Annotated in this window: 43 protein-coding genes and 1 tRNA gene (2 of these 44 only partly in view); 33 read left to right on the forward strand and 11 right to left on the reverse strand. The window is 69.9% G+C overall.

Annotated elements, in window-relative coordinates; all coding sequences use genetic code 11:
* The 4 genes from AC3EO4_RS02385 to AC3EO4_RS02400 all read left to right on the forward strand — a co-directional run.
* Nucleotides 1-471, forward strand: the 3' end of a protein-coding gene (locus AC3EO4_RS02385) for an ABC transporter substrate-binding protein (protein ID WP_431893353.1). 867 nt of this gene lie to the left of the window's left edge; only the last 471 of its 1,338 coding nucleotides appear in the window; its start codon lies off the left edge, out of view; its stop codon occupies nucleotides 469-471.
* A gap of 639 nt (nucleotides 472-1,110) precedes the next feature.
* Nucleotides 1,111-2,052 (forward strand): carbohydrate ABC transporter permease, encoded by a 942-nt coding sequence (locus AC3EO4_RS02390; protein ID WP_379579176.1) that lies wholly within the window; start codon nucleotides 1,111-1,113, stop codon nucleotides 2,050-2,052.
* Entirely contained in the window at nucleotides 2,049-2,885 is an 837-nt protein-coding gene (locus AC3EO4_RS02395) for a carbohydrate ABC transporter permease (RefSeq protein ID WP_379579174.1), read from the forward strand. Before AC3EO4_RS02390 ends, AC3EO4_RS02395 begins: the two co-directional genes overlap by 4 nt.
* 35 nt (nucleotides 2,886-2,920) lie before the next feature.
* Nucleotides 2,921-6,676 (forward strand): endo-alpha-N-acetylgalactosaminidase family protein, encoded by a 3,756-nt coding sequence (locus AC3EO4_RS02400; protein WP_431893358.1) that lies wholly within the window; start codon nucleotides 2,921-2,923, stop codon nucleotides 6,674-6,676.
* A 114-nt stretch (nucleotides 6,677-6,790) separates the two neighbouring features.
* On the opposite strand, the gene AC3EO4_RS02405 is transcribed toward AC3EO4_RS02400, so the two are convergent.
* Entirely contained in the window at nucleotides 6,791-8,533 is a 1,743-nt protein-coding gene (locus AC3EO4_RS02405) for a glycoside hydrolase family 35 protein (protein WP_431893361.1), read from the reverse strand.
* Between the two features lie 104 nt (nucleotides 8,534-8,637).
* On the opposite strand from AC3EO4_RS02405, the gene AC3EO4_RS02410 reads away from it, so the two are divergent.
* From AC3EO4_RS02410 to AC3EO4_RS02440, 7 genes are all read left to right on the forward strand, one after another.
* A complete protein-coding gene (locus tag AC3EO4_RS02410) occupies nucleotides 8,638-9,483 on the forward strand; it encodes a helix-turn-helix transcriptional regulator (RefSeq protein WP_379579168.1) in 846 nt (281 codons plus the stop codon).
* A 122-nt stretch (nucleotides 9,484-9,605) separates the two neighbouring features.
* Nucleotides 9,606-10,097 (forward strand): MauE/DoxX family redox-associated membrane protein, encoded by a 492-nt coding sequence (locus AC3EO4_RS02415; protein WP_379580247.1) that lies wholly within the window; start codon nucleotides 9,606-9,608, stop codon nucleotides 10,095-10,097.
* Complete coding sequence (locus tag AC3EO4_RS02420) at nucleotides 10,090-10,854, forward strand: DsbA family protein (RefSeq protein ID WP_379579167.1); 765 nt, start codon at nucleotides 10,090-10,092, stop codon at nucleotides 10,852-10,854. The genes AC3EO4_RS02415 and AC3EO4_RS02420 overlap by 8 nt, the downstream gene beginning before the upstream one ends.
* 26 nt (nucleotides 10,855-10,880) lie before the next feature.
* Nucleotides 10,881-11,894, forward strand: coding sequence for a prolipoprotein diacylglyceryl transferase (gene lgt, locus AC3EO4_RS02425; protein ID WP_431893365.1), 1,014 nt, complete (start codon nucleotides 10,881-10,883; stop codon nucleotides 11,892-11,894).
* A complete protein-coding gene (locus AC3EO4_RS02430) occupies nucleotides 11,894-12,601 on the forward strand; it encodes a VIT1/CCC1 transporter family protein (protein WP_431893367.1) in 708 nt (235 codons plus the stop codon). Before lgt ends, AC3EO4_RS02430 begins: the two co-directional genes overlap by 1 nt.
* Nucleotides 12,598-13,386, forward strand: a complete 789-nt coding sequence (locus AC3EO4_RS02435; protein WP_379579160.1) for a hypothetical protein — start codon at nucleotides 12,598-12,600, stop codon at nucleotides 13,384-13,386. Before AC3EO4_RS02430 ends, AC3EO4_RS02435 begins: the two co-directional genes overlap by 4 nt.
* A gap of 11 nt (nucleotides 13,387-13,397) precedes the next feature.
* Complete coding sequence (locus tag AC3EO4_RS02440; protein ID WP_431893370.1) at nucleotides 13,398-14,009, forward strand: hypothetical protein; 612 nt, start codon at nucleotides 13,398-13,400, stop codon at nucleotides 14,007-14,009.
* Between the two features lie 12 nt (nucleotides 14,010-14,021).
* On the opposite strand, the gene AC3EO4_RS02445 is transcribed toward AC3EO4_RS02440, so the two are convergent.
* Entirely contained in the window at nucleotides 14,022-15,557 is a 1,536-nt protein-coding gene (locus tag AC3EO4_RS02445; protein WP_431893373.1) for a bis-aminopropyl spermidine synthase family protein, read from the reverse strand.
* Between the two features lie 273 nt (nucleotides 15,558-15,830).
* On the opposite strand from AC3EO4_RS02445, the gene gltB reads away from it, so the two are divergent.
* From gltB to pyk, 6 genes are all read left to right on the forward strand, one after another.
* Nucleotides 15,831-20,339 carry a glutamate synthase large subunit gene (gltB, locus tag AC3EO4_RS02450; protein ID WP_431893376.1) on the forward strand — a complete coding sequence of 1,503 codons (4,509 nt, stop codon included), beginning with the start codon at nucleotides 15,831-15,833 and terminating at the stop codon, nucleotides 20,337-20,339.
* An 11-nt stretch (nucleotides 20,340-20,350) separates the two neighbouring features.
* A complete protein-coding gene (locus AC3EO4_RS02455) occupies nucleotides 20,351-21,802 on the forward strand; it encodes a glutamate synthase subunit beta (protein WP_431893379.1) in 1,452 nt (483 codons plus the stop codon).
* Nucleotides 21,803-21,975: 173 nt separating this feature from the next.
* Nucleotides 21,976-22,197, forward strand: coding sequence for a hypothetical protein (locus AC3EO4_RS02460; RefSeq protein ID WP_431893381.1), 222 nt, complete (start codon nucleotides 21,976-21,978; stop codon nucleotides 22,195-22,197).
* Nucleotides 22,198-22,536: 339 nt separating this feature from the next.
* Nucleotides 22,537-24,249 carry a S8 family peptidase gene (locus tag AC3EO4_RS02465; RefSeq protein WP_431893383.1) on the forward strand — a complete coding sequence of 571 codons (1,713 nt, stop codon included), beginning with the start codon at nucleotides 22,537-22,539 and terminating at the stop codon, nucleotides 24,247-24,249.
* Nucleotides 24,250-24,430: 181 nt separating this feature from the next.
* Nucleotides 24,431-24,823 carry a DUF2784 domain-containing protein gene (locus AC3EO4_RS02470; protein WP_379579147.1) on the forward strand — a complete coding sequence of 131 codons (393 nt, stop codon included), beginning with the start codon at nucleotides 24,431-24,433 and terminating at the stop codon, nucleotides 24,821-24,823.
* Nucleotides 24,824-24,858: 35 nt separating this feature from the next.
* On the forward strand, nucleotides 24,859-26,289 hold the full coding sequence (gene pyk / locus AC3EO4_RS02475; protein ID WP_379579145.1) for a pyruvate kinase: 1,431 nt from the start codon (nucleotides 24,859-24,861) through the stop codon (nucleotides 26,287-26,289).
* Nucleotides 26,290-26,542: 253 nt separating this feature from the next.
* Here pyk and dapD read toward each other — a convergent pair whose 3' ends face one another.
* Both dapD and AC3EO4_RS02485 read right to left on the reverse strand, forming a co-directional pair.
* Nucleotides 26,543-27,508 carry a 2,3,4,5-tetrahydropyridine-2,6-dicarboxylate N-succinyltransferase gene (gene dapD / locus AC3EO4_RS02480; RefSeq protein WP_431893387.1) on the reverse strand — a complete coding sequence of 322 codons (966 nt, stop codon included), beginning with the start codon at nucleotides 27,506-27,508 and terminating at the stop codon, nucleotides 26,543-26,545.
* 21 nt (nucleotides 27,509-27,529) lie between these two features.
* Nucleotides 27,530-27,940 (reverse strand): pyridoxamine 5'-phosphate oxidase family protein, encoded by a 411-nt coding sequence (locus tag AC3EO4_RS02485; protein WP_431893389.1) that lies wholly within the window; start codon nucleotides 27,938-27,940, stop codon nucleotides 27,530-27,532.
* Between the two features lie 898 nt (nucleotides 27,941-28,838).
* Here AC3EO4_RS02485 and AC3EO4_RS02490 point away from each other — a divergent pair.
* A complete protein-coding gene (locus tag AC3EO4_RS02490) occupies nucleotides 28,839-29,546 on the forward strand; it encodes a siderophore-interacting protein (protein WP_379579139.1) in 708 nt (235 codons plus the stop codon).
* On the opposite strand, the gene AC3EO4_RS02495 is transcribed toward AC3EO4_RS02490, so the two are convergent.
* The 3 genes from AC3EO4_RS02495 to AC3EO4_RS02505 all read right to left on the reverse strand — a co-directional run bounded on the left by AC3EO4_RS02495 (nucleotide 29,487) and on the right by AC3EO4_RS02505 (nucleotide 31,532).
* Nucleotides 29,487-30,359: a phosphotransferase enzyme family protein gene (locus AC3EO4_RS02495; protein ID WP_431893392.1), complete on the reverse strand. Its 873-nt coding sequence runs from the start codon at nucleotides 30,357-30,359 to the stop codon at nucleotides 29,487-29,489. The genes AC3EO4_RS02490 and AC3EO4_RS02495 overlap by 60 nt on opposite strands.
* Nucleotides 30,360-30,715: 356 nt before the next feature.
* Nucleotides 30,716-31,207: a hypothetical protein gene (locus tag AC3EO4_RS02500; RefSeq protein ID WP_431893394.1), complete on the reverse strand. Its 492-nt coding sequence runs from the start codon at nucleotides 31,205-31,207 to the stop codon at nucleotides 30,716-30,718.
* A 252-nt stretch (nucleotides 31,208-31,459) separates the two neighbouring features.
* Nucleotides 31,460-31,532 (reverse strand) — tRNA-Leu (locus AC3EO4_RS02505).
* Between the two features lie 108 nt (nucleotides 31,533-31,640).
* Here AC3EO4_RS02505 and AC3EO4_RS02510 point away from each other — a divergent pair.
* The 6 genes from AC3EO4_RS02510 (at nucleotide 31,641) to AC3EO4_RS02535 (ending at nucleotide 37,503) form a co-directional block, all read left to right on the forward strand.
* Complete coding sequence (locus tag AC3EO4_RS02510; RefSeq protein ID WP_379579134.1) at nucleotides 31,641-32,225, forward strand: ANTAR domain-containing response regulator; 585 nt, start codon at nucleotides 31,641-31,643, stop codon at nucleotides 32,223-32,225.
* A 359-nt stretch (nucleotides 32,226-32,584) separates the two neighbouring features.
* Nucleotides 32,585-33,745, forward strand: coding sequence for a branched-chain amino acid ABC transporter substrate-binding protein (locus AC3EO4_RS02515; RefSeq protein ID WP_379579132.1), 1,161 nt, complete (start codon nucleotides 32,585-32,587; stop codon nucleotides 33,743-33,745).
* 138 nt (nucleotides 33,746-33,883) lie between these two features.
* Nucleotides 33,884-34,852, forward strand: coding sequence for a branched-chain amino acid ABC transporter permease (locus AC3EO4_RS02520; protein WP_379579130.1), 969 nt, complete (start codon nucleotides 33,884-33,886; stop codon nucleotides 34,850-34,852).
* Between the two features lie 56 nt (nucleotides 34,853-34,908).
* A complete protein-coding gene (locus AC3EO4_RS02525) occupies nucleotides 34,909-36,000 on the forward strand; it encodes a branched-chain amino acid ABC transporter permease (RefSeq protein ID WP_379579128.1) in 1,092 nt (363 codons plus the stop codon).
* A 41-nt stretch (nucleotides 36,001-36,041) separates the two neighbouring features.
* On the forward strand, nucleotides 36,042-36,782 hold the full coding sequence (locus AC3EO4_RS02530) for an ABC transporter ATP-binding protein (RefSeq protein ID WP_379580245.1): 741 nt from the start codon (nucleotides 36,042-36,044) through the stop codon (nucleotides 36,780-36,782).
* On the forward strand, nucleotides 36,772-37,503 hold the full coding sequence (locus AC3EO4_RS02535; RefSeq protein ID WP_379579126.1) for an ABC transporter ATP-binding protein: 732 nt from the start codon (nucleotides 36,772-36,774) through the stop codon (nucleotides 37,501-37,503). Before AC3EO4_RS02530 ends, AC3EO4_RS02535 begins: the two co-directional genes overlap by 11 nt.
* 43 nt (nucleotides 37,504-37,546) lie before the next feature.
* Here AC3EO4_RS02535 and AC3EO4_RS02540 read toward each other — a convergent pair whose 3' ends face one another.
* On the reverse strand, nucleotides 37,547-38,080 hold the full coding sequence (locus tag AC3EO4_RS02540) for a DUF4352 domain-containing protein (protein ID WP_379579124.1): 534 nt from the start codon (nucleotides 38,078-38,080) through the stop codon (nucleotides 37,547-37,549).
* A gap of 198 nt (nucleotides 38,081-38,278) precedes the next feature.
* On the opposite strand from AC3EO4_RS02540, the gene AC3EO4_RS02545 reads away from it, so the two are divergent.
* The 3 genes from AC3EO4_RS02545 to AC3EO4_RS02555 are packed head-to-tail and all read left to right on the forward strand — an operon-like array spanning nucleotide 38,279 to nucleotide 40,857.
* Complete coding sequence (locus AC3EO4_RS02545; RefSeq protein WP_431893400.1) at nucleotides 38,279-39,205, forward strand: ABC transporter substrate-binding protein; 927 nt, start codon at nucleotides 38,279-38,281, stop codon at nucleotides 39,203-39,205.
* Nucleotides 39,206-39,208: 3 nt separating this feature from the next.
* The gene (locus AC3EO4_RS02550) at nucleotides 39,209-40,096 is read left to right on the forward strand and encodes an amino acid ABC transporter permease (RefSeq protein ID WP_379579120.1); all 888 of its coding nucleotides are present in this window, start codon (nucleotides 39,209-39,211) and stop codon (nucleotides 40,094-40,096) included.
* Nucleotides 40,093-40,857, forward strand: coding sequence for an amino acid ABC transporter ATP-binding protein (locus AC3EO4_RS02555; RefSeq protein WP_379579119.1), 765 nt, complete (start codon nucleotides 40,093-40,095; stop codon nucleotides 40,855-40,857). The genes AC3EO4_RS02550 and AC3EO4_RS02555 overlap by 4 nt, the downstream gene beginning before the upstream one ends.
* 152 nt (nucleotides 40,858-41,009) lie before the next feature.
* Here the strand turns inward: AC3EO4_RS02555 and AC3EO4_RS02560 are convergent, their stop codons facing one another.
* Nucleotides 41,010-41,354, reverse strand: a complete 345-nt coding sequence (locus AC3EO4_RS02560) for a PaaI family thioesterase (protein ID WP_379580243.1) — start codon at nucleotides 41,352-41,354, stop codon at nucleotides 41,010-41,012.
* Between the two features lie 119 nt (nucleotides 41,355-41,473).
* Between AC3EO4_RS02560 and polA the strand changes: the two genes are divergently transcribed.
* From polA to rpsA, 3 genes are all read left to right on the forward strand, one after another.
* Nucleotides 41,474-44,164, forward strand: coding sequence for a DNA polymerase I (gene polA, locus AC3EO4_RS02565; RefSeq protein ID WP_431893405.1), 2,691 nt, complete (start codon nucleotides 41,474-41,476; stop codon nucleotides 44,162-44,164).
* Between the two features lie 273 nt (nucleotides 44,165-44,437).
* Nucleotides 44,438-45,541, forward strand: coding sequence for a polysaccharide deacetylase family protein (locus AC3EO4_RS02570; RefSeq protein WP_379579115.1), 1,104 nt, complete (start codon nucleotides 44,438-44,440; stop codon nucleotides 45,539-45,541).
* A gap of 224 nt (nucleotides 45,542-45,765) precedes the next feature.
* Entirely contained in the window at nucleotides 45,766-47,247 is a 1,482-nt protein-coding gene (gene rpsA / locus AC3EO4_RS02575; protein WP_379579113.1) for a 30S ribosomal protein S1, read from the forward strand.
* A gap of 614 nt (nucleotides 47,248-47,861) precedes the next feature.
* Here the strand turns inward: rpsA and AC3EO4_RS02580 are convergent.
* Nucleotides 47,862-49,001, reverse strand: a complete 1,140-nt coding sequence (locus AC3EO4_RS02580; RefSeq protein WP_431893408.1) for an acyltransferase family protein — start codon at nucleotides 48,999-49,001, stop codon at nucleotides 47,862-47,864.
* Between the two features lie 985 nt (nucleotides 49,002-49,986).
* On the opposite strand from AC3EO4_RS02580, the gene AC3EO4_RS02585 reads away from it, so the two are divergent.
* Together AC3EO4_RS02585 and coaE are read left to right on the forward strand one after the other, a co-directional pair.
* Nucleotides 49,987-50,433, forward strand: a complete 447-nt coding sequence (locus AC3EO4_RS02585; RefSeq protein ID WP_379579109.1) for a GNAT family N-acetyltransferase — start codon at nucleotides 49,987-49,989, stop codon at nucleotides 50,431-50,433.
* Between the two features lie 34 nt (nucleotides 50,434-50,467).
* The gene (gene coaE, locus AC3EO4_RS02590) at nucleotides 50,468-51,055 is read left to right on the forward strand and encodes a dephospho-CoA kinase (protein WP_379579107.1); all 588 of its coding nucleotides are present in this window, start codon (nucleotides 50,468-50,470) and stop codon (nucleotides 51,053-51,055) included.
* A gap of 154 nt (nucleotides 51,056-51,209) precedes the next feature.
* On the opposite strand, the gene AC3EO4_RS02595 is transcribed toward coaE, so the two are convergent.
* Complete coding sequence (locus tag AC3EO4_RS02595) at nucleotides 51,210-56,777, reverse strand: TIR domain-containing protein (RefSeq protein WP_431893410.1); 5,568 nt, start codon at nucleotides 56,775-56,777, stop codon at nucleotides 51,210-51,212.
* A gap of 95 nt (nucleotides 56,778-56,872) precedes the next feature.
* On the opposite strand from AC3EO4_RS02595, the gene AC3EO4_RS02600 reads away from it, so the two are divergent.
* Nucleotides 56,873-57,671 carry the 5' portion of an SLC13 family permease gene (locus AC3EO4_RS02600; protein ID WP_379579103.1) on the forward strand. 350 nt of this gene lie beyond the right edge of the window, so the window shows 799 of its 1,149 coding nt (coding positions 1-799); its start codon is at nucleotides 56,873-56,875; its stop codon lies off the right edge, out of view.

Consider the following 57,671-nt stretch of genomic DNA (forward strand, 5'->3'; position numbering starts at 1 on the left):
AAGACCAAGGGCAAGTGGGCGGTCGCGCCGATGCCGGTGTGGGACACGGCCGGCCCCGCCGTGGGCAACGCCGGCGGCTCGCCGAACGCGGTGCTGAAGGGCTGCGGCCACATCAAGGAGGCGGTCGACTTCGCCGCCTGGATGTCGACCGACGCCACCGCGTTCAACGACCTCATCGCCAAGGGCGGCCTGTTCCCCGTGACCGTGGACGGCGGCTCGCTGCCGAACATGAACGCAGGCCGGCCCTTCTACGGCGACCAGAAGGTCTTCCAGACGTTCGCCGAGGCCAGCAAGAACGTCAACCCGGACTTCGGGTGGGGACCGACGATGCCGGCGGTGAACGCGGTCTTCGGCGAGGAGTTCGCGAAGGCGGCCAACGGCAAGGGCGGCACGCTGGGCTCGGCGCTCACGACCATCCAGGAGAAGGCGGTCGCCTCCCTGAAGGACAAGGGCCTGACCGTGGCCCCCTGACCTTCGGGCGCCGGGGCAGGGCCACGGAATCTCCCACGCCCCCGGAGCCCCCGAACCCCCGCCCTTGGACCCCGCACCCCGGGACCCCGGCCCCGCACTCCAGGCCCTGGCCCGGCCGGGCTCCAGCCCGGCACCCTCGGCTCCGGCCCCGGTACCCAGGCACCCCTGGCTCCGGCCCGCCGCTGCGGCAGGGCCCGGAACCCCGGCTCCGGCCCGGACACGCCGGGGTAGGGTCCGGCACCCCCGCACCCCCGCACCCCCGCACCCCAGCTCTGGGCCGGCACCCCGGGGTAGGGCCCCGGCACCCCGGGGTTCCGGCCCTGCACCTCTGGGCTTCCGGCCTGAACCCGGGGCCGACCCAGCACGCCGGGCTCCAGCCCAGGACCCCTTCGGGACTCGGAGCAGGTGGAACTCCCCGAGGAGGATCCCCGGGGAACTCCGGCGGAGCCCGGACCACCTCGGATCGCCGGGCGACCGTCCGGCCGCCGGGTCCGGCGACACCGAACCCCGCGTAGCCGGGGGCCTGGGCCTGACGACAAGGCCGTGGGCCCGGCCATCCGCAAGAGCGAAGAGCACGACCCCCGCATCTCCGACCGTGTGACCGTCACCGTCCCCGCCGGACGGCGACGTGGAGGACCGATGGCAACAATCCAGCTCGAAGCCGAAGAGACCCGCGCCGCCCCGCCGCGCAGGAGGAGGGCCAGGCCGACCAGCAACAGGGCGGCGTTCGTCTTCCTGCTGCCGTTCTCGGTGCTGTTCGTCGTCTTCTTCCTGGTCCCGATCGGCTACGCGATCAACGAGAGCTTCTACCGGGTGAAGCGCTCGGGGCTCGGGTTCGGCACACCCGAGCGGGTCTTCTCGGGGCTGGACAACTTCACCGCCGTCTTCGCCGACGGCGGCTTCGTCAGGGGCGTCGGCAGGCTGCTGCTGTTCGGCGTCGTCCAGGTACCGATCATGCTGGGCCTCGCCCTGGTGCTCGCCCTCCTGCTCGACAGCGCGAGCGCCAGGTTCAAACGCTTCTTCCGCCTGACGTACTTCCTGCCGTACGCGGTGCCCGGCGTGATCGCCGCCATCGTCTGGTCGTTCCTGTACACCCCCGACATCTCCCCGCTGGCCGACCTGCTGCCCTTCGACCTGCTGTCGGACAACCTGGTGCTGTGGTCGATGGCCAACATCGTCACCTGGACGTGGGTCGGCTTCAACATGCTGGTCATCTACGCGGCGCTGCAGTCGATCCCGAGCTCGCTGTACGAGGCGGCCGAGCTGGACGGCGCGGGCGGCTGGAAGACCGCCTGGTACGTCAAGGTGCCGCTGGTGCGCCCTTCACTGGTGCTCACCGGCGTCTTCTCGATCATCGGCACCCTGCAGCTGTTCAACGAGCCGATGGTGATCAGCAGGATCACCCCCTCGGTCGGCAAGGACTACACGCCGCTGATGAGGTCGCTGCAGGTCGCCCTCGACAACAACGACTACGGCCAGGGCACGGCCATCGCGCTCACGCTCGCGGTGATCGCGGCGGGCCTGTCCTACCTGTTCATCCGCCTTTCGGCCTGGCTGACCGCCCGAGGAGTGAACCGATGAGACCGACCGTGCGCTCCCGCACGCTGACCACGGCGTTCATGTTCCTCGTCGCCGTCTACATCCTGCTGCCGATCTGGTGGCTGCTGGTCTCGGCCACCAAGTCAGGCGGCGACCTGTTCGACACGCCCGCGTTGTGGTTCGGCGACATCAACCTCGGCACCAACCTGGGCAGGTTGATGGAGCAGGACGGCGGCGTCTACCCGCGCTGGCTGCTGAACACGGTCGTCTACTCCGTCGGCGGCGCGCTGGGCGCCACCGTGGTCTCGGCCATGGCGGGTTACGCGCTGTCGAAGTACCCCTTCAGGGGGCGCGGCGCCGTCTTCGCCACGATCATGTTCGCGGTGCTCATCCCGATCCCGCTGCTCGGCCTGCCGCTCTACCTGCTGCTCACCCAGATCGGGCTGCTCAACAGCATGTGGGGCGTGCTGCTGCCGAGCATGGTCAGCCCGTTCGGCGTCTACCTCGCGAGGGTCTACGCGGACGCGGCGGTGCCCGGCGAGCTCCTGGAGGCGGGGCGGCTGGACGGCGCGGGGGAGCTGCGCATCTTCTTCACCGTGGCCGTCCGGCTGATGGCGCCCGCCCTGGTCACGCTCTTCCTGTTCCAGTTCGTGGCGATCTGGAATAACTTCTTCCTCCCGATGATCGTGCTGAACGACGAGTCGCTGTGGCCGATCACGCTCGGCCTGGTCAAGTGGAACAGCCTGCGCTACGGCTTCTACCGCGACATGGTCATCACCGGCGCCTTCGTGTCCGTCATCCCCGTCATCCTCGCCTTCGTCGGCCTGCAGCGGTTCTGGAAGGCCGATCTCGCCGCGGGCGGCGTCAAGCTCTGACCCCCCATCCCCCCTTCAACGCAGGAGCGATGCCCATGCGTCTGCTGTCGGCTGCCCTCGCAGGCGGCCTCACGCTGTCAGGATTAGCGCTCTCCCCCGCGGCCGCCGCGGAGGAGACGATCACCCTCACCTCGCCCGAGCTCACGGTGGCCGTGGCCGGCGACTTCCCCCGCGTGCTGAGCTACACCGCCCCTGGCGGCGCCAGGCTGGGCGGCTCGTCCGCACCGGTGACGGACGTGGTGCTGAACGGCAAGCCGTACCCGGTCAAGGGCGTCTCCACGGGAGGCGACGCGGCGAGGGCCGGCTACCGGCTGACCTTCGACGCGCTGCCCGGTGTGGAGTTGAACGCCAGCATCGCGCTGGACGGCAGGACGACGACGTTCAGGATCGACGAGGTCAAGGACACCGAGGCCTTCAGGGTCGGCACGATCGACATTCCCGGCCACGACCTGGTGTCGGTGGCCAGTGACCAGCCGGGCGCGGCCACCGCCTTCACCAGGCTGGACCCCGACTCCACCCGCACCGCCGACAGGTTCGCGCAGGTCACCGCCGTCACACCGGCCGAGGCGGCGCCCGTGGGAGCGACCTACGCGATCGTCAACACCGGCGAGCTCGCGGCGGCGATCGAGTCGAACTCCAGCTTCGACCGGCCCTCGGGCGCCACCAACACGGACGCGGCCAGATTCTGGCACCAGGCCCGCAAGGACGCGGCGGGCAGGGTCGCGGTCGGGGTGTGGAGCGGCCAGTGGACCTACCGGGCCTCGGGCGCGCCGTTCACCGAGGAGCTGCCTTGGGCCAAGGTGATCGTCACGCCCGACGCCAACGGCGACGGCGGCGTGGACTGGCAGGACGGCGCGGTCGCCTTCCGCCGGATCGGCCTCCAACCGGTCGGCGCCGACCAGACCCGCGAGCGCGTGGTGACCCACATCCCGTTCAACTTCGCCAGCCAGGCCACCCACCCGTTCCTGCGCACGCTGGACGACGTCAAGCGCATCTCACTGGCCACCGACGGGCTCGGCCAGCTGGCCATCCTCAAGGGCTACCAGTCGGAGGGGCACGACTCGGCCCACCCCGACTACGGCGGCAACCACAACAAGCGCGCGGGAGGGCTGAAGGACCTCAACACGCTGCTGCGCGCGGGCAAGGACTGGAACGCCTCCTTCGGCGTCCACGTCAACGCCACCGAGGCCTACGCCGAGGCGAAGGCGTTCGACGAGAAGCTCGTGGACGAGAACGCCAGGGGCTGGGACTGGCTCGGCCAGTCGTACTACATCGACCAGCGCACCGACCTGGCCACCGGCAACCTGGCCAAGCGGTTCAGGCAGCTGCGGGAGGAGACCGACCGCAACCTCGCGCTGGTCTACCTCGACGTCTACTACACCCACGGCTGGGTGGCCGACCGCACGCTCGCCGAGCTGCGCGAGCAGGGCTGGCAGGTCGCCAGCGAGTGGGCCGACAAGCTGGAGCGCGCCTCCCTGTGGTCGCACTGGGCCGCCGACCTCAACTACGGCGGCGCCACCAACAAGGGGCTCAACTCCCAGATCATCCGCTTCATCCGCAACCAGGAGAAGGACGTCTGGAACAGCCACCCCATCCTGGGCAACGCCCGTATCGAGGAGTTCGAGGGCTGGACGGGCGAGATCGACTGGGCCGCCTTCTACCGCAACATCTGGGAGAACAACCTCCCCGCCAAGTACCTCCAGCACTTCCCGATCATGGACTGGAACGCCGACGGCATCGTCTTCGGCGACGGAGTGCGCGGCACCGTCGTGAACGGCAAGCGCGAGGTCTACGCGGGCGACGCCAAGGTGATCGACGGCGGCACGTACCTGCTCCCGTGGGACGGCAAGTACTACCACTACAACCCGGCGGGCGGGGCGACCACGTGGGACGCCACCACGGAGATGCGCGTCTACAAGCTCACCACCCAGGGCAGGGTGGAGGCCGGCACGGTCGTCCCGGTCAACGGGAAGATCACGCTGCAGGCGGAGGCGGGCGTGCCGTACGTGCTCTACCCCGGCAAGGCGCCCAAGCAGGTCAAGCCGCGGTGGGGTGAGGCCGGCGGGATCGCCGACCCCGGCTTCAACGGCGACTCGATGGACGGGTGGGAGACCGGCGGCGCGGTGAGCGTCGAGACCACCGCCACGGGCCAGCGGGTCGCGCTCCTCGGCGCCGGGCAGCGGGCGGAGCTGGCGCAGCGCCTCAAGGGACTGACCCCCGGCGCCACCTACAGCCTCTCGGCCTGGGTCGAGGTCGAGCCGGGCAAGTCCCGGCGCACCACGCTGAGCGTGGACGGGGCCCGCGGGCTGAACGCCGCCGCCTTCCTCGACCGCTCGACGGTGAAGAACCACGTCGCCGCGGACGAGAAGCACGACACCTACTTCCAGCGGGTCAAGGTGGTCTTCACCGCGCCCAAGGACAAGGCGACCGTCCGCCTCACCGCCGAGGCGGGCGAGGCCGCCGTGCGCGTCGACGACGTACGGCTGGTGCGGACCGAACCCGCCGGCAAGGTCGAGGACTTCGAGCACGTCGACCAGGGCTGGGGCCCGTTCGTGAAGGGCGACGCGGGCGGCAGCACCGACCCGCGTACCCACATCGCGCAGAAGAACGCCCCGTACACCCAGGCAGGATGGAACGGCAAGGCCGTCGACGACGTCATCGGCGGCCAGGAGTCGCTGAAGGCGCACGAGGAACGCAGGGGCCTGGTCTACCGGACCGTCCCGTGGACGGCCAGGTTCGAGCAGGGACACGCCTACGAGGTGTCCTTCCGCTACCAGAACGCCCTGCCGAACACCTTCGCGTGGGTGACCGGCTACGACAAGGCGGGCCAGTCGGTCGAGCTGCGCCAGACCCCGCTGGAGCAGAAGCTCGCCACCGCCACGTTCACCGAGCGGGTCGTCGCGGGCTGCGGCGAGGTCTGGGTGGGCCTGCGCTCGTTGCAGGCGGAAAGGGACGGCGCCGACTTCGTCCTCGACGACTTCTCCGTCACCGATCTCGGACCGGCTCAGGACCAGCTCGCGTGCGCCTCGCTGGCGGTGCGGCCCGCCGCCGAGACGCTGGAGCCGGGACTGCCCAACGACGTGACGACCGTGTTCGCCAACCTGGAGGACGCGGCCGCGCGGAACGTCTCGGTACGGCTGGACGCCCCGCAGGGCTGGACGGTCACGGGCGAGGGCGGCGCGCTCTCCGTCGACCCCGGGCAGCAGCTGTCCACCACGTGGAAGGTGACGCCGCCCGTCGACGCGCCCTACCAGTCCTACCAGCTGAAGGCCACGCTCACCTACGAGGTGGGCGGGGTGACCAAGACGCTGGAGGCGGGCGCGGCCGTCCGGACGATGCCGCCGCCGCCCACCGGCGACGTGTACGTCAGCGACATCGACTGGACCTCGGCCGTCAACGGCTGGGGGCCCGTCGAGCGCGACCAGTCCAACGGCGAGCAGGGGCAGGGCGACGGCAGGCCGATCACGATCGGCGGGAAGGTCTTCGCCAAGGGCCTGGGCACGCACGCCCCCGCGTCGATCACGTACTTCCTCGGCGCGCGGTGCACGGCCCTGTCCGCTTCGGTCGGTGTCGACGACGTGCAGGCGACGCGCGGCTCGGTGCAGTTCTCGGTCGTGGCCGACGGCAGGGTGGTGGCGCAGAGCCCCGTCCTCAAGGCCGCCGACGCCGCCTACGAGCTGACGGCCGACCTCACCGGCGCCAGGAACGTCCAGCTCCGCGTCGCCGACGGCGGCGACGGCAACGGCAACGACCACGCCGACTGGGGTGACGCCAGGCTCTCCTGCCACTGACGGTGTCCCGACGGCTAACGGCCCCGGAGGTGACTCCGGGGCCGTTCTCCGTCTCCAGCCGGCCTATGACGGCTTCGGCGAGGACTGCGTGCCGTGCCGGACGGCGGAGGGCGGTCAGCCGAGTTCGGGTTCGGCGCGCACGAGGAGTTCAGGGGAGCCCGCGTGGTCCAGCTCCAGGATCACCACCTCGTTCTCGCCGGCCCGCAGCAGCGGCCACGGCAGGTACAGCGTGTGCTGCGGGCCCCTGTCCCAGTAGCGGCCGAGCAGGAAGCCGTTCACCCACACGTAGCCCTTGCCCCACCCGGGCAGCGCGAGGAAGCCGTCGCCGGGCTCGGCCACCGCCAGCGTGCCGCGGAAGAAGGCGGGCACCGGGGCGGCCGGCCCCTCCTCGTACGGCAGGGCCGGCAGCTCCTGCAGCGGGATCGGCGTGGCCGTCACGCCGTGCAGGTACTGCCTGTCGTGCATGAGCGGCGCCATCAGCCCCTTCCGCTCGCCGAGCGCGGGCCCGTAGTTGGTCCTGCCCATCGACTCGACCAGCAGCTCCAGACTGGCAGGGCCCGGCACCTCCAGCACCGGCTCCTCGCCGCCGCGCTCCAGCACCGCCGCCAGCTCGCCGTCCACGTACAGGTGGGCGCGGTCGTGCACTCCGCCCACCCGCAGCCGGTACGGCCCGCGCGGCCCCGGCACCTCGACCTGGTACAGCGCCAGGCCGTGGACCAGGCCGAGATCCTCGAACGACGGCGGCAGGGGAGAGGTCACCGAGGGTCCCGCCACCTGGTCGAGCACGTCGCGCAGCGCCGCCGACTCCACCAGCGGCACCACCGAGGGCGGCAGGGACGGCGGCAGCTCGGGAACGTCGGGCGGCGAGGGGTTGTAGCGGGACAGGATCTCGCGGAAGCGCCAGAACTTCTCCGTCGGCGCGCCGCGCTCGTCGATCGGAGCGTCGTAGTCGTAGGAGGTGGTGGTGGGCCGGTACTCGCCGTCGGCCAGCTCGCCGACCCTGTTCGCGCCCGCGGTGGTGCCGAAGTTGGTGCCGCCGTGCGCCATGTACAGGTTCACGGACGCGCCCGCGGCAAGGATCCGCTCCAGGCTGTCGGCCGCGTCGGCGGCGTCGCGGGTCACGTGCCCGTGCCCCCAGTGGTCGAACCACCCGCACCAGAACTCCATGCACATCAGCGGATCGTCCGGGCGGTGCTCGCGCAGCTTGGCGAAGGCGGCCTCGGGTTCCGAGCCGAAGTTCACGGTCGCCAGCACGCCGGGGACGGTGCCGCCGGTGAGGTAGAAGTCGCCGGCGCCGTCGGAGGTGAACAGGGGCACGTCGACGCCGTGCGCGATCAGGTCGTCGGCCAGGTGGCGCAGGTAGACCGCGTCGCTGCCGTAGGAGCCGTACTCGTTCTCGACCTGCACCATGATCACGTTGCCGCCCCTGGTGACCTGCCGGTCAGCGATCAGCGGGACGACCTCGTCGAAGAAGCGCTCGACGTGGGACAGGTACTCGGCGTCGCGGGTGCGCACCCTCGGGCCCAGCTCGGCGGTCAGCCACGAGGGCAGACCGCCGTTGTCCCACTCCGCGCAGATGTAGGGGCCGGGCCTGACGATCGCCAGCAGGCCCTCGTCCGCGGCGGCGTCGAGGAAGGCGGCCAGCTCGTCCAGCCTGCGGAACTCTCCCTTGCGGGGCTCGTGGAGGTCCCACGGCACGTAGGTCTCCACCGTGTTGAGACCCATCGCCCTGAGCGTTTTCAGCCGGTGGCCCCACTGTTCGGGCAGGACGCGGAAGTAGTGCAGGGCTCCCGACAGGATCCTGAACTCCTCGCCGTCCAGCAGGAAGGCGCCACCATCTATCGTGAAATATCGCATCTTGCCCCTTGAGATAGGATTCCGCGCGTAGCAGCTTGCCGATTCCGCAGCTCAGGGACCATGGACAAAGCTGGTCAAGTTGTTGGACGGAAGGGGGGATCGGGATGGCCGAGGACTTCCGGCGGTGGATGCACTACCTCACCCCCGGCCCCGCGCACCGCAGGCTCGGCCTCGTCTGTCTCGGCGTCGGCCATCTCGAGGGCCGGCTGCCCACGGTCGGCCCCCGCGCGCTCGACCACCACGTCGCCGTCGTCGTCACCCAGGGCAAGGGCTGGTTCTCCCACGCCGGAGGCCTGCCCGTCGAGGTCGTCGCCCCGTCGGTCCTCTGGCTGCTACCGGGCGTCAAGCACCACTACGCCCCGCACGACACCGGCTGGGTCGAGTGGTTCGTCGACTTCACAGGACCCGCCGCCACCGCCTACCAGGACCTCGGCTTCGTCGACGCGGCCACGCCCGTCACCCCGCTGACCACCGCCGAGCCCGCCGCCCACGCGATCGGCCGCATCGCGCAGGCCATCCGCAGAGGCGGGCCGTACCTGGAGGTCGAGACCTCCGCGCTGGTCCATGAGGTCCTCGTCACACTGCGGCACGCCAGGGCCGACGAGGACGCGGCGGGCGACCCCGTGCTGGCGGGCCTGGCCAGGGACGCCTGCCTGCCCATCTCAGTCGCCGAGCACGCCAAACGGCTGGGCATGACGGTCGGCGACCTGCGCGTGGTCGTGCGCCGCCTGGCGGGCTGCAGCCCCAAGGACTACCTGCTGTCGATCAGACTCAACCGGGCCAAGGACCTGCTGGCCGGTTCGGAGCTGCCTGTCGCGGCGATCGCCAGGCGGGTCGGATACGACGACCCCGCCTACTTCACCAGGATCTTCACCCGCAGGGCGGGACTACCGCCGAGCGAGTTCCGCGCTCAGCAACACGGCGGCCTCGTAGCCGCCGACCTTAGTTGAGTCTTATCCGGCACGTGATCAGATGGCATCCAGGTACTGTGCGCATTCCAGATGCGACAACAGAGGAGAGGCATGTGACCGCGTCGCAACGGCTACGCACCGCTAGTGTGGCGGTACCCTTGGTGACGACCTTGGCCAGGCTGGTGCTGGGCGGAGTGCTGATCGTGGCCGGCGGCCTGAAGATCGGCAGCATCTACAACTCCGTCCTGGCGGTCAAGGCCTACCGGCTGCTGCCCGACGCGCTCGCCCAGACCGTGGGTTACGGCCTGCCGATCGTGGAGATCGTCGTCGGCGTGCTGCTGGTGGTCGGCCTGCTCACCAGGGTGGCGGCGATCGTCGGCGGGCTGCTCATGCTGGCCTTCGTCTTCGGCATCGCATGGGCGTGGGCCAACGGGTTGCGGATCGACTGCGGCTGCTTCGGCGGCGGCGGCGAGCTCAAGGCGTGGGAGGAGCCGAGCTACCTGCTCGACATCATCCGCGACTTCGGCCTGGTGCTGCTGGCCGGATGGATCGTCCGCTTCCCGCCGGGGCGCTTCGCCCTGGACGCCGCCCTCGGGCTGGCGGGCAGGCACGGGGGCGACACTGATGACTTCGAAGGGGACGAGGATGAGTAAGGCCCAGCGGCAGCAGTCCGCCCGGGACAGGATCAAGGCGCAGCGTGAGACCGAGAAGAAGCAGGAGCAGCGCAAGCGCATCGCCACCTACATCAGCGTCGGTGTGGTCGCCGCGGCGGCGATCGGCGCCGGCTGGTTGTTCGCGGCCAACCAGAGCCAGTCCGAGCAGGCGAGCGCGAACCTGGCGCCCGTCACGCTCCAGAGCGACGGCACCGTGGCGATGGGCAACGCGGGCGTCACCGCCCCTGTCATCGACATCTACGAGGACTTCCAGTGCCCCGCCTGCAAGCAGCTGGAGGAGACCAGCGGCACGACGTTCAAGAACCTCGCCGCCGAGGGCAAGGCCAAGGTCGTCTACCACCCGCTCACGATCTTCCCGCCGCAGATGAACAGGGGCATCACCAGGGGCAACTCCGTGCGCGCAGGCGCCGCGGCCCGCTGCGTCACCGACGGCAAGCAGTGGATGGCCTACCACGACAAGCTCTTCGCGAACCAGCCCGACGAGACCGTCGAGGGCTTCAAGACCGCGGAGCTGGTCGAGCTGGGCAAGGAGGCGGGCGTCACCGCCCCTGACTTCGCGACCTGCGTGACCTCGCAGAAGCACGCCGATGCCTACGTCGCGGCCAGCGACAAGACCATCGCGGCCAACAGCCTGTCGGGAACGCCGACGGTCAAGCTCAACGGCAAGAAGATGGACCAGAACACCGCCTTCGTGCCCTCCGAGCTGCGCCAGGCCGTTCTTGATGCCGCCAAGTAGGCGCGGGTCCGCTACTCTCCACTGACATGCCCCTTGCCTCGATTCCCAGCCCCTCCCAGGGGGTCTGGTACCTCGGCCCGATCCCGATCAGGGCCTACGCGTTGTGCATCGTTCTGGGCGTCATCGTCGCGGTCTGGATCAGCGAGCGCCGCTGGCGGGCTCGTGGCGGAACGCCCGGCACGATCGTCGACATCGCCGTTCCCGCGGTGATCTTCGGCCTGATCGGTGGCCGCCTCTACCACGTCATCACCGACTGGCAGCTCTACTTCGGTGACCGGGCGCCCAACGAGCCGTACGAGGCGCTGTTCATCTGGAACGGCGGCCTCGGCATCTGGGGGGCGATCGCGCTCGGCGGCGTCGGCGTGTGGCTGGCCTGCCGCAAGAGGGGCCTTTCGCTGAGCGCGGTGGCCGACACCGTCGCGCCCGGCATCGCCTTCGCCCAGGCCATCGGCAGATGGGGCAACTACTTCAACCAGGAGCTGTTCGGCGGCCCCACGACGCTGCCGTGGGGCCTGGAGATCGAGCCGGGCAAGGCCGGCACGATCGAGGGCTACACCGGCCTGTACCACCCGACGTTCCTGTACGAGTCGCTGTGGAACGTCGTGCTCGGCTTCGTGCTGATCTGGGTGGGCAAGCGTTTCGCGCTGCGCCACGGCAGGCTGTTCGCGCTCTACGTGGCCGGCTACACCCTCGGCAGGTTCTGGATCGAAGGGCTGCGGGTCGACCCCGTCGGCGGCGTCGACCACGCCGTCCACTTCCTCGGCCTGCGGATCAACCAGTGGACCGCGCTCGTGCTGTTCATCGGGGCGCTGGTCTACTTCTGGGCGACCAGGAACAAGGACACCGAGGAGATCGTCGTCACGCCGTCGGCCGAGTCCGGCGGCGAACCTCCGGCCGAGTCCGGCAGCGAACCTCCCGCCGAGTCGCCTGCCGGGTCCTCCGGTGACGAGCAGGCCGCCGACGGCGACACGGATGACAACACCCCTGACGGGGAAGGGGACGGCCAGGCGCAGGCCGTACCGGAGGAAAAGAAGTCCTGATGAGCGGGCGCGCGGAGATCCATCACGAACATCGCGACGTCAACGGCGGATGGTTGCGGCCGTCGGTCTTCGGCGCGATGGACGGGCTGGTGTCCAACTTCGCGCTCATCGCCGGTGTCGCAGGCGGCACCGACGACACCAAGGTGATCGCGCTCGCCGGCGTCGCGGGGCTTGCCGCGGGCGCGTTCTCCATGGCAGGGGGCGAGTACGTCTCCGTGGCCAGCCAGCGCGAGCTGGCCCTCGCCGAGATCGACGTCGAGCGGCGGGAGATCGCGCGGCACCCGGATGCAGAGCAGGAGGAGCTCGCCCAGGGCTACATCGACAAGGGCGTCGACCCGGCGCTGGCCGCCGAGATCGCCAGGCAGATCTCCCTCGATCCGAGCCAGGCGCTGGAGGTGCACGCGCAGGCCGAGCTGGGAGTCACGCCCGCCGACCTGCCCGCGCCCAAGATCGCGGCGGTGTCGTCGTTCCTGTCCTTCAGCGTGGGCGCGATCCTGCCGCTGCTGCCCTACCTGTTCGGCGTCACGAGCCTGTGGCTGTCGGCGGTGCTGTCCTGCCTGGCGCTGTTCGCGGCGGGGGCGCTGGTCTCCACCGTCACCGCGCGCAGCTGGTGGTACTCGGGCCTGCGCCAGCTCGTCGTCGGCGTCGTGGCGGCGGGGCTCACCTTCGGGCTCGGCAACCTGATCGGAGGAACAGGCGGGCTGTGAGCACCAGGAAACGCCGAAGGACGCCTGCGTCCGACTGGAACCTGCCCATCCTCACCGACTGGGGGCTGAAGCCACGACAGCAGCGCCTGCTGGTGATCATCGCTTCCATCGCGGGCGTGCTCGTCGCGGCCGTCACGCTCACCACGGTGATCGCCGCGCTGGGCTCGGACGCGAGGTCCGACACCCAGCAGGCCGCCGGGCTGAGCCCGGAAGGGACGCGGCCGGAGAAGTTCGAGGGGTGGGCCTCGCCCAAGGTGTTCGCGCCCATCGCCGAGCGGGCCAAGGACGCCCAGCCCGTCACCGCCAAGGAGCTCTTCGCCGGCAAGACGCTCACCGGCGCGCACAAGGTCACGCTCAAGCTGGCCGAGAAGAGCGTCGACACCGACTGCTCGGCCGCGCTCTGGGGCGCGGAGCTCATCGCCCAGGTCGGCGACGCGGGCTGCTCCCAGGCCGCGCGAGCCGCCTACACCAGCACGGACGGCCGCTATCTCGCCCAGTTCACGCTGCTCAACCTGAACGACGCCAAGGTCGCGGGTGAGCTGGTCGAGTCGCTGAAGTCGCTGCACAGGGGCGGCTGGGTGCGCCCGCTCGCCCCCTTCCCCCCCGACGCCTACACCGAGGGCGGCGCCTACGCGCTCGGCCACTACGTCGCGCTGGTGTGGCTGTCGCGCGCCGACGGTGCCGAGCCCTCGCCCAGGGACGACTTCGCCAACCTCGCCCTCACCGTGCGGGCCGCCGAGAAGCCTCTGTTCAAGAGGGTCGTGGCGCTGACCGGCGCCTCCTAGGCTTGTTGACCATGTCTCGCCGCGTTCTCATCCCCGTCCTGGTCGCCCTCGTGGCGCTCGCCGCCGCCGCGGCCTTCGTCTTCCTGCGCGGCGACGGCCCGCGGCCCGCGCTCTTCGCCGGGGAGCGCACCTCGGCGCAGTACGCGGTCATCGACACCGCCGCGCTCGATCCCGGGCCGCTCACCGAGGCCGAGGTGCTCGGGCCCGCCACCGCGACGCTCTCCTCCGGCGGGGTCACCATGGCGCGCGGCCCGTCCGGCCTGCTGACCGACTGCGGCGAGGCGCTGTGGGGGGTGGCGGCCGACGGATGCACCCAGGTGCTGCGCGCCTCCTACACCAGCTCGGACGGCACGGTCGCGGGCGAGTTCTTCCTGTTCAACCTGAGTGACGGGCGGGCGGCCGACGCGCTGGTGTCCGCGCTGGGCACGAGCGGGTTCGTCCAGCAGGGAGCGGAGTTCGACGTCTCCCGTAGCAGGGCGCAGGCCAGGGCTCTCGGGCATTTCGTCACGGTGAGCTGGGTCGGCCCCGTCGGCGGCGGAAACCACGATCTGGCGCATCCGCAGGTCGCCCTCGACAGCCTCGGCCGTACGGTCGTCTCCGCCCGGGTCATCGCCGCCACCTGACACGTCCGCGGGTCAGCCGTTGAGCGCCGCCAGCGTCGCGGCGACGGCGGCGGGCAGCGACTCCAGGCGGTGGAGCGGCGCTTCCAGCACCGTGACCGACTCCGACCACGGGGCCGCCGCCCTGATGAGCGTGCGGGCGTCGTTCTTGGTCAGCGTCATCCCCCGAGCCGTCGCGGACGCGATCAGCCCCTCCCGCCAGGTGTTGGCCAGCTTCCCGTGCGCGTTGTCGAGGATGCGGCGCACCAGCCTGCCCTCCTCGTCGGAGGGCGGCGGCAGCCGTACCGCGTCCAGCGCGCCGTCGTCGACCGTGACCGCGTAGACGGTCGTGACCACCGGCAGCTCGCGCGGTGGCACGGCGAGCCGGACGCGCACGTGCGCGGCGCGGCCGGCCAGCAGCAGGCGGGGGAGCGCCGCCTCGAGCCCCGCGGGTACCGCGATCGCCACCTTCGACGGCGCGGACGCGTGCGGCTTGGCCAGCCAGGTGGACAGCTTGGCGCGCGGCTGGGGAAGGTCCTTCGGCCAGTCGCCGACGAGCAGGTCGGGCATGAAGTCCTGCTCCGCGTCGGGCCGCTCGCCGGCGGAGGGCGCGGACTCGATCGACTGCGGGCCGTGGGTGTAGATCGCGGTGGCGAGCTTGTCGACGCGGGCCGCTACGGCGGGGCGGGTCTTGGTCGTGGGCCGCAGGATGTACAGGTCGGCGGCGGAGCCGATCGCCTCCGCGCCGAAATAGCGGTTGAAGTCGGGATAGAGGGTCTCGTAGGTGAGGTTGAGCGCGGACAGCGCCTGCTGCACCTTCAGGGCGAGCATGGGGGTGCGCTCGCTGGCCCCGTACGCCAGCAGGATCCTGCCGTCGTCCTTCAGCCCCTCGACGGCCCGGCCGAGGAACAGGCCGACCCCCTCGGGCGTGTACGGCGGGTCGGTGACGGCCAGGTCGTGCTCGCGCGCCGACGCGGGCAGCCCGAGCCGAAGGTCGGCCCACCGCGTCACGACGCCGAGATCCTGGGCGTCGATGTAGGCCAGGATGCGCTCGTCGATGTCGACGACCGTCACCTCGCACTCGGGATGCACCAGCCGTATCGCCAGCGAGGTCAGGTCGTGGTCGCCGACGCACAGCACGCGCCCCCCCGGCAGCCAGAACCTGGCGCCGAGCAGCAGGGCGCGACGGACGACGGTCTCGGCGGTGGCGGAGACGTGGTCGAGCGCCTGCCTGGCCGCCGGCGCCTGCCCGATGAGGTCCCGCATGCGCTTGACCACGTGCTCGTAGTGGGGCAGCAGGTGGGCGACGGGGTCGGCGGGCGGCTCGCTGACCGCGAACAGGTCCTGGTAGTCGGGGGTGTGCAGGAGCGGCACGCGGAAGCGCTCGCCCTGCCGTTCGAGCCGGAGCTCGCGCAGGAGGGCCTCGATCGAGCGCCTGGACGTGGCGCTCTCCCTGACCAGGTCGGCCAGCGTCCACCACTGGGTGTCGCAGACGAGCATGAGGGCGTGGCGCAGCCGCCTGCTGTCGATCCCGGCGCTCGCCAGCAGGGCCTCCAGGCCGTCGCGTTCCATGAAGCAACCTTAGCCGTGGACGCCGGGCAGGGCCGTTCGTGATCGCCTCGCGAGGCGTCGCGGGAGATGCGGACAAAGGTGGGGAATGAGGGAAAGGTATCGGGTGTTGGGACAGGAGAGTCCGCATACCGGAATCTTGTGAATGTTCGCGATGTGGACCTGGTGGGCACTATTCCGGCAGGGTGCGATACCCTCTACCCACTGAATCGCAGCAGGGCCAACGTCGTCCCCGCCTGCAACACCAAAGCAGACGATGACGACGGGAGGGATTCAATGCCTGCTGCCCACCTCGGCTTCCCCGAGCCCCAGGGCCTCTACCACCCCGCCAACGAGCACGACGCCTGCGGCGTGGCCATGGTCGCGGACGTGAACGGGCGACGTGGTCACGGGATCGTCGTGAAGGCGCTGACGGCCCTGTGCAATCTCGACCACCGGGGAGCAAAGGGTAGCGAGCCGGACACCGGTGACGGTGCCGGGATCCTGACGCAGGTCCCGGACCTCTTCCTCAGGGCCGCCACCGACTTCGCCCTGCCCGAGCAGGGCCACTACGCCGTGGGCATGGGGTTCCTGCCCGTCGACGGCGAGGCACGCCAGGCCGCCGTGCGTCTCATCGAGGAGATCGCCGCGGAGGAGGGCCTGACGGTCCTCGGCTGGCGCGAGGTTCCCGTGGACACCTCGAACGCGGGCCCGAGCGCCCGCGCGGTCATGCCGTACTTCGGCCAGCTCTTCGTCTCGAGCCCGCGCGGCGAGAGCGGCCTCGAGCTGGACAGGCTCGCCTTCTGCCTGCGCAAGCGAGCCGAGCACGAGGCGGACGTCTACTTCCCCTCGCTGTCCAGCCGCACGATCGTGTACAAGGGCATGCTCACCCCGCTGCAGGTCGAGCCGTTCTTCCCCGACCTGTCCGACGAGCGCTACGACACCGCGATCGCGCTGGTGCACTCGCGCTTCTCGACCAACACCTTCCCGAGCTGGCCTCTCGCGCACCCCTACCGCTACATCGCCCACAACGGCGAGATCAACACGGTCAAGGGAAACCGCAACTGGATGCGCGCCCGCGAGGCCATGCTGGCCTCCGACCTCATCCCCGGCGACCTCGAGCGGCTCTTCCCGATCTGCGACCCTGACGGCTCCGACACCGCCTCCTTCGACGAGACGCTGGAGCTGCTGCACCTGGGCGGGCGCTCGCTGCCGCACGCGGTGCTGATGATGATCCCCGAGGCGTGGGAGAACCACACCGAGATGGACCCGGACCGCCGGGCCTTCTACGAGTTCCACTCCTCGATGATGGAGGCGTGGGACGGGCCCGCCTCGATCACCTTCACCGACGGCACGCTGGCCGGCGCGGTCCTCGACCGCAACGGGCTGCGCCCCGGCCGCTTCTGGGTGACCGCCGACGGCCTGGTCGTGCTGGCCTCCGAGGCCGGTGTGCTCGACTTCGCGCCCGAGGACGTCGTCCGCAAGGGCCGCCTGCAGCCGGGCCGCATGTTCCTCATCGACACCGCCCGCGGCAAGATCATCGAGGATGACGAGATCAAGGCCGAGCTGGCCTCCGCGCTCCCGTACGAGGACTGGCTGCACGCCGGCCTGGTGCGCTTCGAGGAACTGCCCGCCCGCGCCCACGAGATCCCCACTCACGAGGCGCTGGTCAAGCGGCAGCAGACCTTCGGCTACACCGAGGAAGAGCTGCGGATCATCCTGTCGCCGATGGCCACGAACGGCCAGGAGCCGATCGGGTCGATGGGCACCGACACGCCCGTCGCCGTGCTCAGCGAGAAGCCCCGGCTGCTGTTCGACTACTTCAGCCAGCTGTTCGCCCAGGTCACCAACCCGCCGCTGGACGCCATCCGCGAAGAGCTCGTCACCTCGCTGGCCAGCACGCTCGGCCCCGAGGGCAACCTGCTCGACCCTGGTCCCGCCTCGTGCAGGCAGCTCGTCCTGCCGTACCCGGTGATCGACAACGACGAGCTCGCCAAGATCATCCACATCAACGACGAGGGCCACCTGCCCGGCTTCCACCCCTACGTCGTCAGCGGCCTGTACGACGTGGCCGGCGGGGGCCAGGCGCTGCGCGACAGGCTCGCCGCCATCTGCGCCGAGGTCTCCGAGGCGATCGCGGGCGGCGCGCGCGTCATCGTGCTGTCCGACCGCGGCTTCTCCGAGCGGCTCGCGCCGATCCCGTCGCTGCTGCTGACCGGCGCGGTGCACCACCACCTCATCGCCGAGAAGACCCGCACCAAGATCGGCCTGGTGATCGAGACCGGCGAGGCGCGCGAGTGCCACCACATGGCCCTGCTCATCGGGTACGGCGCCGGCGCGGTCAACCCCTACCTCGCGATCGAGACCGTCGAGGACATGGTCGACACCGGCATGCTCCAGGTCGACAAGCACAAGGCCGTGCGCAACCTCATCAAGGCCTACGGCAAGGGCGTCATCAAGGTCATGTCCAAGATGGGCGTGTCCACGGTCGCCAGCTACACCGGCGCGCAGATCTTCGAGGCGCTCGGCCTGGGCGAGGAGGTCATCGACACCTGCTTCGTCGGCACCACCTCGCGCCTGGGCGGCGTCGGATTCGACGTCCTCGCCCAGGAGGCCGCCGCCCGTCACCGTCACGCCTACCCCCGCGCCGAGAACGCCCACCGGCGCCTCAACGTGGGCGGCGAGTACCAGTGGCGGCGCGAGGGCGAGCCGCACCTGTTCAACCCCGAGACGGTCTTCAAGCTGCAGCACGCCACGCGCAGCCGCCGCTACGAGATCTTCAAGGAGTACACCGACCTGGTCGACTCGCAGGCCGAGCGGCTGATGACGCTGCGCGGGCTGTTCAGGTTCGCCTCCGGCCGCACGCCGGTGCCGCTGGACGAGGTCGAGCCCGTGTCGGAGATCGTCAAGCGCTTCTCCACCGGCGCCATGTCCTACGGCTCCATCTCGATCGAGGCGCACGAGACGCTCGCCATCGCGATGAACAGGCTCGGCGGCAAGTCCAACACCGGCGAGGGCGGCGAGGAGCCCGCGCGCCTCTACGACCTCAACCGGCGCAGCGCCATCAAGCAGGTGGCCAGCGGACGCTTCGGCGTGACGAGCGAGTACCTGGTCAACGCCGACGACCTGCAGATCAAGATGGCCCAGGGAGCCAAGCCCGGCGAGGGCGGTCAGCTTCCCGGCCACAAGGTCTACCCGTGGATCGCCAAGACCAGGCACTCCACCCCCGGCGTCGGCCTGATCTCGCCGCCGCCGCACCACGACATCTACTCCATCGAGGACCTGGCCCAGCTCATCCACGACCTGAAGAACGCCAACCCGGCCTCCAGGGTCCACGTGAAGCTGGTGGCCGAGGTCGGCGTCGGCACGGTCGCCGCGGGCGTCTCCAAGGCGCACGCCGACGTCGTGCTGATCTCCGGCCACGACGGCGGCACCGGGGCCTCCCCGCTGACCTCGCTCAAGCACGCGGGCGCCCCCTGGGAGCTCGGCCTGGCCGAGACCCAGCAGACGCTGCTGCTGAACGGCCTGCGCGACCGCATCGTCGTCCAGGTCGACGGCCAGCTCAAGACCGGCCGCGACGTGGTCATCGCGGCCCTGCTCGGCGCCGAGGAGTACGGCTTCGCCACCGCTCCTCTGGTCGTCTCGGGCTGCGTCATGATGCGCGTCTGCCACCTCGACACCTGCCCCGTCGGCGTCGCCACCCAGAACCCCGAGCTGCGCAGCCGGTTCAGCGGCAAGCCGGAGTTCGTGGTGAACTTCTTCGAGTTCATCGCCGAGGAGATCCGCGAGTACCTGGCCGAGCTGGGCTTCCGCTCGCTCGACGAGGCGATCGGGCACGTCGAGCTGCTCGACATGAGCGCGGCCGAGGACCACTGGAAGGCCAACGGCCTCGACCTGTCGCCGATCCTGCACCGGCCCGAACTGCCCGAGGGGACGGCGCTGCGCCGTACCGTCGCGCAGGACCACGGCCTGGAGCACGCGCTCGACAACACGCTCATCGCCTTGGCGGAGGGCGCGCTGGAGCACGGCACCCCGGTCACGCTCGACCTGCCGATCCGCAACGTCAACCGCACCGTCGGCACCATGCTCGGCTACGAGGTGACCAAGCGGTACGGGGGCGCGGGCCTGCCGGACGACACGATCGACATCAGCTTCACCGGCTCGGCGGGCAACTCCTTCGGCGCGTTCGTGCCGCGAGGGGTGACGCTGCGGCTGACCGGCGACGCCAACGACTACCTCGGCAAGGGCCTGTCGGGCGGTCGGATCTCGGTGCGCCCGCACGACACCGCCCCGCTGGACGGCCACATCATTTCCGGAAATGTCACCCTTTACGGTGCGACATCCGGAGAGGTGTTCATCCGCGGCGTGGTGGGCGAGCGCTTCTGCGTCCGCAACTCCGGCGCCACCGCGGTCGTCGAGGGCGTGGGCGACCACGGCTGCGAGTACATGACGGGCGGCAAGGTCGTCGTGCTCGGCCAGACCGGGCGCAACTTCGCCGCCGGCATGTCGGGCGGCATCGCCTACCTGCTCGACCTGCGGGCCGAGCGGGTCAACCGCGAGATGGTCGCCATCGAGCCGCTGACCGACAAGGACGCGCAGTTCCTGCACGAGATCGTCGGCAGGCACTTCGAGGAGACGGGCTCGCCCGTCGCCAAGGAACTGCTGGCCGACTGGGACGGCGCGCTCACCAGGTTCGGCAAGGTCATGCCGACCGACTACAAGCGGGTGCTGCAGGCCGCCGAGGCCGCCCGCATCGAAGGCAGGGACATCGACGAGGCGGTCATGACCGCTGCGGTTCAGGGTTAAGGAGGCGCACCATGGCCGACCCCAAGGGTTTCCTCACGCACGACCGGGAGCTGCCCGCGCGCCGCCCCGTCGACGTCCGCATCCGCGACTGGCGGGAGGTCTACGAGGACTTCCCCGCGCCGAAGCTGACCAAGCAGGCCGCCCGCTGCATGGACTGCGGCATCCCCTTCTGTCACAACGGCTGCCCGCTCGGCAACCTCGTCCCCGAGTGGAACGACCTCGTCTACCGCCACGACTGGCGCGAGGCGATCGAGCGGCTGCACGCCACGAACAACTTTCCCGAGTTCACCGGCAGGCTGTGCCCCGCCCCGTGCGAGGCGGCCTGCGTCCTCGGCATCAACTCCGACCCGGTGGCGATCAAGCGGGTCGAGGTCGAGATCATCGACCACGCCTTCGCCGAAGGGTGGGTGACGCCGCAGCCCGCCGCCAGGAAGACCGGCAAGAAGGTCGCGGTCGTCGGCTCGGGCCCCGCGGGCCTGGCCGCCGCCCAGCAGCTCACCCGCGCAGGCCACGACGTCGTGGTCTTCGAGCGGGCCGACGCCATCGGCGGGCTGCTCCGCTACGGCATCCCCGAGTTCAAGATGGAGAAGCGCCACATCGACAGGCGCCTCGACCAGATGCGTGCCGAGGGCACCGAGTTCAGGACCTCGGTGAACGTCGGCGTCGACATCAGCGCCGCCCAGCTGCGCGAGGAGTTCGACGCGGTCGTCCTGTCGGGCGGCGCGACGGCCTGGCGGGACCTGGCGGTCGCCGGACGCGACCTCAAGGGCGTCCACCAGGCGATGGAGTACCTGCCGCCCGCCAACAAGGACTTCGAGAACTCCCCGATCAACGCCCGCGGCAAGCACGTCGTGGTGATCGGCGGCGGTGACACCGGAGCCGACTGCATCGGCACCGCGATCCGCCAGGGAGCCGCCTCGGTGACCCAGCTCGAGATCATGCCGCAGCCGCCTGCCGCCCGGCCAGGCTCGCAGCCGTGGCCGACGTTCCCCATCCTGTTCAAGATGGAGAGCGCGCACGAGGAGCTGTCCGACGGCGGCGGCGACAGGGTCTACGCGGTCTCCACGACGGAGTTCGCGGGCGACGCCGACGGCAACGTCAGGGCGCTGCGCCTGGTCGAGGTCGAGGGGCCGCAGTCGGGCTTCAAGCCGATCCCCGGCACCGAGCGGGAGATCCCGGCCGAGCTCGTCACGCTGTCGATGGGTTTCCTCGGGCCCGAGAAGGGCGCGCTGCTGCAGGACCTCGGCGTGAAGTACGACGCCAGGGGGAACGTGGCGCGCGACAAGACCTACATGACCAACGTCGACGGCGTCTTCGTCGCGGGGGACATGGGACGTGGCCAGTCGCTCATCGTCTGGGCCATCGCCGAGGGGCGGGCGGCCGCCTCGGGCGTGGACCGGTTCCTGACCGGCGAGACGGCGCTGCCGTACCCGATCCTGCCGACGGCACGCCCGCTGGTCTGACGATCGTTTCGTCGAGCGCCCGCCCGAGGACTCCTCGGGCGGGCGCCGCGCGTCTCGCGCGGCACGCCTCGCCCGATCCCTGACGTTCCGGACGCCAACCTCCTGACGTCCCCAAAGGACCTTCCAGGCTGTGCATAGTCTGCAAGCGTTGCAGGGTCTGCAAAGAATGCTTGATGATCGAACAGGGGTCCCTGACCCGGCACGGCCTCGGTCCGAACAAACCGGCGACCGGGGTGGCCCCCCCGATCGCCGGTCCCGTTCTCGGCGGCCACCTCACCGAGCACCTCGACCGGCGCCGGATCTTCTCCACCAACCTGCCGATGGGCGCCGTCGCCCTGGCCGTGGCGGCCACCGTGCTGCTGCGCCTGCCCCGCCCCGGCTCGGGTTCGCGCTGATCGGGGTGCCGCTCCGGGCATTCGCGTGGCGGCGAGGCGACGTTCCTACCGGCGTCTCCGTCTGGCTCGTGCCGATCCTGGCGATCTGCGCTGTTCTGTCGGCGTTCCCGCCCGCCACACGCCTCGGCGCGACCGAGGCCCCTCCTTCTCTACGGCATGCGGTGCCGCCGGCCATCGCTCACCGTCACTTTCTTGCAAAGGATGCGATAAATAGCGCAAAAGGGTGAATAAGTTGCAGACGGGGAATGGTGTCGAGAAGATGCTCCCCTCGTGTGCGTGTGGTGAGCGAAACGGGGGGTTTCAATGCGGCGAGTCACATACGGAATTCTGGTGGCGGCGATGGCGATACCGCTCGCCGCCTGCGGGTCCACCCAACCACGACTGGACTCCTCGCCCGGCACCGACTACCTGGTCTTCTACGCGGCGGGCGGCCAGGACAAGGCGCTGGAGGCGATCGAGACGAGCGGTGGGCGGCCATTGTCCACCGAGCCGAGGCTTGGGTACGTGGTGGCACACGGTGTGGTGGCCTCGTTCCTCGAAACACTGAGCAATGACAAGGCGATCGTGGGCATCTCCACCGACCGCCCGATCGGATTCACCTCGGCCGCGGTCCAGCAGCAATGGGCGGCCGCCCACCCCGAATGGGCAGGCGACCACGTGGACGCGCGCCGCCCGTCACTCCCCGAAGGACCTGCCGCGCGAACCGGGACGACCTCGACGGCGGCCGCGCCCGACGTGGCCGCGGGCAGGAAGAGCGCGAGCAGGAAGACAGCGGGCAAGAAGGCCCTCGAGCCGCTCGCCGCCAGGCAGTGGGACATGAAGATGATCGGCGCCGACCGCGCCAACACGATCGCGCCAGGTGACAAGAAGGTGCTCGTCGGCGTCATCGACACCGGCATCGACGGCAAGCACCCCGACATCGCGCCCAACTTCAACCGCGCGCTCAGCCGCAACTTCGTGACCGACCGGCCGAAGGACCCCAACGGCCAGCCGTTCGACGGGCCCTGCGAGGTAAGGACCTGCCAGGACCCCGTCGACGCCGACGACGACGGCCACGGCACCCACGTCGCCAGCACGATCGGCTCCCCGATCAACGGCAAGGGCATCGCCGGCGTCGCGCCCAACGTGCAACTGGTCAACATCAGAGCAGGCCAGGACTCGGGCATGTTCTTCCTCAAGCCCAGCCTCGACGCCCTCACCTACGCCGCCGACAACGGCATCGACGTGGTGAACATGAGCTACTACCTCGACCCCTGGCTGTTCAACTGCCCGAACAACAAGGCCGACAGCGAGCGCGAGCGACTGGAGCAGCGCGGCATCATCACCGGCATGCAGCGTGCCCTCGACTACGCGCGCAGCAAGGGCGTCACGCTCATCGCCGCGATCGGCAACGGCTCCACCGACCTCGGCCGCCCGCGCAAGGACGAGCAGAGCCCCGACTACCCCAAGAACACCGAGCGGACCCGCGCGATCGACAACTCCTGCCTCAACGTGCCGACGGAGTCGGAGGGCGTCATCGCGATCTCCGGGCTCGGCCCCTCCGGCCGCAAGGCGCTTTACTCCGACTACGGCGTCGAGCAGACGGACCTGTCCGCGCCCGGCGGCGACGTGCTCGACGGCGGCGGCGTCTCGACGAGCAGGTCCATCCTGGCGGCGGCGCCCACGGCCGTCATGCGCGCCACGAACAAGATCGACGCTGCGGGGCGGCCGAAGACGACAGAGGTCGTCCGTGACTGCCACGGCGGCCAGTGCTCCTACTACCAGTACCTCGACGGCACCTCCATGGCCGCGCCCCACGCCACGGGCGTGGCCGCGATCCTGATCAGCCGCTTCGGCAGGCCGGGCCCCGGCGGAACGTCCATGGACCCGGCGTCGGTGGAGCGCCTGCTGTACTCGAGCGCCACCCCGAAGGCCTGCCCGGTGCCGAGAGCCTACAAGTACCGGTACTTCGGCCAGGAGGAGACGCACGTCTGCGAGGGCGACACGGCCAAGAACGGGTTCTACGGCAGGGGAGTGATCAACGCCTACAAGGCGGCGACGATCGCGCCGTGAGCCATCCGGCATGAAAGGCCCGCCCGGCGGGCCAGGCGAGGTAGACATGGGGTGAAAGTTTCGGTTCCCGGCCCGGCGTCCACGAGGTCCACGCCACGGGCGATGTGACGGCGGCCCGCCGTCGCGCCCGAGTGGCGTCGACCAGGCGGACGCCGGCCGGTGACCCCAGAGGAGCTCACACGTGCCTGCCGTACTGGATGGGGTGCTGTACCGGCTGGTCGCGGATGCCGCGATGGTCGCGCACTTCCTGTTCCTCGCCTACATGGCGGCCGGCGGCTTCCTCGCCTGGCGGTGGCCGCGCACCCTCTGGGCGCACCTCGCGGTCGCCGGCTGGGGCGTGCTCTCCATCGTCACCGGCATCGAGTGCCCCCTGACCCTCGCCGAGGACTGGGGGCGCCGCCAGGCCGGCGTGGCGGGCCTGACACCCTCCGGATTCATCGACCACTACATCGAGGGCGTGATCTATCCGGAGGAATACACCAACCTGGTACGGCTCGCCGTGGCCGTCCTTGTGGTTACCTCCTGGGTCGGGTACCTGTGGAGACGTCGTCACCGGGATTTCTCCCGCGCGTGACTGCCAAGTGGTCTGTACCAATTAAGGTAGGACACGTGACTCGTCGCGCGAAAATCGTCTGTACCCTCGGTCCTGCCACTTCCTCGGCCGACCGGCTCAGAGAGCTGATCGGCGCAGGCATGGACGTTGCCCGCTTCAACCTCAGCCACGGCACCCACGAGCTGCACAAAGAGGTCTTCGACCGGGTGCGGGAGGTGGCGGCCGACCTCGGCCGGGGTGTAGGCGTGCTCGCCGACCTGCAGGGTCCCAAGATCCGCGTCGGCACGTTCGAGGAAGGCCCCGTCCGGCTCGGCTTCGGTGACGTCTTCACCATCACCACCGAGGACGTCCCCGGCGACCGCGAGCAGGTCTCCACCACCTACAAGGGGCTGCCCGCCGACGTGCGCGCCGGCGACACCATCCTCATCGACGACGGCCGCGTCGTCCTCGAGGTCACCCGCGTCGACGGCCAGCGCGTCACCACCCGCGTCGTCATCGGCGGGATGATCTCCGACAACAAGGGCCTCAACCTGCCGGGCGTCAATGTCAGCGCCCCCGCCCTCACCGACAAGGACGAGGCCGACCTGCGCTGGGCGCTGCGCACCGGGTTCGACATGATCGCCCTGTCGTTCGTGCGCCGCCCCTCCGACGCCGACGTCGTCCGCAACATCATGGAGCAGGAGGCCGTACGGCTCCCGCTGCTCGCCAAGATCGAGAAGCCCCAGGCCGTGGAGCGGCTCCCCGAGATCGTCGAGGCGTTCGACGGCATCATGGTCGCCCGCGGCGACCTCGGCGTCGAACTGCCCCTCGAAGAGGTGCCGATCGTCCAGCGGCGCATCATCGAACTGTGCCGCGAGAAGGCCCGCCCGGTCATCGTGGCCACGCAGATGCTCGACTCGATGATGAACGCCCCGCGCCCCACCCGGGCCGAGGCCTCCGACGTCGCCTACGCCGTCATGGACGGCGCCGACGCCGTCATGCTGTCCGGCGAGACCTCGGTCGGCACCTTCCCCATCGAGTCCGTCGCCACGATGGACCGCATCGCCCGCGCCGCGGAGAAGTCCTCCCTGCACGCCACCCACAGCCTCGACCGCCTCCCCGAGACCACCGGCGGCGCCATCGCCCGCGCCGCGGCCGAGGTCGGAGCGATCGTCGGCGCCAAGGCGCTGGTCGCGTTCACGATGTCGGGCGAGACGGCCCGCCGCCTGGCCCGCTACCGCTCGCCGATCCCGCTGCTGGCGTTCACCTCCGCGCCGCACGTGCGCGGCCAGCTGTCGCTGACGTGGGGGGTGGAGACGTTCCACGTGCCGTTCGTGCACCACACCGACGACATGGTCAGGCAGGTGGAGGCCTCACTGCTGTCCCTGGGACGGCTGGAGAAGGGCGACAAGGTCGTCATCGTGGCCGGTTCCCCTCCCGGAACCCCGGGCTCGACCAACGCCCTGCGCGTCCACACGATCGGCTCCGCCGTCTCCCACGCCCACTAGTGCCTCCTCCAGGGGGTTGAGAACCCCCTGGAACCTCGGTCGCACCCGAGCCGTCCGCGCCGCCGGCCCGGACGGCTCGCCGGTTCCCGGACCCCATCAGGGCGGCCTCCGGCGCGCTCGAACCTCGTCTCCGGTCCCCGACGAACGATCGGGCGCGCATCGGTTCAGGGATGTCGGCGGGCGAGTCGCCGATGAGCCGTCCGGCTGACCGTCGCCGACCGGGCCTGCCCGATCGGCGACAGCGCGGGTTCGGTCAGTCGTTGGCGTGCAGGGCCGCGTTCAGCTCGATGCCCGTTCCGGTACGCGGAACCGCCTCCACCGCCCCCGTCTGCGAGTTCCTGCGCAGCAGCAGCCCGCCGGCGCCGGACAGCTCCTTGCCCTTGACGACCCGCCCGTCAGGAAGCGCCACCTTGGTCCCGGCCGTCACGTACAGCCCGGCCTCCACCACGCAGTCGTCCCCGAGCGAGATGCCCACGCCGGCGTTGGCGCCCAGCAGGCAGCGCTCGCCGATCGAGATGACCTCCTTGCCGCCACCCGACAGCGTGCCCATGATCGACGCGCCGCCGCCCACGTCGGAGCCGTCGCCGACCACGACGCCCGCTGAGACGCGCCCTTCCACCATGGACGCGCCGAGCGTTCCCGCGTTGAAGTTCACGAAGCCCTCGTGCATGACCGTGGTGCCGGCGGCCAGGTGGGCGCCGAGCCGTACCCGGTCGGCGTCGGCCACGCGCACGCCGGAGGGCACCACGTAGTCGACCATCCGCGGGAACTTGTCCACGCCGTACACGGTCACCGTGCCCCTGGCGCGCAGCCGTACCCTCGTCTGCTCGAACCCCTCCACGGCGCACGGGCCGTGGTTGGTCCACACGACGTTGGCGAGCTTGCCGAACACGCCGTCCAGGTTCAGGCCGTGCGGGCGCACCAGACGGGCGGACAGCAGGTGCAGGCGAAGGTAGGCGTCGTGGGCGTCGGCGGGCGCCTCCGACAGCTTGGCGATGCCGGTACGCACGGCGACCACCTCGACCCCGCGGGCCTCGTCCTTGCCGATCAGCGCGGCGAGGTCACCGGCCTCCTCGGCGGACAGGCGCTGGGTGCCCACGGAGGGCGGCTCGCCCAGTTCGGGCGAAGGGAACCAGGTGTCGAGAACCGTGCCGTCGGCGGCAATGGTGGCAAGCCCGACGCCGTACGCGCCGGTGCTGGTGGGATCGATAGCAGTCACACGCCACAAAATACCGGAGGGTCAGATGGTGCCCAGGTCGGCCGACAGCCAGCGCTCCGGACGCATGTGGAACGTCACGAGCACGGAGAGGTTCGACTGGGCGACGTAGCCGTCGACGGCGTCCTCGTGCATGTAACGCCCGACGATCTTGGCCATCTCTTCGGGCGTGGTGGGATTGGAGGAGATGACGGGCCCCTCGACCGAGACGTAGCGGTAGGTCGGGATCGTCCTCTGCGCGAGGAGGGTGAACCGCCCCGCCTTCGCGACCAGCTGGGCTTTTCGCGAGTCGCCGTCGGTCAGGAAGGCCACCTCGCCGCCGGGCGTGTAGTGGTACCAGACCGGCACCGCCAGCGGCCCGCGCCCCTCCTCATCCTGTACGGCCAGCGCCCCGATGTGCGGCTCTGCCAGGAACGACTCACGGTCCAACACCATCAGCGCCATCCCCGCCCCCTCCAAAGGATCATGTACTGGAGAACATCCCCACCCAGCGCCATCCCAACCGAGACACCCCGGACCAGCGGCGCAACCCACCGACGATCAGGTGAACGCCCTCCTCATCGCCGCGCCCCCACGCCCCCCACGCACCTGTCCTGTCGTCGCTGCGATTCTCCGGTGAGTCCGTCGATCCTGCGGCGACTTCTTCGACTACGTGATGAGCGCGTCCCTGCGGCGACTTCTTCGACTACGTGATGAGCGCGTCGCTGCGGCGACCTCATCGACTACGTGATGAGCCCGTCCCTGCGGCGACCTCATCGACTACCTGATGAGCCCGACGATCCTGCGGTGACTTCATCGACTGCCTGGTGAGCCTGTCGGCCCTCCTGCGATCCCGTTGACTCCCCGGCGACCCGGACCCTCCGGTGAGTCTGTCGACCCTGCGGCAGGCCCCCGGAGGCCGGAGACCTCGATGCCCTCTCGCCTCCCGTGTAAGCCCGCAGGCCCTCGGCCCGCCTCGAACGTGGACACCAGGGCGCCCATGGGCGGCACAGGTTGAACCTCCGCCCACGTAGCCGAGCGAGAGTCGCGACGCCCCGCGGAGCCGGGGAGCGGTGCGGGACCTGCGGAGCGGTGCGGGACCTGCGGAGCGGTGCGGGACCTGCGGAGCGGTGCGGGACCTGCGGAGCGGTGCGGGACCTGCGGAGCGGTGCGGGACCCGCCGAACGGTGCCAGGCCTGCGGAGCGGCGTGAGAGCGCGGAATGCGCGGGAGCGCGATGGACGGAAGTCCGATGGACGGGCGCGCGGGCCTTGCCTCAAGACCCGAACTGGTGCAACTTGAGATATGTCGCGATATAGTCGCCGAATACATCAGATATATCGAAGAGAGGTGCCGTGAACACCATCACCCGCGCGCTGCGTTCCCGGCTGTTCGTCACCGGCGAGATCATCGAGGTCGAGCGCATCGCCCCCAGGATGCGCAGGCTGAGAATCGGCGGCGAGGCCGTCGCGGGACTCGCCTGGACGCCGGGACAGCACGTCCGCGTGCTCGTCCACGGCCCGCTGACCCTGCGCACGTACTCCGTCTGGCGGCACGACCCTGCATGGGAGTGCCTCGACCTCGTCGGATACGACCACGGCGGCGACTCGCCCGGCATGACCTGGGTCAGGACCGCCCGCCCCGGCCAGGAGGTCTCCTTCACCAGACCGGAGGGCAGGCTCACGTTACGGCAGGGCGCGCCGTACCACGTGTTCGCGGGGGAGGAGACGGCCGCGGTGGCCTTCGGGCCCATGCTGCGCGCCGTACCGGCCGGCGAGCCCGTCTTCGGCGCGGTGGAGGCCGAAGAGCCCGGCGACCACCTCGACCTGCCCGGCGACCTCGTCCAGGTGTGCAGGGGAGGCGCGTCCGCGGCGAACTCCGAGGCGCTGGTGAAGGCCGTCGCCGCGCTGGACCTGCCTGACACGCCGGGCGTCGCGTATCTGGCAGGGGAGGCCCGCACGATCCAGGCCGTCCGCGCGCACCTGGTCGACGAGCGCGGCTGGTCACGTGGAGACGTCGTCACCAAGCCGTTCTGGACACCCGGCAGGAAGGGCATGGACTAGCGCGTCGGCGTGCCGGGCGACGTGCTCGGCGTCGGCGAGGTAGAGCGTGTGGTGCCCGTCGGCCAGGTGTCTCGCGAAGGCGGCCTCGCCCGCGGACGCCTTCGCGCGCATGAGGTCGACCAGGGCGTGCAACCGTTCGCGGACCATGAGCGGAAGGCCGGGCCTGTCGGCCGCCGCCAGGCCGTACGCGTCGCAGAAGATCCGCAACCGCCGCGACTGCTCGCCCAGGTCGCCGTCGGCGCTCAGCGGGACGAACCGGTAGGCCGCGTACGCCACGTCCGACAGCCGCGGCCCTGGATGGGCGGTGTCGAAGTCGATGAACGCCACCGGCAGCCCGTTGCGGAACACCGTGTTGTACGGCGCGACGTCGCCATGGCAGATCACCTCGGCGGGCTCGCGCGGCGGCAGGTACCAGGGGCCCTGCGAGCCGAACCCCTCGGTCGCGTCGTGGTATTCGCGCAGCATCACGCCGACCCGCCGCAACGTCGCCTCGCTCCACGCGTGGTCGGGCTCCGGGTGGTGGGCCACCTCGCCGGGGACGAAGTCGAGGATCTCCCGCCCCTGCGCGTCGAACCCGTGAGGGCGCGGAGCGCCGCCGAACCCGGCCGCCGCCACGTGCTCGAGCAGGCGGTGGACCGTCGGCGTCCACGGCCCCACCGGCCTGCGCACCGTCGGCCCCACCCGGCTCACCTGGTTGACCCCGCCGCCCGCGAGCGGCTCCTCGATCCTGTCTGCCGGCTCGGCCATCGCGCACCCCTCGCTCCATGCCTGCTCGGCCATCTGCCGCGCGATCTCCGCCACGCCCGGGCCCACCGGTCTCCACCCTCGCCATCCGGTCCCTGGCATGCTGCCACAGCCACCAGCGGCACCGGCGCCGTCACAGCGGTGCCGAGGGCGGGCGGGCGCCGCCTGGCGCAGGCCACGCGGGCGCCGCAGGCGAGGCGGCCATCCAGGCCCGCCCCCGGTCTCGCGTACGGCGAGCCGCCCCGGGTGCTCTCATCGGTGGGCCGTGGCCAGGACCGTCGTCCGTGGCCGCCCTCCGCTCTGGGTGACCAGGGGCGTCCTCCACGACGGTGTCGGTGCCGCCGAGCCTGCGACGACCAGGCTCGGCGTGGCCGCGCCACTCCACCTGGAGCGGATCGAGCGCGTCGCCGCAGAGCCCGGGGATGTCACGCGACTCGTTCGTGAAGTGGCGGCGGCGGGTACCAGCGGACGCCGCCGGGCAGCGCTCGCCTGACCCTGTTCATGCTGCGACAGCCGTCCGCCGCCCAGCCGGCCGAGGCGACCTTCGAGTTCGGTCTGCAGGCCGTCCCCCGTACGAAGCGCTCCGGGTGCGCCTCGACGGCCGACCTCTGCCAGGAGCCGAGCGTGATGGGACGCCGGTGCTTGACGCCGAGCCCGTGCCGGGGGAACAGGCACGCCCAGTGCGTGGACTGGCTCGTGACCTCGGTGCAGCCCCTTCGCGTGCGGCGGTTGACCGTCGAGGTCGGCATGACCAGCGACATGACGGTGGCCGTCTCCTCGATCACGCCTGGCCGGTCGGCCGCGCGGTAGATCGACAGCCGGTAGACCCGTTTGCGGCCCTGCACAAGGTGTCCGTCGCCCAGGTAGAGGCCGAGCGACTGCGCGTAGGCGTCGTGTGCAGCGGCGTGCCGTGACATCGCGGGCAGCCACGGTGCCGTCGTAGGTCGGCCTCGTCATGGGCCCGCCGCGCGCCCGTACGCCCCTTCCTGACCGCGCCGAGGGAGACGCCGCATCGTGCGGCGACCACCCACTCAGGCCCTGGGAGGACAGGGAGAGCGCTTGATCAACGGTTTCGCGAGGACGCATGCGCTCAGCATGACGACCGTCACCGACAGTTTCGGTGTCGTCGCTCTGTGGATCCGCCCTACCGGAGGGCTGGGCGGTGAGAGTGCCCCGAGTGGGATTCGAACCCACACTCGATGGTGTTTGAGACCATTTCCTCTGCCGTTGGGATATCGGGGCATTTTTCGGACTTGTCCGGTTCTGGCCCCCAGAGTCTACCTGCCATGGTGGATCAGCTCCGGGCGCCAGCGTGGATCTAATCTAGCGGACGTCGGTAGTCTTCTGCTCGTGAGTACGCAGCGGCGAGTGGTGATCGCGGAAGACGAGGCACTGATCCGCCTCGACCTCAAGGAGATGCTCCAGGAGGACGGCTACGTCGTCGTGGGCGAGGCCGGTGACGGCGAGCACGCGATCAAGCTGGCCACCGAGCTCCGTCCCGATCTGGTGATCCTCGACGTCAAGATGCCCATCCTCGACGGCATCTCCGCCGCCGAGCGCATCGTCGCGGACAGGATCGCCCCCTGCCTCATCCTCACCGCCTTCTCGCAGCGTGACCTGGTGGAGCGGGCGCGTGACGCGGGCGCCATGGCGTACCTGGTCAAGCCGTTCACCAAGGCGGATCTCGTCCCGGCGATCGAGATGGCGGTCAGCAGGCACGAGGAGATGGTCGCGCTGGCGGCCGAGGTGTCGTCGCTGTCAGGCCGGCTGGAGACCCGCAAGCTGGTCGAGCGGGCCAAGGGCCTGTTGATGGCCCAGCACGGCTGGAGCGAGCCGCAGGCGTTCAGGTGGATCCAGAAGGCCTCGATGGACCGTAGGTTGAGCATGCGCGAGGTGGCGCAGATCGTCGTGGACGACGCGACGAAGCAGAGCTGAGCAATCAGCGGGATTCCGATCACTCAGGGTCGCGTCGGCTGACCGATTTCACATCAGCGTGTCCTCTGATGTGCGGCTGTGTCCACGGTCGTTTCGTACCGTGGAACGTTCCTTTGAGGTTCTTTGACCTTTCAATTCTCTGCGGTAGCCGTAAAGGATCGGTGTAATAACGAAGCGGTAACGAGGCTGTTCGCTGTACCAACCCGTGACATCTCCTGGCTGTACTAACCGTCACAACCCCCTGGGTCATCCCCGCATGGGCATGACTCTGCGAATCCGGTCCTGACAAAGGATCAGGCGAAAGGAAGGCAGCCTTGCGGCCAAAGATTGCTCGCTTCGGCGGCGCGCTTGCCGTTGGTATGGCTCTCACGCTCGGTCTCGCCGCGTGCGGCGGTGGCTCTGAAGCTCCCGCCGGATCGGCGGCGCCCGGTGGCGGTGAAGCGGCGCCCACCACTGTCAAGATTGGCTTCATGGGCGACCTGACTGGTTCCAACGCCGGTATTGTCATTCCGCCCAGGAACGGCGCGAAGCTGGCCATTGACCAGTACAACGCGACGAACCCCAAGGTCAAGATCGAGATGGTGGAGTACGACAGCCAGGCTGACGCCACCAAGGCCGTCGGTCTCGCCCAGCAGGCCATCAAGACCGACAAGATCGTTGCGCTGGTCGGTCCCGCGTTCTCCGGTGAGTCCGCTCAGGTGGCGCCGGTGCTCGAAGAGGCGAAGGTTCCCAGCGTCTCGGCTTCGGCGACCAACGCCGCGCTCGCGCAGAACGGCTGGAAGTACTGGCACCGCGTTCTGCCGAACGACGGTGTGCAGGGCCCCGGCATCGCCGACTTCATCGCCGGCGCCGCCGCGGCCAAGAACGTGTTCGTCATCGACGACAAGTCCGAGTACGGCAAGCCGCTGGCCGACGCGGTCCGCGCGCAGCTGAAGTCCAAGGGCGCCACCGTCACCGACGACTCGCTCGACCCGGCGGAGAGCGACTTCTCCTCGGTGGTCAACAAGGTGGCCGCGGGCAAGCCCGACGCCATCTTCTTCGGCGGCTACTACGCGGCGGCCGGCCCGCTGCTCAAGCAGCTGCGGGACAAGGGCGTGAAGGACGCGAAGTTCTTCAGCGGCGACGGTTCGCTGGACAAGGGCCTCATCGAGGGCGCCGGCGCGACCAACGCGGAGGGTGCGCTCGTGGGCTGCCCCTGCTACATCGCCACGCCTGACGTGACCGACGAGAAGGTCAAGAAGTTCGCGGCAGACTACAAGGCCGCCTACAACGCCGACCCGGCCATCTACGCCACGGAGGGCTTCGACGCCGCGTCGGTCTTCATCGAGGCGATCAAGGCCGGTAAGGTGACGGCTGAGGACATCAACACCTTCATCCAGACGGTCGACTTCCCCGGCGTTTCCAAGCAGGTGAAGTTCGAGTCCAATGGTGAGGTCGTGGCCAAGGACATCTACATGTACCAGGTCAAGGGCGGCAACATCAGCCTGCTCGGCAAGGCCTCCGAGGCCAAGCTCGGGTAACGGTCTCCCGCCTGTCTCTCAGGTGAGATCGGGTAGTTGATGCGCGGGGAGCGGGATCGCCGCGAGCGGTCCCGCTCCTTTCGCGCATCTGCTGCCGGCAGTGCAGGAGAATCCTCGCCTAGAAGTGGTAATCGTCTCGTGTTCAATGACTTCTTTGCTCAGTTCTGGCCGCAAACAATCGACGGCCTAGCGTTCGGATCCATTTACGCGCTGATCGCGCTCGGATACACGATGGTGTACGGCGTGCTGAGGCTGATCAACTTCGCGCACTCGGAAGTGTTCATGATCGGCACGTTCGGCGCGATGTTCGTGCCTTTCGTGTTCGGCATCAACACTCCGCTGACCGGCATCGCGCTCGTCGGGCTGATCCTGGCCATGATCGCCGCCGGTGCGCTGGCCTCGGCGGGCACCGCTATGGCCCTCGAGCGGATCGCCTACCGGCCGCTGCGCAAACGTGGCGCCTCCCGCCTGGCCGCGCTCATCTCGGCCATCGGCGCCTCCATCTTCCTCCAGGAGCTGTTCGCGCTCCTGGTCATCCCCACCGTCTTCAACAGGCCTGAGCGCGGCCGCATTCAGATGGGCCTGCCGCGCATCATGGAGCGCACGGAGCTGTTCTCGATCTTCGGCCACAAGGTGATGACCCACCAGGTGTTCGTGGTCGTGGCGGCGCTCGTGATGATGATCCTGTTGGAGCGGCTGGTCAACCGGACCAAGATCGGCCGTGGTATCCGCGCGACCGCGCAGAACCCCGAGGCCGCGGTGCTGATGGGTGTCGACATCAACAAGATCGTCCAGATGACGTTCTTGATCGGCGGCGCGATGGCCGGTGTGGCCGGCGCGCTGTACCTGCTGGCATATGAGAACACCAACTACTACATCGGTTTTCTCTTCGGCATCAAAGCCTTCACCGCGGCGGTTCTCGGCGGTATCGGAAACCTTCGCGGGGCCTTGGTCGGCGGAATCGCGCTGGGGCTCGTGGAGAACTACGGCGCCATCATCTTCGGCTCCGACTGGAAACACGTGATCTCGTTCACGGTCCTCGTCTTGGTCCTGATGTTCCGGCCCACCGGGCTTCTCGGTGAATCACTTCAGCAGGCGCGCGCATGAACCAGAAGAATCCACTGTCAAACATCCGATCCGCGTGGGGCGGTTTCTCCGACCGCATGCGCGACGCGTGGGCCGTGGCCCCCTGGTGGCAGCGCTGGACCGTCTACGTGCTGCTCATCATCGGCGCTCTGCTGCTTCCCTCGGACTCGCTGGCGCCGATCATGTCGCCGTACTCCGACTGGGCGAGCGTGCTGTTCTTCCCGATCGGCACCTTCGTGGTGCTGGCGATCGGCCTCAACGTGGTGGTCGGCCAGGCCGGCCTGCTCGACCTCGGCTACGTCGCGTTCTACGCGATCGGCGGCTACACGATGGGCCTGCTGGGCACCAGGGCAGGTTGGAACTTCTGGGAGATCCTGGTCGTCGGCATCCTCATCTGCGCCCTTTCGGGCGTCGTGCTGGGCGCGCCGACGCTGCGGCTGCGCGGTGACTATCTGGCGATCGTCACGCTGGGCTTCGGTGAGATCATCCGCATCACGGCCCGCAACACCGACGAGATCGGCGGCCCGAACGGCATCCGCGGCATCCCGCACCCGCCGAGCATCGAGGGTGTGGAGCTCTTCGGCGTGCAGATCTTCAAGTACGGCGTGCTGGACCCGAGGCCGTACTACTACATGCTGGTCGCGCTCGCCGTCATCGTGATCATCCTGGTGAAGCGCTGGGAGAAGAGCCGCGTCGGCAGGGCCTGGGCGGCCATCCGCGAGGACGAGGACGCCGCCGAGGTCATGGGTGTGCCGACGTTCAGGTTCAAGATGCTCGCCTTCGCCATCGGCGCCTCGATCGGTGGCGCGATGGGCGTGGTCTGGGCCGCCAAGGTCATCTCGCTGAACCCGAACGACTTCCTGTTCCTGCTGTCGGCCACGATCCTGGCCGCGGTCGTCATGGGTGGCGCGGGCAACCTGCCGGGTGTCATGCTGGGAGCGTTCATCGTCGCCTGGTTGCCCGAGCGATTCCGTGGCCTGCAGGAGTACCGCATGCTGATCTTCGGCGCGGTGCTCGTGGCTCTGATGATCTTCAGGCCCGAGGGTCTGTTGCCTTCCAGGCAGCGCAAGGCCGAACTGAAAGAGGGATCGGGCGGCATGGGCAGCCTCGGCGCCGAGGTCGCGGGTCCCGAGTCGAAGCCTGAGACGGTCGAGGGGGCGAGCAAGTGACCCAGGAGAAGAAGGCCCTGCTCGAGCTGCGCGGGCTCACGATGCGCTTCGGCGGCGTGACGGCGCTGCGCGAGGTCGATCTCATCGTGAACGAGGGTGAGATCTTCGCGCTGATCGGCCCGAACGGCGCGGGCAAGACCACGGTGTTCAACGTGGTCACCGGCGTCTACCAGCCGACCGAGGGTGAGGTGCGCTTCCAGGACGAGAAGATCAGCGGCCTGAAGCGCTTCAAGATCACCAAGCGGGGCATCGCCCGTACGTTCCAGAACATCCGGCTGTTCCACAACATGTCGGCGCTGGAGAACGTCATGGTGGGCGCGGACGCGCACCACAAGTCGGGCATGGTGAGCGTGGCGCTCGGTCTGCCGTGGCACCGCAAGGCCGAGCGTGAGGGCCGGGCGCTGGCGATGGAGCTGCTGGAGTTCTGCGGCGTCTCGCAGCGGGCCGACGACTACGCCAAGAACCTGCCCTACGGCGACCAGCGCCGGCTGGAGATCGCCAGGGCGCTGGCGACCAACCCGAAGCTGCTGCTGCTCGACGAGCCTGCGGCGGGCATGAACCCCGCGGAGAAGGAGGCGCTGCAGCAGCTCATCAGGAGGATCAGGGATGCGGGGCGCACTGTCCTGCTGATCGAGCACGACATGAGCCTCGTCATGGGCATCAGTGACCGCATCGGCGTCCTCGACTTCGGTCAGAAGATCGCGGATGGTCTGCCGGACGAGGTGCGGAACGACCCGCGGGTCATCGAGGCGTACTTGGGGGCACCCGCAGATGCTTCTTGAGGTCAAGGACATCCACGTCTTCTACGGCAAGATCGAGGCCATCAAGGGCATCTCGGTCGAGGTGAACGAGGGCGAGATCGTCACGCTGATCGGCGCCAACGGCGCGGGCAAGACGACGACGCTGAAGACCATCTCGGGCCTGCGTCCGCTGTCGTCGGGTTCGGTGGTCTTCGACGGGCATGACATCAGCAAGATGCCCGGCCACAAGCGGGTCCAGGCGGGCCTGGGCCAGGCGCCCGAGGGCCGCGGCATCTTCCCCGGCATGACCGTCCACGACAACCTGCTGATGGGCGCCTACACCCGTAGCGGCGACATCGCTCCCGAGCTGAACGAGGCCTACGAGCTGTTCCCGCGTCTTGCGGAGCGGCGCAACCAGTTCGCGGGCACGATGTCGGGTGGCGAGCAGCAGATGCTGGCGATCGGCAGGGCGCTGATGGCCAAGCCGAAGGTGCTGCTGCTCGACGAGCCTTCGATGGGTCTGGCGCCGCTGCTGGTCAAGCAGATCTTCGACATCATCGAGGAGATCAACCGCAGGGGTACGACGGTCCTGCTGGTGGAGCAGAACGCCCAGCAGGCGCTGCAGCTGGCGCACCGGGCGTACGTGCTGGAGACCGGGAAGATCGTCAAGAGCGCTCCCGCGCACGATCTTCTGAACGATCCCGCCGTGCGGGCCGCCTATCTGGGCGGCGATCTCGGTGAGACGAGCGCCAACGGACACTGAGCGACGGGGCGGGCGGGGTCGTCTTCGGCGGCCCCGCCCGTCGTCATTTCAGCGCCACCTGCGCGCCGTCGGTGCTGGGATAGCCGATGGGCGGGTCGCCGTACAGCTTGACGGCGGTGGGCTTGGCGTCCTTGGGGATGTCGAACCAGAGGTCCATCTCGAGTCGCACGCCCGCTCCGACGGGGATCTCGACGGGCTGGCGCTTGGTGATCTGCGCGGTGTCGCTGATGGGGTGGGTGCGCCCGTCGGCGGTGACCAGCCGCTGCCTGCGCGCGTCGAACCGAGATGTGGATCTTCCCGGATTTTCCACCACGACACGGACTGTGATGAACTGCCCCTTGGCCGGCCACTCGGCGTGACTGCCTGAGAGGCTGGCCTGGCCGGTCTGCAGGCCGATCACCTGGAACCGCGCGTCCCCGTCGTTGACGGGCGCCGCGTGGATCGGGACCTCGTTGACGCGAACAGGGCGGGCGGGCAGGTCGTAGGTCGGCCTCGCCTGTGGTTTCGCCGGTGCGGGGGCCGAGCTGCAGGAGGCCAGCGCCAGCAGGGCGCAGGCGATGAGGATGGGTCGGCGCACGTCGCCACGGTACGAGGAGGACGGTGCCTTGTGACAGAGGTCGGTCGCAAGAGATGTTGACCCGATATTCGGCTTATGTCGAAAGACTTACGCTTGTAGGAAGTTGTCCGATTGTGTCTGAGCGGTGATCTGCCTGGTGACAAGCTTGCGGGAGCATCTCTGCGACAAGACCAGGAACCGAAGGGGACCGTTGTGAGTATGGGTACTCTTTCCCGCCGCGCGCTCGCGGCAGGCACGTTCGTCGTCGCGGGCGCGCTGACGCTCACGGCCTGTGGTGGCGGCGGCACGACCGCCGCCAGTCCTGCCGCCCCGGCGGCGACAGGGGCCTCCTCGGCCGCGCCCAGCGCGCAGAACACGCTGGCGGCGATGGTGCCCGACGCGATCAAGTCGGACGGCAAGCTGATCGTCGGTGTCGACGCCTCCTACCCGCCGAACGAGTCGGTCGACCCCGCCTCCCAGAAGATCGTGGGCTGGGACGTCGAACTCGTCGAGGCCATCGCGGGCAAGCTCGGCCTGACCGCCGAGTTCCAGAACGCCGGCTTCGACACGATCATCCCTGGGCTGGGGTCGGGCAAGTACGAGCTGGGCTCCTCCTCCTTCACGGACAACAAGGAGCGGGAGAAGGTCGTCGACTTCGTCACCTACTACTCCGCCGGCACCGCGTGGGCGGCGCTGAAGGGCAACCCGAAGGCCGTCAACCCCGACGACGCCTGCGGCAAGAAGATCGGTGTCCAGCAGGGCACCGTTCAGGTCGACGACATCAAGGCGAAGAGCGAGGCCTGCACCAAGGCGGGCAAGCCCGCCATCGACCAGGTCGTGCGCAAGCAGCAGACCGAGGTCAACGCCGACCTGGTGTCCGGCAAGATCGACGGCATGCTCGCCGACTCGCCCATCGTGGGCTACGCGGTCAAGCAGACCGGCGACAAGCTGGAGATCATCGGTCAGGCCTACGACACCGCGCCCTACGGGTTCGCCATCGGCAAGAACTCGGGGACCTTCAAGGACGCGTGGCTCGCGGGGCTGAAGGAGGTCATGGTGGACGGTACCTACAAGTCGATCCTCGACAAGTGGGGTGTCGGCGACGGCGCCATCACTGACCCGGTGATCAACGGGGCACAGGGGTAACCCATGACTGAGACGGAGAGGGCGCGGCCTGAAGTGATCAGAGCCGTGCCCGTCCGGCACCCGGGTCGGTGGGTCGCGGCGGTGATCATCGTGGTGCTGGCCGCGATGCTGGTCAACAACCTGATCACCAATCCGAACTACAACTGGCCCGAGCAGTGGAAGTACTTCCTGTCCGAGCCCGTGCTGAACGGCGTGCGCAACACGATCTGGCTCACCATCGCCGCCATGGTCGGTGGTGTCGGCCTGGGCATCGTGCTCGCGCTCATGCGTCTGTCGGCCAACCCGCTGATGCGCGGCGCGGCCTGGCTGTACCTGTGGGTCTTCCGCGGCACCCCGCTTTACACGCAGCTGCTGATCTGGGGCAACATCGGGGCGCTCTTCCCGCAGGTCGGGATCGGCATCCCGTTCGGCCCCGAGTTCGCCACGTGGCCGACCAACGCGCTCTACAGCGCGGCGGTGATGGCGGCGCTCGGCCTGATCCTCAACGAGGCGGCCTACATGGCCGAGATCATCAGGGCCGGCATCCTGTCGGTCGACCCGGGGCAGCAGGAGGCCTCCCAGGCGCTGGGCATGACCCGCATGCAGACGATGCGGCGGATCGTGCTTCCTCAGGCCATGCGGGTCATCGTGCCGCCGACGGGCAACGAGGCGATCTCGATGCTGAAGAACACCTCGCTCGTGGTGGCCATCCCGTACCTGGAGCTGACCTTCACGGCGCAGACGATCTACGCCACGACCTACCAGGTCATCCCGATGCTGATCATGGCCTGCATCTGGTACCTGATCCTGTCCTCGATCATGATGGTGGGGCAGTACTACCTGGAGCGATACTTCGCGAAGGGGTCACTCCCCGGCGGCGGCCGGGTCAGGAACGTAGGCGGGGCGGCATGAACGACGTGATGGTCAGGGCCGAGCAGGTCTGCAAGAGCTTCGGTCACGTCGATGTGCTCAAGGGCATCGACCTCGAGGTCCGCAACGGCGAGGTGATGTGCGTCATCGGCCCGTCCGGGTCGGGCAAGTCCACGTTCCTGCGCTGCATCAACCACCTCGAGAAGATCAACGCCGGCCGCCTGTGGGTGGACGGCAAGCTGATCGGCTACCGCGAGCACGGCGGCAAGCTGCACGAGCTCAAGGAGAGGGAGGTCGCGGCGCAGCGCAAGGACATCGGCATGGTGTTCCAGCGCTTCAACCTCTTCCCGCACATGACCGCGCTGGAGAACGTCATGGAGGCGCCCCAGCGGGTCAAGCGCGAATCGGGCGCCATGGTGCGGGCCAGGGCCGCCGAGCTTCTCGAGCGGGTGGGGCTCGGCGGGAAGATGGGCAACTACCCGGCCCAGCTGTCGGGAGGTCAGCAGCAGCGCGTCGCGATCGCCAGGGCGCTGGCCATGCAGCCGAAGCTCATGCTCTTCGACGAGCCGACCTCCGCGCTGGACCCCGAGCTGGTCGGCGAGGTCCTCGACGTCATGAAGGGCCTGGCCAGGGACGGCATGACCATGGTCGTGGTCACCCACGAGATGGGTTTCGCCCGCGAGGTCGGCGACTCGCTGGTGTTCATGGACGACGGGCTCGTGGTGGAGAAGGGCGCGCCGCGCGAGGTGCTGTCCAACCCGCAGCACGAGCGGACGAAGCTGTTCCTGTCGAAGGTGCTCTAGCCGTACAGAGGAACCGGGGGGGCCTTTGGGACCATGTAGGGCTTCCCCGGCCCCACACGTTTTCTACTCGGCCTCCCCGCGGCTCTGTCGGCACAACCGTAGCGACCACTGGGGCGGCCGCGCAAAGGGTGCGCACAACTCGCGCGTGTTACTCAGGCGTCCCGCAGCATGCACGTGATGCGCGAGGTGCACACCCTGCGGCCCTGCTCGTCGCTGATCACGACTTCGTAGCTGGCCAGCGACCTGCCGCCGTGCAGCATGGTCCCCACGCCCGTCACGTAGCCCTCGGTGGCCGACCTGTGGTGGGTGGCGTTGATCTCGATCCCGACCGCGATGCGCTCGGATCCGGCGTGGATGGCCGCGCCGATCGAGCCGATCGACTCGGCGAGCACGACCGAGGCGCCGCCGTGCAGCAGGCCGTACGGCTGGGTGTTGCCCTTCACCGGCATCCTCGCCACCACGCGCTCGGCGCTGGCCTCGACGAACTCGATGCCCATCCGCTCGCCGAGGGTGCCCTTGTTCAGCTCGTTCACCACGGCTACGTCGAACGTCAAGGGGAGGCCTCCTGTACCTAGAGCTCACGTTTTCTGTCGCACATGGAGACTAGGCTGCCAGTGTGCCGAAGAGTGAAGTGACCCCCACCCGTCCTTGCCTGTTGCTCCTGGATGGGCATTCCCTTGCCTATCGGGCGTTCTACGCCCTGAAGGACGCCAACCTGATGACCTCCGACGGTCAGCACACCGAGGCGGTCTACGGGTTCACCTCGATGCTGACGAACATCCTGCGCGATGAGCAGCCGACCAACGTGGCGGTGTGCTTCGACAGGTCGGAGCCGACCTTCAGGCACGTCGAGTACGCCGAGTACAAGGCCAACCGCAGCGAGACGCCCGAAGACTTCCGCGGGCAGATGCAGCTGATCTTCGAGCTGCTCGACACCATGCGCATCCCGCGCCTGTCACTGGCGGGCTACGAGGCCGACGACCTGATCGCCACGCTGGCCACCCGCGCCGCCGCCGAGGGCATGAGCGTGCTGATCGTCACCGGTGACCGCGACGCGCTCCAGCTGGTCAGCCAGGACATCACGGTGCTGATGACCAGGCGCGGCATCAGCGACATGACGCGCTTCACCCCCGAGGCGGTCGTGGAGAAGTACGACCTGACGCCGCAGCAGTACCCTGACTTCGCCGCGCTGCGCGGCGACCCCAGCGACAACCTGCTGAGCATCCCAGGGGTGGGGGAGAAGACCGCGGCCAAGTGGGTGCGCGAGTTCGGCTCGCTGACCGCCCTGGTCGACCGGGTCGACGAGGTCAAGGGCAAGGTCGGCGACAAGTTGCGCGAGCACGTCGCCCAGGTCCTGATGAACCGCAGGCTGACCGAGCTGCTGCGCGACGTGCCCGTCGAGGCCGACCTGGCTGAGCTGAAGCAGGGTGTGTGGGAGCGCGAGGAGATCAACAAGCTGTTCGACTCGCTGCAGATCCGCGGCGAACTGCGCGAGCGCGTCTTCAAGGTGCTCGGCACCGGTGAGGCCGAGCCCGAGCAGGGCTTCGAGGTGGAGACGGTGATCCTCGGCCCCGACAGGGTCGCGGGATGGCTGTCGGCGATGCCCGAGGGGCGCGCGGGGCTGGCCTTCAAGGGCGCCTACGGCAGCGGCACGGGCCGTATCGACGGCGTCGCCGTCGCCTCGCCCGACGGCACGGCCGCCCACATCGACCCCACGAGGCTCACGGAGGCCGACGAGAGCGCCCTCAGGGCGTGGCTGGCCGACGAGGCGAGGCCGAAGGCCGTCCACGACGCCAAGGGCCCCATGCTGGCCCTGTGGGCGCAGGGGATGGAGCTGAGAGGCCTGGCGTGCGACACCGCGCTGGCCGCCTACCTGGCGATGCCGGGTCAGCGCACCTTCGCCCTGGAGGACCTCGCCCGCCGCTACCTCAACCGCGACCTCAAGGTCGAGGAGGACTCCGGCGGCCAGGCCGCGCTGTTCGGCGACGACGACGACGCGCCTGCCAAGGATCTGGCGCTGCGCGCTCACGCGGTGCGTGAGCTGGCCGACTCGCTGGAGTCCTTCCTGGCCGGGCGCGGCGGCACCCAGCTGCTGGAGGACGTCGAGCTGCCCCTGCTGAGCGTGCTGGCCGAGATGGAGCGGGCCGGCATCGGCGCCGACCGCGCATATCTCGCGGGCCTGGAGTCGGAGTTCGGCGGCGCGGTCAAGCAGGCCGTCGAGGAGGCGCACCGCGTGGTCGGCGAGCCGTTCAACCTGGGCTCGCCCAAGCAGCTGCAGGAGATCTTCTTCGTCAGGCTCAACCTGCCCAAGACCAAGAAGACCAAGACCGGCTACACCACCGACGCCGACGCGCTCACCTGGCTGGCCACGCAGACCGACCACGAACTGCCGATCATCATGTTGCGCCACCGCGACCAGCAGAAGCTGCGCACCACGGTCGAGGGGCTGATCAAGGAGATCACCGACGACGGGCGCATCCACACGACGTTCAACCAGATCGTCGCGGCCACGGGGCGTCTGTCGAGCGAGAAGCCCAACCTGCAGAACATCCCGATCCGCACCTCCGAGGGCCGGCGCATCAGGCAGGGCTTCGTCGTCGGGGAGGGCTACGAGACGCTGCTGACCGCCGACTACAGCCAGATCGAGCTGCGCATCATGGCGCACCTGTCGGGCGACGAGTCGCTGATCGCCGCCTTCGAGTCCGGTCACGACTTCCACCAGGCGACCGCCGCCCGCGTCTTCGACCTGCCGCCCGAGCAGGTCGACGGCGAGCTGCGCGCCCGGATCAAGGCGATGAACTACGGCCTGGCCTACGGGCTGTCGGACTTCGGGTTGTCGGGGCAGCTGAACATCCCCGTCGCCGAGGCCAGGGCGCTCAAGGAGGAGTACTTCGAGGAGTTCGGCGGCGTCCGCGACTTCCTGCACGAGATCGTCACCCAGGCCCGCAAGGACGGCTACACCGAGACCATCATGGGCCGGCGCCGCTACCTGCCCGACCTGACCAGTGACAACAGGCAGCGGCGCGAGATGGCCGAGCGGATGGCGCTCAACGCGCCGATCCAGGGCTCGGCGGCCGACATCATCAAGGTCGCGATGCTCAACGTGAGCCAGGCGCTGCGCGAGGAGAGGCTCGCCTCAAGGATGCTGCTGCAGGTGCACGACGAGCTGGTGTTCGAGGTGGCCCCGGGCGAGCTGGAGACGCTCCGGCAGGTCGTCACCGACCAGATGAACTCCGCCTACAGCCTGCGCGTCCCTCTGGACGTCTCCGTGGGCGTCGGCCGCACGTGGGAGGACGCGGGTCACTGACCCGCTCCCTCCACTCCGTACGGCACGCCTGGGACCCCGTACGGCACGCCTGGGACAGGCCACCGTGGGCAGGGGGCCGTCGTCCGTCCATCACGCCGCTCCTGGCCCACGGGGCCAGGGGCGGGTGACGCGTGCCCCTTCTGGGGCGCGCGCCTGGACGGTGAGGCACACGGCCCGGCGGGTCGATCATGAGAGCCTCTGTGCCGTTCTGGTCTAGGCTGAGGTGATTGGTCTGCCCCCGATCGGCACGGGAGTTCAGTGCGGAATTCAGCGTTGCTCACGCGGATCCTTGGGGTGGCCAACGCCGTGGTCATCACGATCGCGATCGCGGCTCTTCTGCTGCTGCCGACCGCGGGCGAACCCACCGTGGGGCGCACCGCGGCGGTCGGCACGGCGAAGCCGTCGCAGGACCCCCAGGCCACGCCCGCGGCGAAACCGGATCTGCCGAGCTCCGACCTGCCGCCCGCGGTCAACGCGACCCCCGAGTTCGCCAAGCAGGTGAAGGCGAACGAGCTCGGCCTGGTCCCTGTGCTCATGTACCACCGGATCATGAAGAAGCGGTTCGCCTCGATCGACCGCACGCCATCGCAGGTCCGCCAGGAGCTGGAGAAGCTGGCCAGGCAGGGTTACGTCCCGATCACCGCCAAGGAGTTCGTGACCGGAGACATCAGGGTGCCCGCAGGCAAGTTCCCTGTGGTCCTCACCTTCGACGACGGCCACGCCAGCCACTTCGCGCTCGACGGCGGCGGCATGCCCAAGAAGGACACCGCCGTCGGGATCATCTACGACGTGGCCAGGAAGTACCCGGGCTTCAGGCCCGTGGCCACCTTCTGGATCAACCACTACCCCTTCGGCCTGCGGCGCCAGGAGGACCAGGCCGCGGCCGTGCGGTGGCTGACGGAGCGCGGCTTCGAGGTGGCCAACCACACCTGGTCCCATCCCAACCTGGCCGTGCTGCCGAAGAAGAAGGTCAAGGAGCAGATCGTCAGGCTGGAACGGCTGCTGAAGAAGCTCGGCGCGCCGGCCTCGGACACGCTCGCCCTGCCGTTCGGCTCGATGCCGCACCCCAAGAAGATCGCCAAGGCCGGATCATGGGACGGCACGGACTACGATGTCGAGGGCGTCTTCCTCGCGGGCGCCGAACCCTCGTTTTCGCCATACGCGAAAAATTTCGATGCGGGCGCGATCCAGCGGATCCAGAGCAACGGCAAGCGGGGCGAGTGCCGAAAGTGGTGCTCACAGTACTGGTTGGAATGGCTGAACAAACACCCTGGCGAGCGCTTTGTCTCCGATGGAGACCCGCAGCGGATCTCCATCCCACGGAAAACTGAGGGTAATATCGCTGTCAAGCGGAGAGCCCAGCTCAACGCCTACTAGGCGGCCCCACGCGGCTTTGCGCGCCTTGCACTCCCGTGTCCTCGGATTGACCCCGCCCGCCAGGTCTCATATGCTGATCGCTGCGCTGTGGGCTCGCGCGCGCCTCAGACGGAGCGGGCTCGCGCTCGGTCTCGTCGATGACGTCATCCTCGGCTTGATGCGGAAGAGAGCCTGCTGCGCATCCGCCACATCGACATCTGTCCGCGTTCGGAGCAATTCCACACATGACGAGCAGCACCGAGGCCACCTCGAGCACCCCGCAGGTAGCGGTCAACGACATCGGTTCCGAAGAGGCCTTCCTCGCCGCGATCGACGAGACCATCAAGTACTTCAACGACGGCGACATCGTCGAGGGCACCGTCGTCAAGGTCGATCGAGACGAGGTCTTGCTCGACATCGGTTACAAGACCGAGGGTGTCATTCCCTCGCGTGAGCTCTCGATCAAGCACGATGTCGACCCGGCTGAGGTTGTCGAGGTCGGCGAGCACGTCGAGGCCCTGGTTCTCCAGAAGGAGGACAAGGAGGGTCGCCTGATCCTGTCCAAGAAGCGCGCGCAGTACGAGCGCGCCTGGGGCACGATCGAGAAGATCAAGGACGAGGACGGCATCGTCACCGGCACCGTCATCGAGGTCGTCAAGGGTGGTCTCATCCTCGACATCGGCCTCCGTGGCTTCCTGCCGGCGTCCCTGGTCGAGATGCGCCGTGTTCGCGACCTGCAGCCCTACGTCGGCCGCGAGCTCGAAGCCAAGATCATCGAGCTGGACAAGAACCGCAACAACGTGGTCCTGTCCCGCCGCGCCTGGCTTGAGCAGACGCAGTCCGAGGTCCGCCAGACCTTCCTCAACACCCTCCAGAAGGGCCAGGTCCGCAAGGGCGTCGTGTCCTCGATCGTTAACTTCGGTGCGTTCGTGGACCTCGGCGGCGTCGACGGTCTGGTTCACGTCTCCGAGCTCTCCTGGAAGCACATCGACCACCCCTCCGAGGTTGTCGAGGTCGGCCAGGAGGTCACCGTCGAGGTTCTCGACGTCGACATGGAGCGCGAGCGCGTCTCCCTCTCGCTCAAGGCGACGCAGGAAGACCCGTGGCAGCAGTTCGCCCGCACCCACCAGATCGGCCAGGTCGTGCCGGGCCGCGTCACCAAGCTGGTGCCGTTCGGCGCGTTCGTCCGGGTCGAGGAGGGCATCGAGGGCCTGGTCCACATCTCCGAGCTGGCCGAGCGCCACGTGGAGATCCCCGAGCAGGTCGTCCAGGTCGGCGACGAGATCTTCGTGAAGATCATCGACATCGACCTCGACCGTCGCCGGATCAGCCTCTCGCTGAAGCAGGCCAACGAGGGCGTCGGCGCCGAGGTCGAGTTCGACCCGACGCTGTACGGCATGGCGGCCACCTACGACGACCAGGGCAACTACATCTACCCCGAGGGCTTCGACCCGGAGACCGGGGAGTGGCTCGAGGGCTTCGACAGGCAGCGTGAGGAGTGGGAGCGCCAGTACGCCGAGGCGCAGACCCGCTTCGAGGCCCACAAGAAGCAGATCGAGGACGCCCGCAAGGCCGAGGCCGAGGCGGGCGAAGTCCCCTCGACCTACAGCGGCGAGACCCAGGCTCCGTCCAGCAGCAGCTCGTCCTCGGCTCCGGCCGCCGGCGCGCTCGCTTCGGACGAGGCCCTCGCGGCCCTGCGCGAGAAGCTCGCCGGTGGGCAGAGCTGACGCTCCTCTCGGGCTGAGCTAGTCGGAGAAGCCCCGCACGGACATCCGTCCGTGCGGGGCTTCTCCGCGTTCGCTCCGTGTCTGTCTCATGGCCTGTACGGCAAGCAGGGGTCACGCGCCACCCCTGGCACGTGGCCGGGGCCTGTCCAGGGACACGCCTTCCCGAGCGCGTGACCGGGCCACCCCAACGGACCCGCTTCCCTGAGCGCGCATGGTCGGGCCGCCCCAAGGGGCACGCCTTCCCGAGCGCGTGACTGGGCCACCCCAACGGGCACGCTTCCCCGAGCGCGCGCGGCCGGGCCACTCCAACGGACCCGTGGCCCTCCGCTCTGGGCTCGAACGCTCCTCCGGGGCGAGTTCGGCGAACTCTTGGGCGCGGCAGCAGGATGCACGGCACCCATGCTGCACGGCACCCATGCTGTGTGGCGGCAGGGTCCCCTGGGTGACGCGGGGGATCGGCCCGAAGGCTTGGCGTGGGGGAGCTGAGCCGCCGGACGCGGGAGGCGGCCGTATCGGGCCGTAGTCGTAGCTGCGGGGAGATCGGCACCCGAGCTCGATGGAGATGGAGGCCGGGTGGTCAGGGACGGCGTGGTGGCCTGTGTCGGTGTCCTGGATCAGGCGCGGCGGGCGGTGAGGCGGCGGCCGAGGCGCTGCATCGGGAGTTCGACGAAGCGATAGGTCAACCAGCTCGCCCCCACCGTGAGCACCAGGAACAGTCCCGCCATCGACACCTGCACCGGTAGCGGCACCCAGCGCAGGTCGCCCGTCACCGTGATGAAGGCCTTCAGCAGCGGATGATGTAGCAGGTAGAGCGAGTAGCTGATCATTCCGAGCCAGGCCAGGAGGCGGAACGTCGCGCGCCGCCGCAGCGCCATCGCGCCCGCGAAGGTCACGGCCGCCAGCGCGATCGTGGTGATCCACACGCCGGGCCGTACCCACCACCAGCCCGCCTGGATCGCCCAGGCGGGAGCCACCGCGACGAGCGCGGCGGTGACGGCGACCGGCCAGAGCACGCCCTCGCCTCGCTCCCAGCGCTGGATGGCCGTGCCGGCGAACATGACGGCGAGGATGGCGAGCCCGAACCACGGCACCCTGCTGGTCAGGATCAGCAGGGCCAGGGCGCCCGCGCCCATGACGTACGCGGCGGCCTTCACGAACCTGCCGCTGATCAGGCAGGCGACGCCGCCGAAGAAGACCGTGAACGCCAGCCAAGAAGGCCAGGGACCCGGCGCGATCGGCGCGGCCGCCATGAACAGACCGCTGACGACGGCCGCCGCGCCGAACCCGATCGAGGTCGGGCCGCTGCGGCGGTGCGCGCCCGCGACGAACAGGGTGGTGACGAGCAGGTAGAACACCATCTCGTAGGCGAGGGTCCACATGGTGTCGACCGTGGCGCCGGTGCCCAGGGCGTCCTGGAGCATCGTGGCGTGGGCGGCGACCGAGGACGACTCCCTCGGGACGGCCTCACGGATCGGGATCCACCACGACGTGGCCAGGACCAGGGCGACCACCGTGAGGTAGAGGGGGTAGAGGCGGCAGAGCCTGCCCACCCAGAAGCCGCCCACGTCGCCGCGGCGTTCCAGCGAGGTCGGGATGATGTAGCCGCTGACGAGGAAGAACACCAGCACGCCGTACATGCCGAGGTTGAACCAGTACGGCCGCAGGGACGGGACCACCCATGGCAGCAGGTGCTCCGCCAGCACGGCGACGGCACCGATGCCGCGGAGCGCGTCCAGCCACGCGAGCCGCGACAAAGCGGAGGATTCGCTCGGTCGGGCTGCTGCGCGGGCAAAAGACATTAGACCAACTTATCGAACCCTGCCCCCACCGATGGACCGTCCCCCGACGACTCGCTCCCTGACCTGCGCTCCCGCACCCCCAGCCCTACACCCTTCGGCCTCGCACCCCCAGCCCTACACCCTTCGGCCTCGCACCCTTCGGCCTCGCACCCTTCGGCCTCGCACCTCGCCGCCCCGTCGCGTCCCACCCGGCCCGTCCCGTCCGGCACCATCCCGCCCCGCGTCGCCTTGTCCCGCCTCGCCTTGTCCCGCCTCCCGCCTCGCCTTGCCTGGCCTCCCGCCTCGCCTTGTCTCGCCTCGCACGCCGAGCCGCGCGCCTCGCCCCAGTCCCGCACCGCCTCGCCCCGCGTCCCGCGCCGCCTCGTGCTGCGCCCGTCGTCCTCGAACCGTGTCTCATACCGCCCCCAACCACGCCGAGCCGCCGCCTCCGAGCCGTGCTGAGCCTCTTCTGTTCCAGCAGGGCCCGCGCCGGGGTGCCGGGACGCGCCTGCGCTGCTCCGAGGCGTGCTGGGCCGCGCCTGGGGTGCTGGGACGCCCGGGCCGCTCCGAGCCGCGCTGAGCCTCTTCTGCTCCAGCACGGCCCGCGCCGGGGTGCCGGGACGCGCCTGCGCTGCTCCGAGGCGTGCTGGGCCGTGCCTGGGGTGCCGGGACGCCCATGCTGCTCCGAGGCGTGCCGAGCCTGTTCGTGACGTGACCCGTGACCCATGCCCCGTGCCCCATGTCCCGTGCCCCCGTGCCCCCGTGCCCCCGTGCTCCGTGCCACGTGCCCCGTGCCCCGTGCCCCGTGTCCGTGTCAGGGCGCTGCTCGAGCTGTGCTGTGTCGCGCCTGAGCTGTGCCGAGCTGCCCTGAGGTCTGGAGAGGGGGTTGACGGGCGGCCGCCGGCAAGGCGGCGGGGGCGCTTGCCGTACCCGGGAGGGAGGGGGCCGCTAAGGTGAGGGGATGATCGCGCGGGCGGTGGCACAGGACGCGGGAGAGATCCTGACGGTGCAGCGGGCGGCCTACGTCACCGAGGCCCAGCTGTACGGTGACCCGTTCATCCCGCCGCTGGTGGAGTCGGTTGAGCAGGTGCGCAAGGCGATCGAGTCGGCTGTCGTGCTCAAGGCCATCGTGGGCGGACGGATCGTCGGCGCGGTCAGGGGCCAGCCGGCGGGCACCACCTGCCTGGTCGGGCGGCTGGTGGTGGCGCCCGACGCGCAGGGGAGCGGCATCGGGACCGCGCTGCTTGAGGCCCTGCACGAGCAGGTGGCCGAGGCGACGGCGTTCGACCTGTTCACCGGCCACCTGTCGGAGGGCAATCTGCGCCTCTACCGTCGCATGGGGTACAAGGAAACGAGTCGGGAGCGAATGGACGATCATCTCACTCTGGTGCATATGCGGAGAGGTTGACGTCAGAGATCTCCTGGACGGATAGGCTCTGCGTGTGCTGAAAGTGGGTCTGACCGGCGGGATCGGGTCGGGGAAGAGCGAGGTCTCCAAGCGACTGGCGGAGCGCGGCGCGGTCGTGATCGATGCTGACAAGATCGCCAGAGAGGTGGTCGAGCCCGGCACGGAGGGGCTGGCCAGGGTGGTGGCGGCGTTCGGCGAGGAGATCCTGCGCGAGGACGGCTCGCTCGACAGGGAGCGGCTCGGCTCGATCGTGTTCGCCGACTCCGAGAAGCTGGCCACGCTCAACGGGATCGTCCACCCGCTGGTGGGCGAACGCGTCGCGGAGCTGCAGAAGAGCGCGCCCGACGGCGCCGTGGTGGTCTACGACGTGCCGCTGCTGGCGGAGAACAAGCTGGCCCCGATGTATGAGGTCGTGATCGTCGTCGACGCCTCAGACGAGGTCCGCGTCGAGCGGCTCACCAAGGTCAGGGGCATGTCCGAGCATGACGCGCGAGCCCGCATCGCCGCCCAGGCCTCGCGGGAGGAGCGGCTGGCGGTCGCCGACATCGTGATCCCTAACGAGGGCTCGCTGGACGACCTGGAAGCCAGGGTCGAGCAGGTGTGGGAGCGGCTCAGCGGCTGAGCGAAGGTCACGCGCAGGGCGCCCGACCACCTCGCCCCTGTCGAGACGCGAACAGCGCCGGGCCTCCTCGGGGTGGGCTGATCGCCGAAAGGCGTGGCCGCTCCGGGCGCGTGGGCTGGTCGGCCGCGCGGCGGTGAGACGAGACGGACCACGATCAGAACTCGGCGTCCATCGCGACCGAGCGGACGGCAGGCAGGTGCGGATCGAGCTCGCCGAGCTCGAACCTGGCCGTTCCGATCACGTGCCAGAACTGTCCTGCCACCTCGCCCTGGAACTTGTAGCGCCCGTCGGGCGCCATCGCCGCCCATCCCTCGGGCAGGCCGAGGAGCGTGGCCTGTCGTACGCCGTCCCGCCAGAGGATGACCACTCCGTCGTCGCCCGCGCTGGCCAGCAGGCCGTCGGGGGAGAACGCGACGGACAGCACCCTGCGGGAGTGGCCGCGAAGGGTGTGCAGCAGCCGCCCGGTGGCGACGTCCCACACCCGTACCGTCAGGTCGTCGCCGCCGGTGGCCAGCAGGTCGCCGGTGGAGGAGAAGGCCGCGCTCCACAGCCGTCCGGCGTGCCCGCTCAGCGTGTGCACCAGCCGCGGGTTCCACGGCTTGCCCGGGCGCAGCTCCCAGATCATCGCTCTGCCGTCGTTGCTCGCGCTGGCCAGCAACCGGCCGGAGGGATCGAAGGAGACCGAGTAGACGCGGTCGGTGTGCCCTTCCAGGGTCGCGACCCTGCCGCCGGACTGGGCGTGCCAGACGCGGATCAGCTTGTCGTCGCAGCCGGTGGCGACGAAGACGCCGTCAGGGCTGAAGCCGATCGAACGCACCCTGCCCTTGTGGTCGGCCAGGTTGCTGACCAGCCGGGCGGTCGGGCGGTACCAGATCCTGACGCTGTCGTCGTCGTTGGCGGTGGCCAGGTGCCAGCCGTCGGGGCTGAACGCCTCCGCCCACACGTGGTCGGTCTCGACGTGCAGTTCCCGCTCGTGCTCGCCGGTGAGCGCGTTCCAGAAGTGGACGCCGCCGTCGTTGCTGGCGGTGGCCAGGACCGGTCCGGTGGGGGAGAAGACGGCGGAGATCAGACGGTCGGCGGCGCCGGTGAACTCTCGCAGGCGGCGGCAGGTGCGCGGCTCCCAGATCCTGACCGCGCCGTCGTTGCCGCTGGTGGCCAGCATCGAGCCGTCGGTGCTGAAGGCGACGGAGGAGATGCGGCGGCCGTGGCCGCGCAGGACGCGCGTGCACTGCCCGGTGATCGGGTCCCACAGGCGGGTGGTGCCGTCGTTGCTGCTGGTGGCCAGCTGCGCGCCGTCAGGGCGGAAGGAGAAGGGCCACACCGAGCTGCGGTGGCCTGACAGCTCGGTCTTCGCGGCCCCTCCGACCTCCTGCACGCGGACCGTGCCGTCGGAGTCGCCGGTGGCCAGCAGCTCGCCCGAAGGGGAGAAGGTCACCTGGTAGACGGCGGCCCTGTGGGTGGTGTGCGGTCCGCGAGACTCGCCGGAGCGCGGCTCCCACAGCAGGACCGCGCCCTCGACGTCGCCGGTGGCCAGCAGGTCGCCGGCAGGGGAGAAAGTGACGCAGTAGACCCGCCCGGTGTGCCCGGACAGCGTGTGCAGGAGCTCGCCGTCCTTCCAGACGCGTACCGTGCCGTCCTCGTGGCCGGTGGCGAGCAGATCGCCGGAGAAGGCGGCGCGGTAGACGGAGCCCTGCCCGGAGAAGAGCGTGCGGATGAGCCGGCCGGAGAGGGGGTCCCAGACGCGTACGGTGCCCGCCGCGTCGCCTGTGACGAGCCCCCACGAGGTGAAGGCGGCGGTGAAGATGGGAGCGGTGTGCCCGGTCATGCGGTGCAGGAGCTCGCCGGTCGCGGTGGACCAGATGCGCACGTCGCCGTCGCCTCCGCCGGCCGCGATCAGGTCGCCCGCGGGGCTGAAGCGCACCGGCCACACCCCGTCGGCGTGGCCGCGCAGCGTGTGCAGCCGCTCGCCCGTGAGCGGGTCCCACAACACGACCGTGCCGTCGCTGGCCCCCGACGCGAGCAGGTCGCCGCTGAAGGCGACCGCGTAGACCCGGCCGCTGTGCCCCTGCAGCGTGCGCACCGGCAGGCCGCCCGCGAGCAGCAGTACACCGCCGTCCTCGTTGCCGACCGCCAGCAGCGCGCCCGACGGGCTGTAGGCGATCGGCTCGGGCAGGCGGCTGGTCTGGAAGTGGTACCCGTACGGCACGCCGATCGCCGCAGGCGCCAGCTCCACCTCGACAGGGTCGCCAGGGACGGTCGCCGCGCCGCGCAGGGCGGGCAGCGTCCCCTTGACGTTGATCAGGGCGGCCCGGTGCCAGCGGCTGCCCTCGACGGCCGTGTCGCTCAGGTCGGCGCCGTACAGCCGCGCTCCCGACAGGTCGGCACCCCGCAGGTCGGCGCCGGCCAACGTGGCCCCGTCGAGCCGCGCCCCCCGCAGGCTCGCGTCACGCAGGATCGCCCTGGACAGGTCGGTCCCGGCGAGCGTGGCCCCGTCGAGCCGCGCGCCGGTGAGGTCGGCCTCGTGCAGGTCGCGTCCCGACAGGTCCTCGCCCTGCAGGTTCGCGCCGCGCAGGTCGGCCTTGGCGGGCGTGCGCAGCCTCGCCAGGATCTTGACCGCGTTGGCCCTGACCACGTCCTCGGTGCCGGGATCGGACAGCACCGCCGCCACCCAGCCCTGCGCGGCCCTGGTGTCGGCCAGGTCGCACAGGAACTCCACCATCAGGGCCGACAGCGGCCGCCTGGACAGCAGTGCCGAGTCGGGCAGCGAGGCCGCGATCTGCCTGGCGATCAGCCACTCCATCACCGAGGCGTGGATGAAGCCGAACATTCCCTCGTCGGTGCGGACCATCAGGCTGCCGGTCCCCACCGCGTGGGCGGTCTGCACGCCGGTCAGCTGGCCGTCGGCCAGGTCGGTGAGCGTCTCGGCGATCTCGGTCAGCTCGGCCAGGCCGAGGAAGGACTCTCCGGTGTCCCAGAGCCGCAGCGCCAGCGCGGTGACCGCCCGGCGCAGTTCCTCGGTGGTCAGCGTCGCGGGCGCGCCGGGCACGCTGGTGCGGCGTTCCTCGAAGGCCAGCCACGCGCTGAGGATCTCGTCGTACAGCAGGGCGGGGCTGATCGTGTGCCGGGCGGTGGCGACCGTGCGCAGCCGCTCGGCGTCGAGGTCGGCGATGAAGCTCAGCATCCTGGGGTTGCGCCCGAGGTCCAGCAGGTCCTTGATGCCTTCGAGCAGCGACATGCGGGACTCGGCCTCGTCGCCGTCGACGAAGCGGTTGGCCAGGTAGGAGCGGATCTGCCCGTGGGTGAAGTCCTCCACGCTGAAGACCCGCCGCTGCGGCAGTACCCCGACCATCTCGCCGAGCGTGGTCAGCACCTGCCCGTGGGACTTGAAGTGCTGGGTACGGCTGGCCACGACGATCTTCGCCTTGTCCTCGGCCGCGGCCAGCAGGGTGGTCAGGTGATCGGCGGCCCTGTCGTAGGTGACGCGGGTGACCAGCTCGTCGAACCCGTCGAACAGCAGCACGATCCTGCCCTGCCGCAGCAGGTAGTGGAACGCCTTGAGGTCGATGAGCTCCTCGCCGTGGTTGGCCAGGTGCGCGGCGACGAGCCCGTCGACGGAGTGCGCCTTGTCCAGGGCGCGCAGCTCGATGAGGATCGGCGTCAGGTGCGGCAGCTCGGTGGGGATGCGCCTGGCCAGCTCCCGCAGCGCGAAGGTCTTGCCGTGGCCGAAGTCGCCCAGCAGCAGCAGGAACCTGCCGTGGTCGGCCGACAGCAGCCGCATCAGCTCGTCGGTGAGCCCGTCCCTGGTCTCGGGCGCCGGCCGGTCCAGCTCGCGGTAGCGCTGGGGGACGTACAGCGCCGGAGGGTAGCGGCGGTCGGCGCGCAGCCTCGCCGACTGCTCGGCGACGTACTCCGACAGGTCTAGCAGGCCCTGGAACTCGGTGAAGCTGCGCACCCGCACGCCCCTGCGCATCAGCTCCTCGCGCAGCGCCCTGGCCGGGGGCGGCCCCTGGTAGACGAGTTCGAGGCCGAGGGTGGTGGCGTGCGCCTGCCGTACGAGGGAGTCGGTGTGTTCGGAGGTCAGTTCGCCGACGTGGGCGGCGATCATCACCTGGCGGACGAAGCCGTCCTCCGGGTAGGTCATCACCAGGTAGGTGTCGAACCTGCGGATCTTGATGCGCTCGTGCCTGGCCTCGCAGACCTCGGCGACGCGGTCGAGCAGCAGCGCGATGGGGCTCGGGTCGCGCTCGGCGACCTCGGGGGCCCTGGTGGGCGCGGGCGCCGTCTCGCCGGTGAACGTCGACTGGGCGGCCTTCCACCGGTACGGGGTGCGCTCGGGCTCCGCGTCGGGGGTCCAGACGCGGATGCCGGTGGGAGTGAGCTCGACGACCTGGTGCCGTCTCGGCGCGCCCACGGTGCCCTCGGCGGTGGGGCCAGGCCCGTGGAAGAGCAGGTTCAGCCGGTGCCCGATCAGACGCTCCATCGTGGTGATGTCGCGCAGCCCGCTCGGGGCGTGGCCGATGGCGCCCAGACGCAGCCACGAGCGTTCCTCGTACTCGCGCAGCCGCTCGGCGAACCAGGCCGCCTGCGCCTCGCCGACCAGCCCGTAGGCGTCCTTCTCCAGGTGGCTCATCGCCATCGTCGAGTTGAGTCCCGCCACGGCCAGCCGCAGCTCCGGCACCTCGAACAGGGTCCACGGCTGCCCGCCGTCGAACACCGGCCCCTCATGGTGCAGCTCGCCGAACATGCCGGCGTAGTGGCGCCACTTCGGCCAGTACGGCGGCTGCGGCCGCACGTCGTCGGCCTCGCAGGTGGCGAAGTACGCCTTGGCGGCGGCCTTGGTCACGTCGCGCGGGCCCGGGACCACGATCAGCCGGCGCGGCTCGAGGCCGAGCAGCACGCGCAGGCTGGTCAGGAACTGGGTGGCGTGGCCGAACTGGGTGAGCGTGCCCGACTCGGTCAGGTCGCCGGTGACCACCATCAGGTCGGGCTTCGGCATCCCCTTGTCCTGCATCCTGGTCAGGTCCGCCCAGATGCGGGCCTGCAGGTCCTCCGGCGTGAACGGCTCGCCGGGGTCGGGCAGCGCCCGCCCGAACCTGGTGCCGCCCAGGTGTAACACGCTGAGCGTGTCGCGGGTGCGCTCCTCCGCCTGGCCGAGCGGGAAGGAGGGCGCAGAACGGGGTGTGCGCCTGACCCTGCCGATCCGCTCGCGCGCCGGCTCGTCCTCCCGCGGGGGCTCGTTCTCGCGCGCGGGCTCGGCCCCGTCGTGCGGGAAGGCGGGCGGCCGGTGAGGCTTGGCGCGCCCGGCGACCGCCTCGGCGATGCGGTTGAGCAGCAGGCCGCGCGCCTTGGCCGGGTCGGTGACGCCGACCAGGTCGACCCAGGTGATCGTGGACAGCAGCCCTTCGAGCGGCACGTCCTCGAGGCGGACGGTGATCAGCCTGCTGGACGGGTTGTCGGGCGCGGCCCGCAGCGCGGCCTGCCACTCCATGCGGCCGTAGCGGGAGGTGAGGTAGTTGCGCGACAGCACGGCCACGACGACCTGCGCCTCGCTGACTCCCCTGTCCATGAAGTCGATGAAGTTCGTGCCCGGCACGAAGTCCCAGGCCTGGATCATCGTCCGGTATCCGGCCGCTTCGAGTTCCCACGCGATCCAGGTGGCCCAGGCCGTGTCGGCGGGGGAATAGCTGACGAAGATGTCGGTGGGCCTGCCGTCACGCGCCATTGCGCCAGTATCCCCGGTGGCGTCGCGGATGTGGAGGGGAACGGCACGCAAGACGATCAGTTCGCTGACTTCTGCCCATGTGCGAAGATCGAGCCGTGCTGAGCCGACTGGGCGTCCTGGACTGGATCAGGATCGGGCTGCTCGCCCTCGGACTGGCGTTCGTGGCGAGCGGGCTTCTTCCACTCGAACGGGCGGTGGAGGAGCTCGACGGCATCTGGCCGTTGATGATCTTCCTGGTGGGGGTCATCGTGCTGGCGGAGTTGACCAAGGAGGCCCAGGTCTTCGACGTCCTGGCGGCCAGGATGGCGGTGGTGGCCCGAGGGAGCAACCTCGCGCTCTTCCTGCTGTGCGTGGCCTTCGCCTCCCTGGTGACGATCTTCCTGAACCTCGACACCACGGCCGTCCTTCTGACACCCGTCATGCTCGCCCTCGCCCCGCGCGCGGGCGTGGCCGCGCTCCCGCTGGCCATGTCGACGATCTGGCTGGCCAACACCGCGAGCCTGCTGCTTCCCGTCTCCAACCTGACCAACCTGCTGGGCATGGAGAAGATCAACCTGTCCACCAGGGAGTTCGCGGGCCACATGTGGACGGCCCAGCTCGCCGCGATCGCGGTGACGATGGTGTTCCTGTGGGTGTTCTACTGGCGGGGCCACGAGCGCTACACCCCTCCCCGGCTGGAGCCGGCCGCCGACAGGGTGCTGTTCTGGGCGGCGTCCGCGGCGTGCGCGCTGTTCATCGGCGCGCTGCTGCTGGAGGTGCCGGTCTCGGTCGCGGCGCCGGTGTCCGCGGCCATCGTGGTGGTGGCCTTCTTCGTGCGGGACAGGGAGAAGCTCGCCTGGAGCCTGGTCCCGTGGCAGTTGCTGATCTTCGTCACCGGGCTGTTCCTCGTCGTGC

It is taken from the genome of Nonomuraea sp. bgisy101 (genome assembly GCF_057708945.1).

Excerpts from the sequence above, each read along its gene's own strand:
- AC3EO4_RS02390 (WP_379579176.1), top strand. The coding sequence starts at position 1,111 with ATGGCAACAATCCAGCTCGAAGCCGAAGAGACCCGCGCCGCCCCGCCG.
- AC3EO4_RS02395 (WP_379579174.1), top strand. The coding sequence starts at position 2,049 with ATGAGACCGACCGTGCGCTCCCGCACGCTGACCACGGCGTTCATGTTC.
- AC3EO4_RS02400 (WP_431893358.1), top strand. The coding sequence starts at position 2,921 with ATGCGTCTGCTGTCGGCTGCCCTCGCAGGCGGCCTCACGCTGTCAGGA.
- AC3EO4_RS02405 (WP_431893361.1), bottom strand. The coding sequence starts at position 8,533 with ATGCGATATTTCACGATAGATGGTGGCGCCTTCCTGCTGGACGGCGAG.
- AC3EO4_RS02410 (WP_379579168.1), top strand. The coding sequence starts at position 8,638 with ATGGCCGAGGACTTCCGGCGGTGGATGCACTACCTCACCCCCGGCCCC.
- AC3EO4_RS02420 (WP_379579167.1), top strand. The coding sequence starts at position 10,090 with ATGAGTAAGGCCCAGCGGCAGCAGTCCGCCCGGGACAGGATCAAGGCG.
- lgt (WP_431893365.1), top strand. The coding sequence starts at position 10,881 with ATGCCCCTTGCCTCGATTCCCAGCCCCTCCCAGGGGGTCTGGTACCTC.
- AC3EO4_RS02430 (WP_431893367.1), top strand. The coding sequence starts at position 11,894 with ATGAGCGGGCGCGCGGAGATCCATCACGAACATCGCGACGTCAACGGC.
- AC3EO4_RS02440 (WP_431893370.1), top strand. The coding sequence starts at position 13,398 with ATGTCTCGCCGCGTTCTCATCCCCGTCCTGGTCGCCCTCGTGGCGCTC.
- AC3EO4_RS02445 (WP_431893373.1), bottom strand. The coding sequence starts at position 15,557 with ATGGAACGCGACGGCCTGGAGGCCCTGCTGGCGAGCGCCGGGATCGAC.
- gltB (WP_431893376.1), top strand. The coding sequence starts at position 15,831 with ATGCCTGCTGCCCACCTCGGCTTCCCCGAGCCCCAGGGCCTCTACCAC.
- AC3EO4_RS02455 (WP_431893379.1), top strand. The coding sequence starts at position 20,351 with ATGGCCGACCCCAAGGGTTTCCTCACGCACGACCGGGAGCTGCCCGCG.
- AC3EO4_RS02460 (WP_431893381.1), top strand. The coding sequence starts at position 21,976 with ATGATCGAACAGGGGTCCCTGACCCGGCACGGCCTCGGTCCGAACAAA.
- AC3EO4_RS02465 (WP_431893383.1), top strand. The coding sequence starts at position 22,537 with ATGGCGATACCGCTCGCCGCCTGCGGGTCCACCCAACCACGACTGGAC.
- AC3EO4_RS02485 (WP_431893389.1), bottom strand. The coding sequence starts at position 27,940 with ATGGTGTTGGACCGTGAGTCGTTCCTGGCAGAGCCGCACATCGGGGCG.
- AC3EO4_RS02500 (WP_431893394.1), bottom strand. The coding sequence starts at position 31,207 with ATGTCACGGCACGCCGCTGCACACGACGCCTACGCGCAGTCGCTCGGC.
- AC3EO4_RS02515 (WP_379579132.1), top strand. The coding sequence starts at position 32,585 with ATGGCTCTCACGCTCGGTCTCGCCGCGTGCGGCGGTGGCTCTGAAGCT.
- AC3EO4_RS02525 (WP_379579128.1), top strand. The coding sequence starts at position 34,909 with ATGCGCGACGCGTGGGCCGTGGCCCCCTGGTGGCAGCGCTGGACCGTC.
- AC3EO4_RS02530 (WP_379580245.1), top strand. The coding sequence starts at position 36,042 with ATGCGCTTCGGCGGCGTGACGGCGCTGCGCGAGGTCGATCTCATCGTG.
- AC3EO4_RS02535 (WP_379579126.1), top strand. The coding sequence starts at position 36,772 with ATGCTTCTTGAGGTCAAGGACATCCACGTCTTCTACGGCAAGATCGAG.
- AC3EO4_RS02545 (WP_431893400.1), top strand. The coding sequence starts at position 38,279 with ATGGGTACTCTTTCCCGCCGCGCGCTCGCGGCAGGCACGTTCGTCGTC.
- AC3EO4_RS02550 (WP_379579120.1), top strand. The coding sequence starts at position 39,209 with ATGACTGAGACGGAGAGGGCGCGGCCTGAAGTGATCAGAGCCGTGCCC.
- AC3EO4_RS02555 (WP_379579119.1), top strand. The coding sequence starts at position 40,093 with ATGAACGACGTGATGGTCAGGGCCGAGCAGGTCTGCAAGAGCTTCGGT.
- AC3EO4_RS02560 (WP_379580243.1), bottom strand. The coding sequence starts at position 41,354 with ATGGGCATCGAGTTCGTCGAGGCCAGCGCCGAGCGCGTGGTGGCGAGG.
- rpsA (WP_379579113.1), top strand. The coding sequence starts at position 45,766 with ATGACGAGCAGCACCGAGGCCACCTCGAGCACCCCGCAGGTAGCGGTC.
- AC3EO4_RS02585 (WP_379579109.1), top strand. The coding sequence starts at position 49,987 with ATGATCGCGCGGGCGGTGGCACAGGACGCGGGAGAGATCCTGACGGTG.
- AC3EO4_RS02595 (WP_431893410.1), bottom strand. The coding sequence starts at position 56,777 with ATGGCGCGTGACGGCAGGCCCACCGACATCTTCGTCAGCTATTCCCCC.